The organism is Deinococcus radiotolerans (genome assembly GCF_014647435.1).
In the GTDB taxonomy this organism is placed as follows: domain Bacteria; phylum Deinococcota; class Deinococci; order Deinococcales; family Deinococcaceae; genus Deinococcus; species Deinococcus radiotolerans.
In genome coordinates, this window is record NZ_BMPE01000001.1 from 57,523 (window position 1) to 113,751 (window position 56,229).

52 protein-coding genes (2 of these 52 cut by a window edge) are annotated in these 56,229 nt (G+C 71.8%); 26 read left to right on the forward strand and 26 right to left on the reverse strand.

Annotated features, from left to right (window positions below; all coding sequences use genetic code 11):
* The 3 genes in view from IEY63_RS00265 to leuB are tightly spaced (at most 22 nt apart) and all read left to right on the forward strand, a layout consistent with a single transcriptional unit that may run on beyond the window.
* On the forward strand, nucleotides 1-957 hold the 3' portion of the coding sequence (locus tag IEY63_RS00265) for a hypothetical protein (RefSeq protein WP_189066986.1). Its footprint begins 276 nt before the window's first position; 957 of the gene's 1,233 nt are visible here — the last part of the coding sequence; its start codon lies off the left edge, out of view; it ends in the stop codon at nucleotides 955-957.
* A gap of 22 nt (nucleotides 958-979) precedes the next feature.
* The gene (locus IEY63_RS00270) at nucleotides 980-1,546 is read left to right on the forward strand and encodes a 3-isopropylmalate dehydratase small subunit (RefSeq protein ID WP_189066987.1); all 567 of its coding nucleotides are present in this window, start codon (nucleotides 980-982) and stop codon (nucleotides 1,544-1,546) included.
* Nucleotides 1,539-2,597, forward strand: a complete 1,059-nt coding sequence (leuB, locus tag IEY63_RS00275) for a 3-isopropylmalate dehydrogenase (RefSeq protein WP_189066988.1) — start codon at nucleotides 1,539-1,541, stop codon at nucleotides 2,595-2,597. Before IEY63_RS00270 ends, leuB begins: the two co-directional genes overlap by 8 nt.
* A 62-nt stretch (nucleotides 2,598-2,659) precedes the next feature.
* Here the strand turns inward: leuB and IEY63_RS00280 are convergent, their stop codons facing one another.
* A complete protein-coding gene (locus IEY63_RS00280; RefSeq protein WP_189066989.1) occupies nucleotides 2,660-2,827 on the reverse strand; it encodes a hypothetical protein in 168 nt (55 codons plus the stop codon).
* A 79-nt stretch (nucleotides 2,828-2,906) separates the two neighbouring features.
* Here IEY63_RS00280 and IEY63_RS00285 point away from each other — a divergent pair, with 79 nt between their 5' ends.
* From IEY63_RS00285 to IEY63_RS00300, 4 genes are read left to right on the forward strand one after another with little or no spacing between them, the layout of a single operon-like run.
* Nucleotides 2,907-3,212 (forward strand): hypothetical protein, encoded by a 306-nt coding sequence (locus tag IEY63_RS00285; protein ID WP_189066990.1) that lies wholly within the window; start codon nucleotides 2,907-2,909, stop codon nucleotides 3,210-3,212.
* Nucleotides 3,188-4,660, forward strand: a complete 1,473-nt coding sequence (gene pdxR, locus IEY63_RS00290; RefSeq protein WP_373290866.1) for a MocR-like pyridoxine biosynthesis transcription factor PdxR — start codon at nucleotides 3,188-3,190, stop codon at nucleotides 4,658-4,660. Before IEY63_RS00285 ends, pdxR begins: the two co-directional genes overlap by 25 nt.
* A gap of 58 nt (nucleotides 4,661-4,718) precedes the next feature.
* Complete coding sequence (locus tag IEY63_RS00295; RefSeq protein WP_189066991.1) at nucleotides 4,719-5,084, forward strand: hypothetical protein; 366 nt, start codon at nucleotides 4,719-4,721, stop codon at nucleotides 5,082-5,084.
* A 36-nt stretch (nucleotides 5,085-5,120) separates the two neighbouring features.
* Nucleotides 5,121-6,158, forward strand: a complete 1,038-nt coding sequence (locus tag IEY63_RS00300) for a hypothetical protein (RefSeq protein WP_189066992.1) — start codon at nucleotides 5,121-5,123, stop codon at nucleotides 6,156-6,158.
* Between the two features lie 20 nt (nucleotides 6,159-6,178).
* Here IEY63_RS00300 and IEY63_RS00305 read toward each other — a convergent pair whose 3' ends face one another.
* The 3 genes from IEY63_RS00305 to IEY63_RS00315 are packed head-to-tail and all read right to left on the reverse strand — an operon-like array spanning nucleotide 6,179 to nucleotide 8,106.
* Nucleotides 6,179-6,766, reverse strand: coding sequence for a DUF305 domain-containing protein (locus IEY63_RS00305; protein WP_189066993.1), 588 nt, complete (start codon nucleotides 6,764-6,766; stop codon nucleotides 6,179-6,181).
* A 7-nt stretch (nucleotides 6,767-6,773) separates the two neighbouring features.
* Nucleotides 6,774-7,706 carry an oxygen-dependent tRNA uridine(34) hydroxylase TrhO gene (gene trhO / locus IEY63_RS00310; protein WP_189066994.1) on the reverse strand — a complete coding sequence of 311 codons (933 nt, stop codon included), beginning with the start codon at nucleotides 7,704-7,706 and terminating at the stop codon, nucleotides 6,774-6,776.
* A 49-nt stretch (nucleotides 7,707-7,755) separates the two neighbouring features.
* A complete protein-coding gene (locus IEY63_RS00315; protein ID WP_189066995.1) occupies nucleotides 7,756-8,106 on the reverse strand; it encodes a hypothetical protein in 351 nt (116 codons plus the stop codon).
* A 143-nt stretch (nucleotides 8,107-8,249) separates the two neighbouring features.
* Here IEY63_RS00315 and IEY63_RS00320 point away from each other — a divergent pair, with 143 nt between their 5' ends.
* Nucleotides 8,250-10,382 (forward strand): ABC-F family ATP-binding cassette domain-containing protein, encoded by a 2,133-nt coding sequence (locus IEY63_RS00320; protein ID WP_229784389.1) that lies wholly within the window; start codon nucleotides 8,250-8,252, stop codon nucleotides 10,380-10,382.
* A gap of 21 nt (nucleotides 10,383-10,403) precedes the next feature.
* Nucleotides 10,404-10,853, forward strand: a complete 450-nt coding sequence (locus IEY63_RS00325; RefSeq protein ID WP_110830391.1) for a hypothetical protein — start codon at nucleotides 10,404-10,406, stop codon at nucleotides 10,851-10,853.
* A gap of 97 nt (nucleotides 10,854-10,950) precedes the next feature.
* On the opposite strand, the gene IEY63_RS00330 is transcribed toward IEY63_RS00325, so the two are convergent.
* On the reverse strand, nucleotides 10,951-20,808 hold the full coding sequence (locus IEY63_RS00330; protein WP_229784390.1) for a translocation/assembly module TamB domain-containing protein: 9,858 nt from the start codon (nucleotides 20,806-20,808) through the stop codon (nucleotides 10,951-10,953).
* A gap of 165 nt (nucleotides 20,809-20,973) precedes the next feature.
* Between IEY63_RS00330 and IEY63_RS00335 the strand changes: the two genes are divergently transcribed.
* Nucleotides 20,974-21,237: an acylphosphatase gene (locus IEY63_RS00335; protein WP_189066996.1), complete on the forward strand. Its 264-nt coding sequence runs from the start codon at nucleotides 20,974-20,976 to the stop codon at nucleotides 21,235-21,237.
* Between the two features lie 60 nt (nucleotides 21,238-21,297).
* Here the strand turns inward: IEY63_RS00335 and IEY63_RS00340 are convergent, their stop codons facing one another.
* A complete protein-coding gene (locus IEY63_RS00340; RefSeq protein WP_189066997.1) occupies nucleotides 21,298-22,713 on the reverse strand; it encodes a WGR domain-containing protein in 1,416 nt (471 codons plus the stop codon).
* 181 nt (nucleotides 22,714-22,894) lie between these two features.
* Here IEY63_RS00340 and IEY63_RS00345 point away from each other — a divergent pair, with 181 nt between their 5' ends.
* Together IEY63_RS00345 and IEY63_RS00350 are read left to right on the forward strand one after the other, a co-directional pair.
* Nucleotides 22,895-23,533, forward strand: coding sequence for a helix-turn-helix domain-containing protein (locus IEY63_RS00345; RefSeq protein WP_189066998.1), 639 nt, complete (start codon nucleotides 22,895-22,897; stop codon nucleotides 23,531-23,533).
* 91 nt (nucleotides 23,534-23,624) lie between these two features.
* Nucleotides 23,625-23,819 carry a hypothetical protein gene (locus tag IEY63_RS00350; protein WP_189066999.1) on the forward strand — a complete coding sequence of 65 codons (195 nt, stop codon included), beginning with the start codon at nucleotides 23,625-23,627 and terminating at the stop codon, nucleotides 23,817-23,819.
* Between the two features lie 194 nt (nucleotides 23,820-24,013).
* Here IEY63_RS00350 and IEY63_RS00355 read toward each other — a convergent pair whose 3' ends face one another.
* Nucleotides 24,014-24,952, reverse strand: coding sequence for a serine hydrolase domain-containing protein (locus IEY63_RS00355; RefSeq protein ID WP_189067000.1), 939 nt, complete (start codon nucleotides 24,950-24,952; stop codon nucleotides 24,014-24,016).
* Nucleotides 24,953-25,021: 69 nt separating this feature from the next.
* The gene (locus tag IEY63_RS00360) at nucleotides 25,022-25,459 is read right to left on the reverse strand and encodes an OsmC family protein (RefSeq protein ID WP_189067001.1); all 438 of its coding nucleotides are present in this window, start codon (nucleotides 25,457-25,459) and stop codon (nucleotides 25,022-25,024) included.
* Between the two features lie 183 nt (nucleotides 25,460-25,642).
* On the opposite strand from IEY63_RS00360, the gene IEY63_RS00365 reads away from it, so the two are divergent.
* The 7 genes from IEY63_RS00365 to IEY63_RS00395 all read left to right on the forward strand — a co-directional run bounded on the left by IEY63_RS00365 (nucleotide 25,643) and on the right by IEY63_RS00395 (nucleotide 34,071).
* Nucleotides 25,643-26,581, forward strand: coding sequence for an ABC transporter substrate-binding protein (locus IEY63_RS00365; RefSeq protein WP_189067002.1), 939 nt, complete (start codon nucleotides 25,643-25,645; stop codon nucleotides 26,579-26,581).
* 85 nt (nucleotides 26,582-26,666) lie between these two features.
* The gene (locus IEY63_RS00370; RefSeq protein ID WP_189067003.1) at nucleotides 26,667-28,751 is read left to right on the forward strand and encodes a S9 family peptidase; all 2,085 of its coding nucleotides are present in this window, start codon (nucleotides 26,667-26,669) and stop codon (nucleotides 28,749-28,751) included.
* On the forward strand, nucleotides 28,748-29,572 hold the full coding sequence (locus IEY63_RS00375) for an alpha/beta fold hydrolase (RefSeq protein WP_229784391.1): 825 nt from the start codon (nucleotides 28,748-28,750) through the stop codon (nucleotides 29,570-29,572). Before IEY63_RS00370 ends, IEY63_RS00375 begins: the two co-directional genes overlap by 4 nt.
* Nucleotides 29,573-29,642: 70 nt before the next feature.
* Nucleotides 29,643-30,470 (forward strand): alpha/beta hydrolase, encoded by an 828-nt coding sequence (locus IEY63_RS00380; protein WP_189067004.1) that lies wholly within the window; start codon nucleotides 29,643-29,645, stop codon nucleotides 30,468-30,470.
* Nucleotides 30,471-30,871: 401 nt separating this feature from the next.
* Nucleotides 30,872-32,131: an ABC transporter substrate-binding protein gene (locus IEY63_RS00385; protein ID WP_189067005.1), complete on the forward strand. Its 1,260-nt coding sequence runs from the start codon at nucleotides 30,872-30,874 to the stop codon at nucleotides 32,129-32,131.
* Between the two features lie 145 nt (nucleotides 32,132-32,276).
* Entirely contained in the window at nucleotides 32,277-33,206 is a 930-nt protein-coding gene (locus IEY63_RS00390; protein ID WP_189067006.1) for a carbohydrate ABC transporter permease, read from the forward strand.
* 13 nt (nucleotides 33,207-33,219) lie between these two features.
* Nucleotides 33,220-34,071 (forward strand): carbohydrate ABC transporter permease, encoded by an 852-nt coding sequence (locus IEY63_RS00395; RefSeq protein ID WP_189067007.1) that lies wholly within the window; start codon nucleotides 33,220-33,222, stop codon nucleotides 34,069-34,071.
* A gap of 110 nt (nucleotides 34,072-34,181) precedes the next feature.
* Here the strand turns inward: IEY63_RS00395 and IEY63_RS00400 are convergent, their stop codons facing one another.
* The 8 genes from IEY63_RS00400 to IEY63_RS00435 form a co-directional block, all read right to left on the reverse strand.
* A complete protein-coding gene (locus IEY63_RS00400; RefSeq protein ID WP_189067008.1) occupies nucleotides 34,182-34,598 on the reverse strand; it encodes a hypothetical protein in 417 nt (138 codons plus the stop codon).
* 26 nt (nucleotides 34,599-34,624) lie between these two features.
* A complete protein-coding gene (locus IEY63_RS00405) occupies nucleotides 34,625-36,388 on the reverse strand; it encodes an AlbA family DNA-binding domain-containing protein (protein WP_189067009.1) in 1,764 nt (587 codons plus the stop codon).
* Complete coding sequence (locus IEY63_RS00410; protein WP_229784392.1) at nucleotides 36,385-36,846, reverse strand: DUF3293 domain-containing protein; 462 nt, start codon at nucleotides 36,844-36,846, stop codon at nucleotides 36,385-36,387. Before IEY63_RS00410 ends, IEY63_RS00405 begins: the two co-directional genes overlap by 4 nt.
* Nucleotides 36,847-36,855: 9 nt before the next feature.
* Nucleotides 36,856-37,224, reverse strand: coding sequence for a hypothetical protein (locus IEY63_RS00415; RefSeq protein WP_189067010.1), 369 nt, complete (start codon nucleotides 37,222-37,224; stop codon nucleotides 36,856-36,858).
* Nucleotides 37,221-38,306, reverse strand: a complete 1,086-nt coding sequence (gene truD / locus IEY63_RS00420; RefSeq protein ID WP_189067011.1) for a tRNA pseudouridine(13) synthase TruD — start codon at nucleotides 38,304-38,306, stop codon at nucleotides 37,221-37,223. The genes IEY63_RS00415 and truD overlap by 4 nt, the downstream gene beginning before the upstream one ends.
* A 244-nt stretch (nucleotides 38,307-38,550) precedes the next feature.
* Nucleotides 38,551-39,834 carry an arsenical efflux pump membrane protein ArsB gene (gene arsB, locus IEY63_RS00425; protein ID WP_189067012.1) on the reverse strand — a complete coding sequence of 428 codons (1,284 nt, stop codon included), beginning with the start codon at nucleotides 39,832-39,834 and terminating at the stop codon, nucleotides 38,551-38,553.
* Between the two features lie 64 nt (nucleotides 39,835-39,898).
* On the reverse strand, nucleotides 39,899-41,155 hold the full coding sequence (locus IEY63_RS00430; RefSeq protein WP_189067013.1) for a hypothetical protein: 1,257 nt from the start codon (nucleotides 41,153-41,155) through the stop codon (nucleotides 39,899-39,901).
* Nucleotides 41,152-41,775 carry an ABC transporter ATP-binding protein gene (locus IEY63_RS00435; RefSeq protein ID WP_189067014.1) on the reverse strand — a complete coding sequence of 208 codons (624 nt, stop codon included), beginning with the start codon at nucleotides 41,773-41,775 and terminating at the stop codon, nucleotides 41,152-41,154. The genes IEY63_RS00430 and IEY63_RS00435 overlap by 4 nt, the downstream gene beginning before the upstream one ends.
* A gap of 98 nt (nucleotides 41,776-41,873) precedes the next feature.
* Here IEY63_RS00435 and IEY63_RS00440 point away from each other — a divergent pair, with 98 nt between their 5' ends.
* Entirely contained in the window at nucleotides 41,874-42,950 is a 1,077-nt protein-coding gene (locus IEY63_RS00440) for an endonuclease/exonuclease/phosphatase family protein (protein ID WP_189067015.1), read from the forward strand.
* Nucleotides 42,951-43,047: 97 nt separating this feature from the next.
* On the opposite strand, the gene IEY63_RS00445 is transcribed toward IEY63_RS00440, so the two are convergent.
* Nucleotides 43,048-43,467: a hypothetical protein gene (locus IEY63_RS00445; RefSeq protein WP_189067016.1), complete on the reverse strand. Its 420-nt coding sequence runs from the start codon at nucleotides 43,465-43,467 to the stop codon at nucleotides 43,048-43,050.
* Nucleotides 43,468-43,551: 84 nt separating this feature from the next.
* Here IEY63_RS00445 and recO point away from each other — a divergent pair, with 84 nt between their 5' ends.
* Entirely contained in the window at nucleotides 43,552-44,286 is a 735-nt protein-coding gene (gene recO, locus IEY63_RS00450) for a DNA repair protein RecO (protein ID WP_189067017.1), read from the forward strand.
* Nucleotides 44,287-44,301: 15 nt separating this feature from the next.
* Here the strand turns inward: recO and IEY63_RS00455 are convergent, their stop codons facing one another.
* Both IEY63_RS00455 and IEY63_RS00460 read right to left on the reverse strand, forming a co-directional pair.
* A complete protein-coding gene (locus IEY63_RS00455) occupies nucleotides 44,302-45,006 on the reverse strand; it encodes a 16S rRNA (uracil(1498)-N(3))-methyltransferase (protein ID WP_189067018.1) in 705 nt (234 codons plus the stop codon).
* Nucleotides 45,003-45,815 carry a 50S ribosomal protein L11 methyltransferase gene (locus tag IEY63_RS00460; protein ID WP_189067019.1) on the reverse strand — a complete coding sequence of 271 codons (813 nt, stop codon included), beginning with the start codon at nucleotides 45,813-45,815 and terminating at the stop codon, nucleotides 45,003-45,005. The genes IEY63_RS00455 and IEY63_RS00460 overlap by 4 nt, the downstream gene beginning before the upstream one ends.
* Before the next feature lie 210 nt (nucleotides 45,816-46,025).
* Here IEY63_RS00460 and proC point away from each other — a divergent pair, with 210 nt between their 5' ends.
* A complete protein-coding gene (proC, locus tag IEY63_RS00465) occupies nucleotides 46,026-46,817 on the forward strand; it encodes a pyrroline-5-carboxylate reductase (protein WP_189067020.1) in 792 nt (263 codons plus the stop codon).
* A 65-nt stretch (nucleotides 46,818-46,882) separates the two neighbouring features.
* Here the strand turns inward: proC and bshC are convergent, their stop codons facing one another.
* Both bshC and IEY63_RS00475 read right to left on the reverse strand, forming a co-directional pair.
* Complete coding sequence (gene bshC / locus IEY63_RS00470) at nucleotides 46,883-48,439, reverse strand: bacillithiol biosynthesis cysteine-adding enzyme BshC (RefSeq protein WP_189067021.1); 1,557 nt, start codon at nucleotides 48,437-48,439, stop codon at nucleotides 46,883-46,885.
* A 161-nt stretch (nucleotides 48,440-48,600) separates the two neighbouring features.
* Entirely contained in the window at nucleotides 48,601-49,275 is a 675-nt protein-coding gene (locus IEY63_RS00475) for a Crp/Fnr family transcriptional regulator (protein WP_189067022.1), read from the reverse strand.
* Between the two features lie 126 nt (nucleotides 49,276-49,401).
* On the opposite strand from IEY63_RS00475, the gene IEY63_RS00480 reads away from it, so the two are divergent.
* Nucleotides 49,402-50,163, forward strand: coding sequence for a WecB/TagA/CpsF family glycosyltransferase (locus IEY63_RS00480; RefSeq protein ID WP_189067023.1), 762 nt, complete (start codon nucleotides 49,402-49,404; stop codon nucleotides 50,161-50,163).
* A 64-nt stretch (nucleotides 50,164-50,227) separates the two neighbouring features.
* On the opposite strand, the gene IEY63_RS00485 is transcribed toward IEY63_RS00480, so the two are convergent.
* The 5 genes from IEY63_RS00485 to deoC are packed head-to-tail and all read right to left on the reverse strand — an operon-like array spanning nucleotide 50,228 to nucleotide 54,942.
* Nucleotides 50,228-52,336: a penicillin-binding transpeptidase domain-containing protein gene (locus tag IEY63_RS00485; RefSeq protein ID WP_189067024.1), complete on the reverse strand. Its 2,109-nt coding sequence runs from the start codon at nucleotides 52,334-52,336 to the stop codon at nucleotides 50,228-50,230.
* Complete coding sequence (gene mreD / locus IEY63_RS00490; RefSeq protein ID WP_229784393.1) at nucleotides 52,333-52,869, reverse strand: rod shape-determining protein MreD; 537 nt, start codon at nucleotides 52,867-52,869, stop codon at nucleotides 52,333-52,335. The genes IEY63_RS00485 and mreD overlap by 4 nt, the downstream gene beginning before the upstream one ends.
* A complete protein-coding gene (locus IEY63_RS00495) occupies nucleotides 52,866-53,675 on the reverse strand; it encodes a rod shape-determining protein MreC (protein ID WP_229784394.1) in 810 nt (269 codons plus the stop codon). Before IEY63_RS00495 ends, mreD begins: the two co-directional genes overlap by 4 nt.
* The gene (locus IEY63_RS00500; protein WP_373290867.1) at nucleotides 53,645-54,262 is read right to left on the reverse strand and encodes a Maf family nucleotide pyrophosphatase; all 618 of its coding nucleotides are present in this window, start codon (nucleotides 54,260-54,262) and stop codon (nucleotides 53,645-53,647) included. Before IEY63_RS00500 ends, IEY63_RS00495 begins: the two co-directional genes overlap by 31 nt.
* A gap of 2 nt (nucleotides 54,263-54,264) precedes the next feature.
* Nucleotides 54,265-54,942: a deoxyribose-phosphate aldolase gene (gene deoC, locus IEY63_RS00505; RefSeq protein ID WP_189067025.1), complete on the reverse strand. Its 678-nt coding sequence runs from the start codon at nucleotides 54,940-54,942 to the stop codon at nucleotides 54,265-54,267.
* Between the two features lie 188 nt (nucleotides 54,943-55,130).
* On the opposite strand from deoC, the gene IEY63_RS00510 reads away from it, so the two are divergent.
* The 3 genes in view from IEY63_RS00510 to mce are tightly spaced (at most 34 nt apart) and all read left to right on the forward strand, a layout consistent with a single transcriptional unit that may run on beyond the window.
* On the forward strand, nucleotides 55,131-55,613 hold the full coding sequence (locus tag IEY63_RS00510) for a DUF4442 domain-containing protein (protein WP_189067026.1): 483 nt from the start codon (nucleotides 55,131-55,133) through the stop codon (nucleotides 55,611-55,613).
* A gap of 9 nt (nucleotides 55,614-55,622) precedes the next feature.
* Entirely contained in the window at nucleotides 55,623-56,120 is a 498-nt protein-coding gene (locus IEY63_RS00515) for an ATP-binding protein (RefSeq protein ID WP_189067027.1), read from the forward strand.
* A gap of 34 nt (nucleotides 56,121-56,154) precedes the next feature.
* Nucleotides 56,155-56,229: the beginning of a methylmalonyl-CoA epimerase gene (gene mce, locus IEY63_RS00520; protein ID WP_189067028.1), read on the forward strand. The gene runs 345 nt beyond the window's last position; the window shows 75 of its 420 coding nt (coding positions 1-75); it begins with the start codon at nucleotides 56,155-56,157; its stop codon lies off the right edge, out of view.

The window sequence follows — 56,229 nt, forward strand, 5'->3', positions numbered from 1 at the left end:
GTGACCGGGGAACTCACGACCGGCGGCCAGCCGCACGAGCAGGACATTCGCGTGGATGGCGGGCACGTCCGCCTGCGGAGCGTGGAGCACTCCTTCGATGGGCAGCGCTGGGAAGCGTTCCCCGCGAACGCCGATCCGAACGCCGCCGTGCGCCGCCTCCTGAACCACCCCGCCGCGCGCCTGACCGGCGAGACCGTCGCCTCCTACGCGGTCGAGCAGTACCGCGAGGGCCGCACCGACATCGACCCCGAACCCCCCGCTGAACTGCTGGAGGCCATTGAGGGCCTGGCCCGCGAGTACCACGGTGAATCCGACGCCGACTGGCAGGACCTGCACCTCGAACTTGCCCCCGACGCCGGAGAGGCAACGCCGGTCGCCAAGCGCGTCGTGTTCGACCTGACGCAACCCGCGCCCCTCCAGACGCCCTTCAGCCGCGCGTTCGCGGTCCTCGGCAACGTGGAGGTCGTCCCGCAGGAGGGCAGCGCCGCCTACACCCTGGACGGCGAGGAGTGGGTGTCGTACGCCGACGGTCAGACCTTCGAGGGAGGCCTGCCCCCGGAACTCGCGGACATCTTCGACCTGGACACCGTGCCCGTCACCGTCCACGCCGACGGCCGCGTGGAATGGGACGAGGACGACATCCCCGCCGAGCACGCCGAGCGCCTGCGCACCGAACTGCGCGACACGACCGGCGCAGGCACCCCCGACGACTGGGCCAAGTGGACGCGCGAGATGCTCGCCAACGTCTACGCCGAGGAACTCGTGATCCCCGACGGCGCAGAGCTGCCCATCCCGACCGCCGTGCGCCTCGACATCCCCCTGGACGCCCTGACCGACCCGGACCCCCTCGCGCAGACCTTCATGGAATCCGAGGTGACCTTCGACGGTCAGGCGTGGCGCGACCTGTACGACGAGGAAGTGCCGGAAGAACTCCGCGCCTACTCGCACCTGAACTGAATTTCAACCGGAGGAAGAAATTATGCCCACCGTGCACGTGTTTGCCCGTGATCACATCAACACCGACGAGATCATCCCCGCCCGCCACCTGACCACCGACGTGGAGAGCGAACTCGCGAAGTACGCCATGGAGGACTACGACAAGGACTTCGTGCGGCGCGTGCAGCCCGGCGACATCATCGTGGCCGGCGCGGACTTCGGGTGCGGCAGCAGCCGCGAGCACGCCGTGTGGGCGCTGCGCGGCGCGGGCGTGGCTGCCGTGATCGCCCCGAACTTCGCGCGGATCTACTACCGCAACTCCATCAACAACGGCTTCCTGGCGCTGGAATGCGACGGGATCGTCGAGGCCTTCCAGGACGGCGATCCGGCCGACCTAGACCTGAAGGGCGGCACGATCACGAACACCCGCACCGGGCAGAGCCTCACGTTCGTGCCCGTCCCGCAGTTCGCGCTGGACGTGCAGCAGGCCGGGGGCTGGCTGGAGTACATGAAGGCGAACGATCAGGCGGCGCTGGAAGCCGAGTCCCTGAATGCCCACTCCACTCAGGCCGGTCACGGCCACCCCGGACAGGAGGAACAGCATGCCTAAGATCGTCACCCTGCCCGGCGACGGGATCGGCCCCGAGGTCACCGCCGCTGCCGTCGCTGTCCTGCGCGAGGTCGCGCCCGACGTCACCATTGAGGAACACCTGATCGGCGGGATCGCCTATGACACGCACGGCGACCCGTTCCCGCAGGTCACCCGCGACGCCCTGAAGGACGCCGACGCGGTGCTGCTGGGCACGGTGGGTGGCGCGCAGGACAGCGCCTGGAACCTCCTGCCCCGGCACCTGCGGCCTGAGAGCGGCCTGCTCGCGCTGCGCAAGGCGCTCGGGTGCTACGCGAACCTGCGCCCCGTGCGCGTCCAGCCGGGCCTGGAGCACCTCTCGCCCCTGAAGGCGGAACTGGCGCGCGGCGTGGACATCCTGATCGTGCGTGAACTGCTGGGCGGCGTGTACTTCGACGGGGACCGCAAGATCGACGGGGACACCGCGTACAACACCATGCGCTACACCACCCCCGAGGTCGAGCGCGTGGCTCGCGTGGCCTTCTGGGCCGCCGAGCAGCGCAAGGGCCGCGTGACCAGCGTCGACAAGGCCAACGTGCTGGAAGTCAGCGAACTGTGGCGCCGCGACGTGACTGCCCTGCGTGACCGCGAGTACCGCGGCATTCACCTGAACCACGAGTACGTGGACAGCGTCGCCATGCTGATCGTATCCGACCCCAGCCGGTACGACGTGATCGTCACCGAGAACCTCTTCGGCGACATCCTCAGCGATCTGGCCGCCGTCATCCCCGGCAGCCTCGGCCTGATGCCCAGCGCCAGCCTGGGAGACGGCGCGGGCCTGTTCGAACCCATCCACGGCAGCGCGCCCGACATCGCCGGGAAAGGAATTGCCAACCCTGCCGCCGCGATCATGAGCGCCGGGATGCTGCTGCGCCACGGCCTGAAGCGTCCCGAGGGCGCCAACCAGATCGACCGCGCCGTCGCCCTGGCCCTGCGCGAACACCCCACCCGCGACCTGGGCGGCAAGGCGGATACGCAGACCTTCACCCGCGCCGTCCTCAGCGCCCTGGAAACTTCACCCGCCGTCGGGTAATACACAGCCCGAGGGGCGGCGGGTCACTCCGGGAGGGGAGAGGCCCGCCGCTTCCCCTGCCTTCAGGGCCGGTCGAGGTGCTCCAGGCGTTCGCGCAGGTCATCCACCTGCCGCTGAAGCTCGGCGCGTTTCCGCGAGCCGCGCATCAACCACATCAGCGGCAGGGCCACCAGTGCCGCAATGAGAAGCGTCGCCACCAGCAGCACGAGGAGTTCCAGAGGGCCGATCATGACTCACCCTACGCGGTGGTCGCCCGGATCGTTGCCGCACTTGCTGTTCACGCCGCCCCGCGCGGCGCATGCTGGGGGCATGACCGACGCCGTGACCTTCCCAGCTCCCGCCCGCATTCCGTACCCTGGCGGGTGCGTGCTGGAACCCGCCCCGTACGCGCTGGACTGGCTGCTGAAATGGCCCGCGGACGTGACTGTGAACGGCACCCTGCACGCGGACGTGCCCGTGTTTCCGCTGCTGCGCGACCTGCTGCGTGACCCCGCCGCGCACGGCCTGACGCCCGAGCAGGCCCAGGCGGCCCGTGACCGCTTCCTTGACGTGGCGGGGCAGGCGCTGGAAGCCGAGGGTGGGCAGCGCGCGTGGCTGGAACGGGAATTCCGCTGACGTCAGACGCCGCGCGTGCCGGGCTGGACGCCCTGGCCCTCCTGCCAGCGCAGCCCGGCGAGACCCGCCAGGCGCAGGTGACGCGCTCCCTGCGGGGCGCCATCGTGCGGGGCCTGCTGCCCGAAGGAACCCGCCTGCCCGGCCACCGCCGACTCGCAGAGCACCTGGGCGTCTCCCGCAACACCCTGGTGGACGCGCTGGGCCAGCTGGAGCTGGAAGGGTACGTGCAGGCGCAGGGGCGCAGCGGCACCCGCGTCAGCGTCCCCGCCCACCCGGAGCGGCCCGCCGCCCCCAGGGGAACACTGCCGCTCAGTGCCTGGGCGCAGCGGGCCCTGACCGGACAGGTCGAGGACGCCGGCGGCGAGTACGCCGTGGACTTCCGCGTGGGGCAGCCTGTGCCGGAACTGTACCCGGAGGCCGCGTGGACGCAGGCGCTCGCCCGGCGGGCCGCGCAGGCCCTGCGTGCCGGTACCCCGGATGACCCGCTGGGCCCCCTGGAGACGCGGCGCGCCCTGGCCGCCCACCTCAACGCCGAGCGGGGCGCGCAGGTGACGCCCGACATGCTCCTCCTGACCGGTGGCACGCAGGGCGCCCTGGACGCCCTGGCCCGCGTCTTCCTGGAGCCCGGGCGGACCGCCGCCGTTGAGGACCCCACGTACCCCGGCGCGCGCGCCGCACTGGCCGCCACCGGCGCGCGCGTGCAGCCCGTCCCGGTGGACGGGCAGGGCGTGCAGCCCGCCCAGCTGCCCACCCGGGCCGCGCTGCTCTACGTCACGCCCGGATGCCAGTACCCCACGGGCGTCGCGCTGCCCGCCGCGCGCCGACAGGCCCTGATCCGCTGGGCACAGGACACCGACGCCTTCATCCTGGAAGACGACTACGCCGCTGACCTGTACCACGCGGCCCGGCCGCCCGCCGTCCTCCAGGGCGTCGCGCCGGACCGCGTGATCCTGCTGGGTTCATTCAGCAAGAGCCTCGCGCCCGTCACCCGCAGCGGTTTCCTGGCCGCTCCGCCAGACGTGGTCCGCGTTCTGGCCGCCACCCGTCCCCTCACAGACCGCGTCCCGGGCCGACTGGACGCCCTGGCGCTGGCGGACGTGCTGAGCACCGGCGCGTACAGCCGTCACCTGCGACGCGCCCGCGCCGTCCTCACCCACCGGCGCGACGTGCTCCTGCATGAACTGTCCCTGCGGCTGCCCAGCCTGCACCCCCACCCCTCCCCGGGCGGCCTGCACGTCTACCTGCCCCTGCCCGCCTACTGGACGGAAACCGGCGCGGTCGAGCAGGCCGCCGAGCAGGGCGTGGCCGTCAGCCGCGTCAGTCCCCTGACCGACGGCCCACACCCCCCGGCGGTGCTGCTGGGCTTCGCGCACCTCACCCCCGAACAGCTGCGCGCAGGCGCCGCCCGCCTCGCCCGGGCGTGGTCCCACCACGGCGAGGCAGGCTGAACTCACTCCAGCCGCCTTTCGAGCACATCCGCAGGCCGATCAGGGTAGACTCTACGCAATGCGGTTGCTGCTTGCTGCCCTGGCACTGGTCCTGACGTTGATGTACTTCACGTTCGGACTCCGATTCGGCTACGTTACCCTCACGCCCACCTACATGCTGAACGCCACCGGAGAAAGCCACTACGGCTTCATCACCTACGAAGAAGGCCAGACGGTCGGCGTGCGCGGCATGTGCGACGTCCGCAAGGGGAGCGTCACCGTCCGCCTCCTCGACCCTGGCGGCACCCAGGTGGCCGGACAGGTCTGCCCCAAGGGCAAATGGGCCCTGAACGCCATGGGCAAGGGCCGCAACGGCACCTATGAACTGATTGTGGACTACAAGGACTTCACGGGCATTCTCGACATCGAAGAATCCCGCAAGTAAGCGCCCAGCGCGCCAGGGGCGCAGGTACACTGGGGCGTGACCACCCCACTCACGGCCACGGCCCACACCGCGCAGGACACGCGGAGCGCCACCACCCGGCAGAACCTGCTGACCATCGCGCTCGCCTGGTGGCTGATCGCCGGTGTCTTCACGGACGGCTGGGCGCACAACCAGTTCGGTGAGACGCTGGAAACCTTCTTCACGCCCTGGCACGCCGCGTTCTACAGCGGCTTCCTGGCCGTCGCCGGGTGGTGCCTGTACCTCGCGTCCCGCGGGTGGCGCGCCGGACGACGCGGCCTGAACGCCTTCCCCGACGGGTACCACCTCGCCGCGCTCGGCGTGCCGATCTTCGCGCTGGGCGGCATCGGCGACCTGACGTGGCACACCGTTCTGGGCATCGAGGTCGGCATTGAGGCCCTGCTCTCACCCACGCACCTCCTACTGTTCCTCGGAGCGATGCTGATCGCCGCGTCCCCCCTGAACGCCGCGTGGCGCAGCGCCGAACCGCGCGCCGCCCGCCCCGCCGTCCGCTGGGCCGCCACCCTGTCGGCCACCAGCCTGCTCGCCATGACAGCCTTCATGCACATGTACCTCTGGGGCCTTCTGACCGTCCCGCAGGGCCTGGGTTACGTCCAGACGCGCGGGGAACTGGGCACGATCCTCCTGACCGCCGTCATCATGGCCGCCCCACCCCTTCTCCTCCTGCGCCGCTTCACCCTGCCCTTCGGCGCGGTGGCCGTCATGTACGGCGTCACGAACCTCGGTATGACCCTTATGATCCTGCCCGGGAATGTCCGCGTGCCCCTTCTGGCCGTCGCCACCGGGCTCCTGATCGACGTGTGGCACGCCCTCCTGCGCCCCAGTCCTGCCCGGCCCTGGCACCTGCGCGCCTTCGCGTTCCTGCTGCCCCTCAGCGTCTGGGGGCCGTACCTCGGGGACGCCGTGTGGCGCGGCCAGACCAGCCTCAGCCTCGAACTCTGGCTCGGCGTGGCCGTCATGACCGCCCTGGGCGGCGTCGCGCTCAGCGCCCTGATCTTCCCCGCACCCATCCCAGTGGAGGCGGAGGAAAGCTAATTCAGACCGCTTGACTGTGTTCAGGGCTGCATGTGCATGCCGTGTGGCGCGGGCAGGGGCTGCGCGCCGCGTGCCTCCAAGAGGCTGTCCAGCGTGCGGATCTCGCCGGTCTGTGTGGCGGTCACCTGTCGGACGAGGCCAGCGACGAGCGGCTGACCGCTGCCCGTGAGGGGCTGGGCCATGAGCAGCGCGCCCTGGTGGTGGCGGCGCATCAGGCGCAGGTACTGCGTTTCGGCCTCCCGGGCGGGCAGAGTCTTCAGTGACAGGAGTTCGTCTCGCGTGGCCATGCCCATCATGCTCGCGTGCATCGCGTCTGGCGCGGTGCCGTCCGGGGCATTCCAGCGGCGCAGCCACGCCTGCATCTGCCGTTTCTGTTCCTCCTGACCCAGCTGAATATCCAGCGCCAGGGAACGCACCGAGCGGTCCGCCGCGACCTTCAGCACGAGGACGCTCATCGTGACCGCCTGATCGTGGTGAACGCGCATGTCCTGCACGAAGCGCACCTCCGGACTGCCCGGCGCGGGGGTGACTGGGCGGGGCTGGGTGAGCAGCAGCGCGCCGCCTACCCCCAGGCCCGCCAGGACGACCAGCGCGCCGCGCCGTTTCACGGGACCGTCACGCCCCGCACCCCTCCGGCCCCTGCCGGTCGAAGTGCCGCTGCCGCTCCCGGAACGCCGCCTTCTGCTCCGGCGTGGTCCGCGCGTGGCAGTGCTCGCAACTGACGCCCTCCTCAAACAGCGCGTGCGCCCGCTCGGCCTCACCCAGCGGCCAGCCGCACGAATGACACATCACCGCCGCACCTTCGCGCAGCCCATGCCCGACCGTCACGCGCCCGTCGAACACGAAACACTCGCCGTCCCAGCGGCTCTGCTCCTCGGGCACGTCCTCCAGGTACTGCAGAATCCCGCCGCGCAGGTGAAACACGTCCTGATACCCGCGCTGCCGCAGCAGGCTCGTGCTCTTCTCGCAGCGGATTCCGCCCGTGCAGAACATCGCCACGCGCTTCCCCCGCAACTCCTCCGCGTGCTCGTCCAGCCACGCCGGGAAGTCCCGGAACGACTCAATCCCTGGATCCACCGCGCCCCGGAACGTCCCGGCCTTCACCTCGTACCGGTTGCGCGTGTCGATCACGACCACGTCCTCCGCGTCGATCAGCGCGTTCCAGTCGCCTGCCTCGACGTACTGCCCGACTTCCCGCTCCGGCGCGACCGGCACGCCCAGCGTCACGATCTCCCGCTTCAGGCGCACCTTGAACCGCTTGAACGGCTGAGCCGACGCGCCGGACTCCTTGTACTCCAGCCCCGCGAAGCCCTCCGCGAGCAGCGCCGCGTGCAGCGCGTCGATCCCCGAGCGGCTCCCCGCGACCGTCCCGTTAATTCCCTCGGACGCCACGATCAGCGTCCCGCACAGCCCCCCCGCCTCACCGAGTGCCAGCAGCCGCTCCCGCAGGCCCGCCGGGTCCGCCACTGCCCGGAACTGATACAGGGCCGCCACCACAAACGGCGCGGAAGAAGGCGTTTCAAGGGCAGGGTGAGGCACGACCGACATCCGACACAGGATAGCGGAGACGGGCTGTGCGCTCTGGTGGTACGAGGGGTTACAACTGCCGGGCGTAGGCCATGTACGTGCTGACGCTGGGTGTGAACAGCAGCGCTGCGGCCCCCACGTGCAGTCCACCCAGAATGAACGTGACTGCCATGCCGCTCAGGAGCAGCTGCGCGCCCACCCAGAGCAGCAGCAGCGTCACGATCACGCGGGCCCAGTCGCGCCCCTGGTACACGTTCCAGCACAGCCAGCCGGTGAGCCCCAGCGAGATCAGAGGCGGCACCGGTGAGCGGCCCACCAGGATGACGAGCAGCGTTGCCAGCAGCGAGGTCAGGATCAGCGTGGCCAGCAGCGCCGTGGTGAAGCGCCAGCCGTTCTGGATGATCTGTGCGTCCGAGGTCATGGACTCAGCGTAGGGAGGGTCGAAGCGACGCATGTACACATTTGCCCGCCCTCCAGTGGGGGCAGTGGAGGAGATGCGTCCGCCGGAGGCACTGAGCCCTTCGGCGCATTCGTGGTTCTGCGTGGTCTGTTAGCCTTGCGGGCGTGTCTGTGCCGTCCACCCTGATTGCTGCGTCGAACGTGTCGGTGTTGTTTGGCGAGCGGGTGGTGCTTGACGGCGTGAGCGTGGGTGTGTCGCTGGGTGAGCGGGTGGCGCTGCTGGGCCGGAACGGGGCGGGGAAGACGACGCTGCTGCGCGTGCTGACCGGGGAGCGGGTGCCGGAGGAAGGTGAGGTGTGGCGCGCGGATGGCCTGCGGGTGGCGGTGCTGGAGCAGCATCACGCGCATCCGGCGGGGCGGAGTGTGCGGTCGCTGGTGGACGCGGCGCATCCGTACCGGGCGCTGGAGGTGAGCCTGCTGGAGCTGGAGGCGGACCTGGGTGATCCGGAGGTGCTGGCGCGCTGGTCGGCGCTGCACGCGCACCTGGAGGACGTGGACGCCTTCCGCTGGCCGTCGCGCGTGGCGCGGGTGCTGGGCATGCTGGACCTGACGCGCTTTCTGGACCGGGACGCGAGCACGCTGTCCGGGGGGGAGCGGACACGGCTGGCGCTGGCGCTGGCCCTGGCGCGCGAACCGGACCTGCTGGTGCTAGATGAGCCGACGAACCATCTGGATATCCGCATGCGCGAGTGGCTGGAGGGCTGGTTGCGGGCGTTCCGGGGTGGGGTGCTGCTGACCAGTCACGATCGGGAGTTCCTGGATGCGGTGGCGACGCGCAGCGTGTGGCTGGAGCACGGCGCGGCGACCGGGTATCCCGGGGGGTACTCGCGGGCGTCGGCGCAGCGGGAACTGGAGCGGCGCACGCAGGCCCGCGCGGCGCGGCTGGTGGAACGGGAGGCGCAGCGGCTCTCGAAGAGTGTGGAGGTGCTGGACCGCTGGGGTCGCCGCTCGCGGGCGTTGAAGACCCGGGCGGAGCGGCAGAGCGTGCCGGAGGCGCCGCTGCCGGAACGGCAGATCCGCATGCGGCTGCTGGCGGGCACAGCGCGTGCGCCGCTGGTGGCGTGGGGCGAGCACCTGAGCAAGGCGTACGGGGACCGGCCTGTGCTGTCGGATGCCGCCTTCCGGCTGCGGCAGGCGGACCGGGTGGCGCTGATGGGTGCGAACGGCACGGGGAAGACCACGCTGATGCGCCTGCTGTCCGGCGAGCTGCACCCCGACCCGCCCGCGCCGGACCCGTTGACCGGGGAGGTCGGGTCGCCGCCTGCGTTGCGGGTCGCGCCGGGCGTGACGGTCGCCAGCCTGGACCAGACGTGGCACGGCCTGACGCCGGGCGAGGGACTGCACGCGCAGTTCGAGCGGCGCTTCGGGCGGCAGGCGAACACCCTGCTGGGCCGCGCGGGTTTCGGTGCGGAGGACTGGCCGAAAACCCCGGAGGTGCTGTCGGGTGGCGAGCGGGCGCGGGCCGGGCTGGCACTCGTCAGTGGCCTGCGGGCGGACCTGCTGCTGCTGGACGAACCTACCAACCACCTGGACGTGGAGGCCCTGCTGGCGCTGGAGGGCGCGGTGCAGGCGTACGGGGGCGCGGTGGTAATCGTCACGCACGACCGCCGCTTCGCGCGGGAGGTCGCCACGCGCCTGTGGGTCATCGAGGACGCCGCGCTGCGCGAGGTGAGCGGCTGGGGCAGCCGCGAGTACCTCGATCCGGCGGCGACGCTTCAGGGCGATCCGCCGCCCCCGCCGTCGCCACCCACGCCCCGGCAGCGCCTCGCGCCGCTGGAGGCTCAGCTGGCGGCCCTGCGCGCGGAACTGGACCGTCCGCCCGGCAGCCTGACCGGGCGCGAGGAGGCCCGCGTGCGCGCCCAGGCGCACGCCGTGCAGCAGGGCCTGTACGGGCTGTACGCGCAGGTCTGGAGCGCCCCGCAGTTCGACGCGGAGGTCCGCGAGCCGCCCCTGACCATCCGCGCGCAGCGCCTAGGCGAGACGGGCGGTATGTTCTGGGCCGCGCACGACGAGGGCTGCCCGCACCTGGCCTGGGACGGGCAGACGCTGCGCTGGAACGGCGAGCCGCCCGCGTGGTTCGGCGCGGCGCTGCTGGGCGGCACGCTGCGCGTCCTGTTCGAACGCTGGAACGTGGGCCGGGTGGGGCTCGGGGACGGCGGCCCGGTGTTGACCCGCCGGGCGTACTTCGAGTGGCTGGGCCTCGCACCGGGGCGGGAGGCGACGCGCTCCGCCCCGTGAGGGCACGCTATACTCGCGCGCATGGAAGACCTCATCAAGGGCCGCCTCGGCGGAGCGGACGGCTACAGCATCCGCTGCGCCATCGACGGCGACACCATCAAGGGCCGCGCGGGCGGCAAGCTGCATGGCAAGGACATCAACCTCGAAATCACCGAACGCGGCGTGCAGGGCACCGTCGGCGCGGACCCCGTGAAGATTGAGCTGGAAGACGGCGAGCTGCGCGGCAACGTCGGCGCGCAGAAACTCACGCTGCGTGGCGTGGACCGCGTGACCGGCTTCATGGGCGAGCCCATCGTCGGCTGGAACGTCGTGGCGCAGCAGACCGGCGAGAAGCTCGTCGGGCAGCTGGGCAGCACCGTCCTGGGCCGCCCCTTCGAGCTGGACCTCGGCAGCGCCCCCGGCTGGGTGGGCACCCTGGTGGCCGTCGTGGCCTTCTACGCGCTGGAACCCCGCGCGAACGTCACCGTCTGATTGACGCCGTCAGCAGCGCCGCCCCTGCAATCTGCGGGGGCGGCGCTCTTCATGGCTGGGTCAAGGGCCGGGGTGGGGGCACGGCTGCCCCCCCGCCTCACCGACCGAACAGGTAGCGGATCCCGAAGCGGAACACGGCGCCGCGTTCGCCGTTCTCCACGCCGAAGTTCACGTTGGTCCGGTCGTTCACGTTGTACCCGACGCTGAAGGTCGGGCGGATCGACTGGAGGTTCAGGCCCTTCAGGGGCGTGCTGACCTTGAACGTGAAGCGGCTGTCGGGCGCGGTGTACTCGGCGTTGATCAGCCCCTCGCCGTTCAGGTCCACCTGATACTGCAGGTACAGGTCGCGGGTCAGGTACGAGCCGAGCGTGATCGTGGCGCCCACGGTGCCGTCCTCCACGCTCAGCTGCGGGGTCAGGCGGAACACGTCCAGGCCGAACGCGTTGGCGATGGTGCGCTCGAACTCGCCCAGCACGAACACGTTCAGCGCCGTCTGGATGGCGCTGGACCCCAGCGCGCCCAGGTTGCTGGGCAGCGCCGCGAGGTTCGGGACGCCGGTGGCGACCAGCGCGTACAGTTCCGCCTCGCCGTACGGGAGGCCCGTGGCGGGGTCGGCGCAGCTGCTGCCCTCGGCGGTGCAGCGCAGCGTGGTCGTCAGGTCCAGGACCGGCGAGCCGCTGCGCGTGACGAACTCGCCGCTCAGTTCCAGCGTGACCGGCACGCGCTGCCGGGTGGTGACGGCGGTGACGGTGCCGCTGGCCTGCACGCTGAATTTCGGGTAGAGGTTGTCGCCGCTGAACGTCACCGCGCCGTTCTGCAGCGCGAACTCGTTCTCGCGCAGGTACACGAAGCCGCGCTGCGAGCGGATCTCGCCGCTCAGGCGCGGGCGGTCGCCGCTGCCCGAGAGCGTCAGGCCACCGGTGAACTCGGCCCGGACGAGGTTCTCGTCGATGCGGATGCCGTTCGTGGCGGTGATGGGGATGTCCTCGAACACCAGCCGCTGCAGGAAGGGCCGCGCGGGGCGGGCCGCCGGGTCCTCCTGCGGCTGTGGGAAGGTCGTGAACTGCTCGGGCAGGGGGCTGACGAAGTTGTCGGTGGTGCGGCCCGTGGCGGCGTCCACGTTGCTCTGGCCGGGCGCGGGGATGGTGGCGGGGGCGTTCACGCGGCCCAGCACCAGCCGCGCGAAGTCGGCCGCGCCGGTCACGCGGATCACGCTGCCGTCGTCCACGGCGCGCAGGTCGGCGTTCAGGGCGCTCTCACGGCCGTAGATGACGGCCAGCGGCAGGTTGTAGTTCCGCGCGGCGAGACTCAGGTCCCACCTGGGCGAGAGTGTCCCGGTGAGGCTCAGGGTGCCCGCGCCGCTGGCCGTGGTGGCGCTGCGGCTCTGCGCGTCCAGCGTCCAGCGGCCGTCGGTCTGCTGCGCGAGGGTCACCGTGCTGTTCGGCAGGGCGCCCAGCGGCTGCGGCGCCAGCAGGCCCGTGAAGGTCACGCGGGTGCCGCTCAGGCGGCCCAGCGTGAGCTGCCCGGCCACGTTCAGCGTGCCGTCCGACCCGACAGTGCCGCCGGTCAGGACGCGCCCGCCCGCCGTGAACGCGCCGCTGTCGGGCAGGTCCCCGGCGAACTGCGGCACGCTCAGGCTCAGGCCCGCCACGCTGCCCTGGAGGTTCTGCGCGCGCAGCAGGCCGCGCGGGCGGTCGTACGTCCCGGCGGCCGAGAGGGTCAGCGTGCCCTTCAGGCTGGGGGTCAGGTCCACCAGGCCCGGCACCAGCCGCAGCACGGGCGTGAAGGTGGTGTTCGTGAACTGCGCGCTGAGGTTCACGTTCTCGCGGGTGTATTGGCCGCGCACGTCCCAGGTGCCCGCGCCGCCCAGCTGGATGTTCACGCCGCGTAGCTCGCGGTTGGCGAAGTCCAGCGTGCCGCTCCCGGTCAGGGTCTCGGTCACGGCGTCCTTGCCCGTGCCGCTCGTAGCGCTCACGCGGATGCGCTCGGCCACCACGTTCAGCGTCCCGGCGGTCGGGTCGGCCAGTGGGAAGCGGAAGCGGGCCACGCCGGTCACGACACCCTCGCCGGGTGCCTCTCCGGTGAAGGCGCCCACCAGCGCGCCCACCGGCAGCGCGCGCAGGTTGCCCTGCCCGAACACCTCGCCGCTGCCCAGGCCCGCCGTGAAGTCCGACTGGCCCAGGAAACCCCGGATGCGCCAGTCACTGCCGACCTGCGTGCCCTCCAGACGGGCCGGCAGGGTCTTCGGGCCGACCGTCAGCGCGTCCGCGCGCAACACGAACGTGCCGCCCCCACCGCGCAGGTTCGCCTCGCCACTGACCCGGCCGGACAGGGCCGGGGCGATCTTCAGGTCCTGCACCTCCAGTTCATCCAGCGTGGCGCGCAGCGAGTACCCCTCGCCCGTGGGACGAACAGCCAGCACGCCCTCCAGGGCGGGCAGCAGGTCCGCCACGCCGCCTGACGCGTTCAGGTCGGCGCTGCCCATGTCGTTCCCGCCGCGCAGGTCCGCCGTGAACGTCTGCCCGTTCAGGCTGACCGTGCCGTTCAGGGCGACCGCCTGACCCGCGAGATCCAGCGGGTAGGCGGTTACGCCGAGCGTGCCGCGCAGCCCGTCTCCCGCTGCGCGTACGTTCACGTCCAGGGTGCCTGCCTCGCGGGTGAGGCGGCCCGTCAGGGTGCCCGTCCAGACCTCGGGGCCTTGAGCGGCCCGCAGCGTCAACGTGCCCGCGCTCAGCGCCGCGGTCAGGTTCACGGCGGGGCGGCCCCCGGTCAGGGTCACCTCGCCGTCCACGTTGCCGCGTAGCGCCACGCCCAGGTACGGCACCGCGTAGGGCGTATCCAGTTCGCGCACCGTCAGCGCCACGCGGCCCGAACTCGTGTCCGTGTTCACGCTGCCACTGGCGGTCAGCAGGCCCGACAGGCCCGTGATGCCCAGCCGGCCCAGGTTCAGGCCCGGCAGGTTCGCCGCGAGCTGCCCCGCCTGCCAGCGCAGCGAGCCGTCCACCAGCCCGTCCGAGACGTTCAGGTCGGCGGCCCGCAGGCTGGCGCTGCCGCTGGCGCGCCACTCGCCGCGCCGCACGGACAGCTGGGCCTGCGGGTCCGCCAGGGTGCCGTCCGCCGTGACGGTCACGGCCCCCTCGGGCCGGGTCAGGCTGGCGGTGCCCAGCAGCGCCCACTCGCCGCGCGCGCCGGGGCGGGCTTCCAGCACGCCGCTGCCCTGCGCCTGCGGGCCGTCCACGAGGCGCAGCTGCACGCCGCGCGCACTGGCGACCACGCGGGCGCCCGCGCCGAGAAGGCCCGCCTCGCCCTGTGCGAGCGGCGTGCCCAGCGGGCCACTCAGGCGGAGCGTCAGCGGCTGCGTCAGGACCCCGGCCGGTCCGCCTGTGACGCGCGCGCTGCCGCGCCAGCCGCCCAGGCGGTCAGCGGTGACGTCCAGCGCGGCGCGCAGGCCCTGCGGCCCACTGAGGTTCCCGCGCGCACTGAGCGCCTGGGCGCGGTTGGTGACCTGCACGCGGCCCGCCAGGGTGCCGGTCGCGTCCACGGTTAGGTCGGCCGTGCCGTCCAGGGCCGCGCTCCCCGTGGCTTCCAGTTCACTCCCGAAGGCCTTCGCGGACAGTCGGTCGAGGGTCACCCGGGTGTCGTCCAGCGTCGCGACCGTCCGGCCCGCCTGCGTCAGTGTTCCCTTCACTCCGGCCAGCGTGCCGGACAGGGTGCCGTTCAGGTCGCCCAGCGTGACCCCGGCCAGCGCCGCGCCGCGCGTGCTCAGCGTGCCCGCCAGGGTGGGGGAGACCAGCGTGCCGCCCAGGCTGGCGCTCAGGGTCGCCTCGCCCGCGCCGCCCACCAGCGGCAGCGGCGTGACGTTCAGGCGGCCCGCCAGCGCCGGGATGAGGTTCGCGCCCGGCGTGAGGCTCAGCGAGCCCGCACCCAGTCGCCCGGCCGCCAGCGCGTACGTGCCGCGCCCGTCGCCGGTCAGGGTCACGGGGTCGGAGAGGCCCGCCACGCTGGCCCGCACCGAGCCGGACAGGCGCGGCCACACACCTTTCAGATCCAGGGTCGCGCGGGTCTTACCACTGCTGACCGTGCCGTACAGGCGGGCGCGCAGGGTGCCCGCCGCGAGGTCGAGGTCGCTCGCCTCGGCGTACACCGTGCCGCCCAGCCCCCCCTTCAGGGCCGCGCGGGCGTTCAGGCGCGGGTCGAGCACACGGCCCGACGCGGTGATCAGCGCCTCCAGCTGGTCGGTGGTCAGCGTCACGCGGCCCGCCACGGCGGGGTCGGCGGTGCGGCCCGAGAAGGTCAGGTCCGCGCCCAGCGTGCCGTCTCCCAGCGACGCGGCGTTCAGGTACGCGGTGCTCAGGTCGCGCGCGGTCACGCGCAGCCCGCCCGGCAGCGAGCCCTGGGCGCGCAGCACGCCGTCACGCAGGCTGCCACTCAGGTCGGCGCTCAGCACGTCCGCGCTCGGATCGAAGGCGGCGCGGCCGTACAGGCTGAACGGCCCGGCCTGCGCCTGCTCGCCCTTCACGGCGAGATTCTGCGCGTTCAGCGCCTCCAGGCCGCCCGAGAGGGTCCCGCTGGCGCTCAGGGTGCCCGCCACGGTCAGGGCGTCCACGTTTAGCCCGGCGGGCAGCAGCCGCGCCGCGCGCAGGCCGTCCAGGCGCAGCGAGGCGGCGTAGCGGCCGCGGTCCAGGGTAGCCAGTCCGCTCGTGCGCGCACCGGTCAGCTGCACGCGGGCGTTCCCGGCGGCGTAGCGGGCGCTCAGGTCGCCACTCAGGTCCCCCTGCGCGTCCTGCACGGCGCCGCTGAACGCGGCAGTCAGCGCACTCCACGACGTGCCGCCCAGCGTGGCCGCGCCGCTCAGGCGCAGCTGCTCCGCGCGGCCCCACAGGGCGCCCGCGTCGAAGCTCGCCAGGGTCAGGGTGCCGCCCGGCCGCAGCGGGAGGCTGGCGGGCAGGCGCCCGGTCACGCGGGCCTCGCGCACTCCCGTGCCCAGGGTGGCCGCCACGCTCAGGTCCCCCGTGGACGTGCCGTCCAGCAGGGCGTCCAGCGGCCCGCCGGGCACGTCGCCCACCGCGCGCAGCGCCCCGCTGAAGCCCGTGCGGGCGTTCCAGCCGATCGGGCCGCGCAGCCGCACGTCCGTGTCCGCGTTCACGAGCGCCGCGTTCAGGGTCAGCGCGACCCGTTGCAGGCCACCCAGCGCGCTGGTGCCCAGCTCGCCGCGCACCTCGCCGGCCAGGGGCGCGCCCGTGAACACCGCGCGGTACGCGCCGCCCAGCAGGTGCGCCGAGACGCGCGTGCCCGCCGCGCGCAGGCCCGACGGCCCGTCCGCCAGGATGCCCTGCGCGGTCACGTCCGGCCGGGAGATGCTGCCGCGCACCTGCGCCGTGTATGTGCCGGGCAGCAGGTCGGTCAGGGTCGCCCTGGCGTCCAGTTTCAGCGCCGGGAACAGCGGCCCGCTGGCCCGCACGGTGCCCTGCGCGAGTTCGGCCTGCGCGCCCTCAAGGCGCAGCGCGCCGCCCGCATAGCGCAGCGGGGCGCGGAAGGTCACGCCCGACACCTCGCCCTGCGCGGTGGCGCGCACGTCGGCCAGGGTGCCGCCCAAGGTGACGGACGCCCGGCCCGCCTGCCCCAGCAGGGGCCGCAGGTCGCCCGCGTTCGCCGAGCCGCCCAGGGTCCAGGCGCCCAGGCCCGCCCCGGCGCGCTGCGAGGCGGTCAGGTCCAGCGCCGCGCCGGCCACGCTGCCGCCCAGGGTCACGCGGGCCGCGCCGCCTGTCAGGGCCACGCCGGTCGCGGTGACGTTCACGGCCTTCCCGGCGTACGACCCGGTCACGCGCAGGGTCAGCGCGTCCCCCGCCCCAGGCCCCGCGCGGCCGGTCAGGGCGGCGCGCAGGTCCTCGAAGGTCACGGCGGCGTTCGCCTGCGGGTACAGCGGGCCGCGCACGCTCAGTGCCTGCCCGCCCAGGGTGCTGCTCAGGTTCGCGCTGACCTGCCCGCGCAGCAGGCTGACGCTGCCGCGCGCCGCCTGCCCGGCGGCCTGCACGTTCACGTCCGCGCGCCCGGTCGCCCGCGCGAAGTCCAGCTCCGGGACGCTCAGGTTCAGGCCGATGCGGCCGCGCACGCCGTCCAGTACCGGGCTCAGCACCCGGGCGTCCAACACGGCGCTGCGGACCGTCAGCCCCGCGCCGCTGTAGGCCACCGGAATCCGCGAGCCCGGGTGGGTGAGGGTGCCCCGCACGGTCAGTCCGCTGCGCCAGTCCGCGCGGGCGTCCAGCCGCAGCGGGTCGCCCAGGTACCGGGTGCCGCTCGTGAACAGCGTGGCGCTGCTGCCGCCCAGCGCGACCTCCAGCCGCCCCGGCACGAGCGCCGCGCGCACGTCGGCCGGCAACGCCGCCGCGAACGGCGCGAGGCTGGTGCTCAGCGTGCCCCCCAGCGCCGGGAGGACCGACACCCGCCCGGTCAGCGGCCCCGAAGGCAGCGCCAGCAGGGTGGTCGTGCCCTGCCCGGCCAGCCGCACGGTACCCGCCTGCTCTGTCGCGGGGGTGCCCCCCAGCGCGTAGCGCAGGCCCAGGGCCCCGGTCCAGGTTCCACTCGCGTACGTCAGGTCGCCCACGGTCGCGCGCGCTCCGGTCAGCGAGCCGCGCACGGGGAACGACTGCCTCGGCACGCTCAGCGTGGTCGGGCCCACCCCGAAGCGCTGCGGCTTCACGGTCAGGGTGCCGCGCAGGTCCGCCACGCTGCCGCCCGCCGTCGCCGTGAAGTACGGTCCGGTCACGCGCAGGTTCAGGCCCTCCAGCGTGGCGGGCAGCCGCACCCGCCCGGTCGCGGTGACCGCCTGCCCCGCGACCGAGCCGGTCACGCGCAGCGCCCCCCGGTCCGCGCGGACCAGGAACGGCCCGGCGTTCAGGCTGCCGTTCAGGACGCCGCCGCGCGCGGTCAGGGTCCCCTCCAGCCGCTGACCGGCCAGCCTGAGGCCCTGCGCGGTCAGGTTCAGGTTGTCGAAGCCCGCCAGGGTCACGGTCGCGCGGCCACCCTGCGTGTCCCGCACCGCGATCTGCCCGCGCGGCTCGGTCCCGGCACCCTGCACGTTGCCGTCCACGAACAGTCCGTTCCCGAGCGGTCCACTGACATCCACGTCGTAGCGCCCACTGGGGAGCGAGGCGGTGCCCTCGGCACGCAGGCCCTCGCCGTCCGTGACGAGCAGGTTCAGCCCGTTCCACGGCCCGCTGACCGCCAGGGTGTACTGGTCGAGCACGCCCCGCGCATTCACCGCGCCCCGGAACGAGCCGCCCGGCCCGGGCGCCCACGACGCGCGGCCCTGCACGCGCCCAGCCTGCCCGAAGGCCGTCAGGGCCTGCGCGCCGCTGACCTGCACCAGGCCGCTGCGGCCGTCGTAAGCGGCCGTCAGGTCACCCCAGGTGCCGCTGACGCGCACGGCGGGCGTCAGGGTGCCGCGCAGGTTCACCGCCTGCGCGGGCAGCGTCACGCCACCGAAGGACAGGACGCCTGTGCGGCCGGTCACGGCGGCCCTCAGCGCGCCGTACGGGCCGGTCACGCGGGCGTTTAGAGTCTGCCCCTGCGCCTGCACGGTCCCGCCCACCTGAACGTCGGGGAAGACCCGACCCGCGACCTGCGCGGCCACGCGGCCCGCTCCGCTGCCCGACGTCACGGTCAGGTCCGCCGTGACCGGCGTGCCTGCGCCCGGCTGCCGGGTCAGGGTGCCCCGGATCGCTGCACCCGCGGCCTGCGCGTTCACGCGCGCCGAGCCACCCCGCCCGGCGAGGTTCAGGTCCAGTGTGCCGCCCAGGTTCAGGCCCGGCAGCAGGGGCCGCAGCGCGCCCAGGTTCACGCGCCCATTCGCGGTGATGTTCTCGCCGTTCAGGGTGCCGCTGGCCGTGTCGCCCCGAGTGGTCAGGCTGAAGCGCACGCCGTCCGCCAGCGTCACGGTCCCCCGGATGTCCGCGCCCGCCACGCGCGCCTGCACGCGGTACGGGGCGCGCAGGTCCGCGTCGGCTAGGATGGTCACGCCGTTCGACGTGCCACGCAACTGCGCGGTCGTGCCGTTGCCCTCGGCGCTCAGCGTCACCCCCGCCCCCACGGCCTTCAGCGACCCGAAGGCCTTCAGGGTGTTCGTGACCGTCACGTCCCCTGTGATCCGCAGGCCGCCCGCCACGGCGAGGTTCCGGGCGCGCAGTCCGAAGGCGTCCCCGTTCCAGGTCAGGCGCTGCGATCCGGCCGTGAACGTCCCGCGCTGCCGCACGTAGTTCAGGGCCAGCGGCCCACTCAACGGCTGCGGCACGCCCGGCACGCTCGCGTTCAGGGTGCCCGTCACGTCCCCGCCTGTCAGGTCAATGCGGCCCCCGCCGGTCAGGGTTACCCCGCCCCCGGAGAGGTCCCGCGCGGCCCAGGTGCCCCGGAAGTTCTTATCCAGACTCAGGCTCGCTGCGCCCAGGTCCACGCGCAGGCCCTGGCGGTCAAAGGCCGCCGTGCCTGACAGGCCCGTGAAGGGCCCCGCCTGCCCGTCCGTGATGCGCGCGCGTAGATCCTCCGGCGTGCCGCTCAGGGCCACGCGCGCACCCGCCGCACCGAACGTGGGGTTCAGCACGGCGTTCAGGCGGCTGCCCTCCAGCGCGAAGGTGCCGCGCAGCGGGCCGCCCAGGCCCTGCCCGTCGAAGGTCAAGAGGTTCTTCGCGTCAATGCGGCCCTCGACGTCCAGGGCTTTCTGCGCGAAGGTGCCGTTCAGGCTCACGCGGCCCTCGCGCCCGAAGGCCCAGCGGCCCGCGAGTTTCTGCGCCGCGCCGCCCAGCGCCGTGTCCGCGCTGAACGCCAGATCGTTCGTCTGCCCGGCCACGTTGCCGTCCTGGTTCAGGAAGGTGTACTCGGCGTTCGCGTTACTGAAGCCCACGCCCGCCAGCGTGCCCGCACCCTGCGCGTACGCCTTCACGCGCACCGTGCTCCAGCCGCCCGCCTTGACCCGCAGCTTCAGGTTGCCGTCCCCCGTCGTGCCCAGCGCGCGGGCCAGCCCCGACACGGTGGGTGTGGCGTCGGCCGTGACCGACCAGTTCTGCGCCTTCAGGTCCACGCCGCCGGTCGCGGTGACCGGGCCGTTCCAGCCCCGCCCGGCGAGGTTCAGGCGGATGTCGTCCCCCCGGTGCGTGGCAATGCCCTGAATACCGGTCACGGTGACGAACTTCGCCTCCGGCACGCGCAGCGCGGCGCCCGTCACCTTCAGGTCGCCCACGATGGGGCCGTCCCCGAGCACGTAGCGTCCGGTGATGCGCCCGGCGGTCACGCCCGGCCAGTAGTGGTTCAGCACCCGCGCGTCCGCGTCCAGGTTCACCGTGAACACGTTCGCGCCCCCCTTCTCAGCCACCAGCACGTCCGCGTTCAGGTCGCCGTCGCGGGTCGCGCCGCGCACCGCCAGCGCCCCGTCCCGCCCCGGCGTGACTGTGAAGCGCCCATCCGGGACGTTGAAGCCCGTGCCGTCCACGTTCAGGCGGGTGCGCTGCACGTTCAGGCCGCCCAGCACGACCTTCCAGCCGCCCCCGCCGCCCCCTGCGCCGCCACCCCCGCCGAACAACTGCTGCAACTTCAGGTTCAGCGCCGCGTCGGACGCCTGCACGTTCAGCCGCACCACGCGCGTCAGGGGATTCACGCTGGCGACCGTCACGCCCACGCGGCCCGCCTCGCCCTTCAGGCCCGGGATGTTCACGCGCACGCCCGACAGGTTCGGCGCCCACAGTGGTCCCGTGACCCGGTCCGCACTCACGCCCGCCGGTGTCCCGAAGCGCGCCAGCAGCGCCCCGCCCAGCAGGGTGGGCAGCAGCGCCAGAATCAGCAGCAGGGCGCCCAGAACGGCCAGAACCCACCACCACACCCGGCCCCGGCGGCGCGGGGGGGGCGCGGTCTCCGGAGCGGCGGGGTCCTGCGTCACGTCACGGTCTTCGGGGCGCGGTCCCGTCACGCCTCCACCCGGCCCGGCGTTGCCCGGTCCTTCCACTGTCCACACGCTCCTGGCCGCATTCCCCGCATTCTACGCAGCGCCGCGTGAATGCCGCACCCACGGCATCCTCATGCAACCGTCAGAAACCCACCGTTCAAAGCGGCAAAAGCCGCTACGATGCCCCCCATGCGCCTGACCGCCCTCATCACCGGAACCGTGCAGGGCGTCGGGTACCGACGCTACGTGCAGCGGTACGCCCGCGACCTGAACCTCGCCGGGTACGCCGAGAACCTCACTGACGGCCGTGTCGAGGTCGTCGCCGAGGGCCACAAGGACGACCTCGCGCGGCTGCTGCACTGGCTGCGGCGCGGCCCGCCTCACGCCCGCGTGCAGGACGTCCAGACCCAGCAGAGCGAGGCCACCGGCCTGAAGGACTTCCACCTGTACTGAATCGGCGGTGGGGAAGAGGGCGTGACTGACTACGGGTCACGCCCTCTTCCGGTGCGGTCCTTACCCGATACGGCGGATGTCGCCGACCACGCGGTAGAAGCCCCCGGCGTCCACGAGGTCATCGACGAGGTACGTCGCGCCGGCCTCGCGGAGGTTGCGGGGGAACTGCACGTTCCACGCGTGGTACCCGGGGGTGGTGGGGCGTACGCGCAGGCGGGTGCCGTCACGCTCGCAGACCAGCCGCACGCCCTGGCCGCTGTCGGCGGTCACGGCCAGCTGCGTCAGGGGTGCGCTGACCTGCGCGGCGGCGGCGAGTTTCACGTCGCGGGGGGCGGGGGCCTCGCCGCGCTGCGCGGCCTGAATGGCCTCCGCGCTGGCGTCCAGGGCGGCCAGGATGCCGCGCGAGGTTACGAGGTACAGGCGCCCGGCGGCGTACTGCATGCTCAGGGCCCCGCCCACCCCGCTGCCCAGCTTCCAGAGGCGCTCGCCGCCCCGCGTGAAGCAGTACACGGCGCTGCCGCTGTCCCCGGCAAACACGTATTCGCCGCCGGGGCTGGTGGCGCAGGACAGCACGGCGGCGTCGCAGGCGTAGTCCTGCACGTGCTCGCCTGCCTTCGTGAAGCGCTGGATGAGGTTCTGGGTGGTGCCCGCGTACAGGTCGCCGCCGTCCTGCCAGCCGAACAGGACGCCGCCCCGTGTTTTGGCCTGCCACAGCGGGAGGCCGCTGGCGCGGTCGTACATGCCCACACCCGCCGAGTGCCCGTAGTACACGCCGCGGTCGTCCACGCGGACCATCCAGCCCATGTTGCCGCCGGTGGCAACGTTCGCCCACTGCTGGTCGCTCTCGGCGTCGAAGGCGAAGACGTTGCCGCTCGCGTCGCTGGCGGCCAGGGTGCCCGCGTGGATGTCCAGCCACAGCAGCGCGGCGCTGCCCTCGACCTCGTACGCCACGAACGGGAGTTTGCCGCTCAGGTCGTACACGTTCCCGTCATCGCAGCCTGCGAAGGTCCAGCGGTCGTCCCGCACGAGGCATTTCACGCCGTCGGGCAGGGTGAAGGAGCGGTGCACCTCGCCGTCGGGACTCAGGGCGTGCACCTGTCCGGCCTCGTTGCCCACCCAGACCTGATGCTCGTCCGCGAAGATGCCGAACGCGGTGGATGTCGTGTCGAACTTCCACAGCAGCGGCGCGCCCTGGCGGGTGGTGGCGCGGGTCTCGGTGAAGGTGCGGCGCACCACCTCGCGTTTCTGCCGGACGCCCTGCACGGCGTCCTCGTAACCCTTGCGGCGTTTTTCCTTGAGTTTCTTGTCCGCTTCGGCCTGGGCCTTTTCGGGGCTGGGGTGGGTCTTGCGCTGGGTCTGCCCGTCGGTGCCGATGCGGCCGTAGCGGATGGTGAGGTCGGCGCCGTCCACGGTCACCTCGTAGAACTTGTGTTCGGCTCCGTTCGGATCTGAATACTCCAGGTACGTTACAGACATAACTCTATTGTAACTGACCTCACGCTAAGCTGGCAAGCGAACCTGGGAAAAGCGAGGCCAGGCCGCGAACCAGCCAGGGCCAGACGAGGACCGCAGCGGCCAGCAGGGAAGAGTTCCTACTCCAGCAGATTTTTCAGAACCACAGCTTTCAACTGAAATTTGATCTCCGCACAATACGGCCATGAACCCCCCGGCCTGCCCCCAACCCACCCACGATCACCTGCGGGTCACCACCCCCGCCCAGGCGGGCGCCCTCCTCGACTTCGCCTACGGCGCCCGCCTCCTCGAACAGTTCCTGCACCCCACCACCACCAGCCACGCCGCCCGCGCCCTGAATGAACCCGCCAACCGCGTCGCGTACCACGTCCGCAAACTCGTGGATTGCGGCCTCCTGCGCGTCGCCGGACACCAGGGCAAACGCGCGCTGTACGTGACGGCCGCCCGCACCTTCCACGTCCCCCGCACCCTCGTGCAACTCGACGAACCTCTCACGGTCATCGGCCCGGCCCTGCGCGAGGTCACCACCGCGTACGCCCACGCCGTCCTCGACTGGCAGACCCGGCAGGGCCACCCCGGTCCGGGCGACGACGACCTCACCCTTCACCTCAGCGGCAGCGCACCCGACCCTGGCGAGGCCACCGGCCCGTTCGCGCCCGCCCTGCGCCTGCGGACCGTGCACCTTTCCCCACGCCAGTACCGCGCCGCGCAGGACGCCCTGAACGACATCCTCGACTGTCTGGAAGCCGAGGCCACCGCCGAGGACGCCCGCGCCAGCACCTTCGTCCTCATGACCTTCAAGGGGCAGCTGCACCTCACCTGAACCCATCCGCTCCACGCTCCTCGTCTCCTTCCACCCACGACCGCTCCGGCGGACGGCGGGCCGCCTCACCACACACCACCGGAGGTTTCACATGTTCCATGAACGCCACCAGCACGCCCTTGACCGTCACGCCCAGCTGATCGAGGACGCACGGGCCGTCCACCTGGCCCGCAGCCTTCAGGGCGCGCGCCCACGCCGCTGGCAGTTCACCTGGCGCCTGCGGTCCATCACGCTGCACCTGCCCCTCCCGCACGTCACCGCCACCTCGGTGGGTCAGCAGCGGTGACAGGGCAGCCGCGCAGGCCGGTCCCTGATCACTGGGCGACGCCCCTTGACTGGGCCTGACGGTCAGTTCACCCGTGAAGGGTGGCGAGCGCCAAGCCTGTGACCTGCCCCCGCACCTCGTGGGTCACGGCGCGCCGCTGAGGAGCTTCAGGAACACGTCATCGCTCCAGTCGCCGCCCCGCCCGAACCGTACGATCACCGCGTCCCGGCGTACAGCCGCTGGTTGCCCGCACCCGCCGCCATGAACACGCTGACGGGCTGGCTGGGCATCAGGCGGTCGCCCTTCAGGTTCAGCGCCGCGACCGGGACGGTATCGCCGCTGTCCAGCGTGCCGTTCGTGGGCACGTTCAGCCACAGGTTCAGGCCGTACACGCTCAGCGCGGCGCTGCCCTGACGGCACTCGCCCAGTCCGGCGGCACTCAGGACCGCGCGGCCCTGCCACTGCCCGTTCTGGAGGAGCAGCTGGCCCACCCGGCCCCACTCGCGGGCACTCAGGCGCGCGCCCCCGGCCAGATCGGCGTGCCCGGCGCGGTCGCGTGCCCAGGTCGGGTGGACGTCCAGCGCGTCCAGTACTCGTGCCTGCAACGCCACTTCGGGTTCCTGCCCGGTTCTGCGACGGACCAGTTCCGCGAACGCGGCCAGATGCGCGTTCCCGTACGCGAACACCGTCCCGGCGGGCGCCACAGCCTGTGCCGCCAGCGCGGCGCCGCTCAGGTCGCGGTTCAGCGTGGGAATGGGGTGACCCACGTTGCCCAGCAGGCCGCTCGTGAAGTTCAGCAGCTGCCGCACCGTGATGTCCCGCCGCGCGTCGCCGCGCCACTCGGTCAGGGTGTCCGCTGCCCGCTCATCCAGCCGCAGCAGGCCCGCGTCCTGGAGCGCCACGGCCAGCAGCCCGCCGAAGGTCTTGCTGCCGCTGGCCAGGACGTGCGGGGCGTTCAGGTCGAAGCTGCCTTGCGCCTGGGCGAACACCTCGCGGCCCGCCTGCCACACGAGCACCGCGTCGCCCCGGTGCGCCTGCGAGTACGCCGCGGCGCGGGTCAGGTCCGCCGCCTGGAACGGCGTGGCCGCGTGCGCGGTGGGGGAGAGGAGCAGGCCGGCCAGGGTCAGACTCGTCAGCAGCGCGGGGATTCGCATACCCCAGCCTAGACCACGGAAAGCGGCCACTGGCACGCTGCCGGTGGCCGCTCATGGTGGTAGCGCCTCTTATTCCAGGATGGCTTCGTGGGTGATCTCGACGTTGCCTTTCATCACGCGGCTCATGGGGCACATGTCAGCGGCCTGCTTGACGTGCTCCTCGAAGTCCGCCTGGTCGCTGCCGGTGACCTTGCCGCGCACCACGAGTTTCATGGCGCTGACCTTGAAGCCGGGGCCGTCCTTGACCATCTCGCAGGTGGCCTGCGTATCCAGGGACTCGATGGTGTGGCCGTGGTTGGCGAGCAGCGCGCTGAGCTGCATGGTGAAGCACCCGGCGTGCGCGCTGGCGAGCAGTTCTTCAGGGTTGGTGCCCTTGCCGTTCTCGAAACGGGTGCCGAACGAGTACTGGGCGCCGTCCAGGACACCACTTTCAGTGCTGACGCTGCCTTTGCCGCTGCGCAGGTCGCCTTCCCAGTGGGCCGATGCCTTCCGTGCAATATCTGCCATGCGTTCCAGTGTGGCGGGTGGTGGCCCGGCTGAGTTTATGGGGGCGCTTGAGCGGAACTTCACAGTCAGGGCCGCGGGGTGACCCGGCCGCCCGTAATCCTGACCTTGTAACTCGGATTAGAGTCTGTCAGACTCCCGCCACCACGCCGCGCGCCCATCAGGCCCGGCGCCCTGAGGCCACCCATGCTGAACCGACTGATCCCCGCTGCCCTCCTCGCTGCCCTGAGCAGCGCCGCCCAGACCGCCACGGCCGTCACGTACCCGCAGACCGTCACGCACGCGGCGGGCACCACCACCATCCCCCGGCAGCCGCTGCGGGTCGTGGCGCTCGGCCCGCACGCCCTGGACCTGCTGCTGTCCATCGGTGTCCAGCCCGTCGGTTACGGCGAGGCGTCCACGTTCCTGAAAACCCCGGCCTTCGGCTCACCCATCCGCGACATCAAGTACCTGGGCAGCCGCGTCACCAGTGCCCCCGTGAACGTCGGGGACCGCTTCAACCCCAACCTGGAAATCCTGACGTCCCTGCGCCCCGACCTGATCGTCGGTGAGAACTACGCCGCGAACGTGTACCCGCAGCTCAGCCGCATCGCGCCCACGCTGCTGTTCGACGGGATCAACCGCAACCAGTGGCAGAAGACCCTGCCCACCCTGGCCCGCGTCCTGAACCGCGAGGCCGCGTACCGCACCGCCCTGAGCACGTACAACAAGGGCGTGCAGGCCACCCGCACCCAGCTCAGCGCGTTCGGCAGGAAACGCGTGCTGGTCGTCTGGACGGCCGGCGGGGACGCCCGCAACACCTTCACGATCAGCGGCAGCGACGACTGGACCGGCGGCCTGCTGCGGGACGTGGGTCTGAACGTCATCGACGGCGAGAAGAAGGACGCGGTGGTCAGCGTCGAGGGCCTGGCCGCCCTGGACCCCGACGTCGTGATTGTCCTCGCAGCGGGCACCAGCACCCCCACCCGCGCCCGCGCCGAGTGGACGGCCGGGGCGATCACCAGCCGCCTGCGCGCCAGTCAGGCCGGACAGGTGTACTTCTTCGACTACCACCTGTTCCGCCGCATCCGCGGCCCGATCGCGGCGCAGCTCGTGGAACGCCAGCTGGTCAAGACGCTGCGCTGAACCCAGGCGGGGACGGATCAACCTGCTGTCCCGCGTGGGCGAGCGTGGCAGCGCGCCCGCCCTGCGGCCCGGTATGCTCCGGGGTATGACCCACATTCCCCGCGCCGCCCGCAAGGGCGTGGTGCACGACCTGCACGGCGTTCAGCGTCCCGACGACTACCACTGGCTCAAGACGCAGGGCAAGGCCGACCCCGAGGTGCTGGCGTACCTGGAGGCCGAGAACGCCCACCTGGACGCCGTGATGGCGCCCCTGCGCGCCACGCAGGCCGCCATCTACCAGGAGCTGCTGTCGCACGTGCAGGAACGGGACGATCAGCCGGAGGTCGTGCGCGGCGCGTACGCGTACTTCCAGCGCACCCTGGAGGGACAGGCGCACGCGGTCTTCATGCGCCGCCCCCTGAGCGGCGGGCCCGAGGAGACGCTGCTGGACCTGAACGCCCTGAAGGTCCGCGAGGGTATGGAGAACGTCTGGGTGTACCGCGCGGTCCCCAGCCCGGACGGGCGGCTGTGGGCGTACCTGCTCGACACGACCGGGCAGGAAGTGTTCGAACTGCGCGTCCTGGACACCACGAGTGGTGAACTGGCCGAGCCGCCCCTGACCGGCCTGAGTGGCTGGGTGCTGGACTGGAACGCGGCGGGCACGCAGGTGTACTACGCCACGGACGATGCCACGCAACGCCCGGATTCGGTCTGGCGGCACACGCTGGACGAGGCGCAGGCGCAGGCCGAGCGGCTGCTGCACGAGCCGGACCCGACCTTCCGCGTGGCGGCCGCCCTGACCGAGGACGGCGGCACGCTGCGGCTGATCAGCCAGAGCAACATGGCGCAGGAGTGGTGGGCGCTGGACACCGCGCAGGACGGCGCGCAGCCCGCGCTGCTGCGCCCGCGTGAACGCGGCACGGAGGTGCCCATCCTGACTGACGGCGGCGACCACTGGCTGGCCCTCACGAATCACGGCGGAGCCAGTGAGTTCAAGCTCGTGCGCTTCCCGAAACGTGAAGGCGCCGCGCTGGACTGGGAGGACGCGCAGGACGTCCTCCCGTACGACCCGGCGCGGCACCTGACCGGCCTGCACCTCTTCCAGAATCACCTGCTGCTCGCGGGGCGCGAGGGCGGCTTCACGCGCCTGTGGGTGCTAGCCCGCACGCCCGGCGGGTACGGCCCGGCCCGCCGCGTGAACTTCCCGGAGGACAGCGTCACCGTCCGCATCGGCGCGAACCACGTGTTCGATGCGGGCAGCGCGCGGATCGTGTTCACCAGCCTCACCCGGCCCATCGAGCACCTCGACCTCGACCTGACCAGCCTGAACACCACGCTGGTGAAGGCCACGCCCGTCCCCAACTACGACGCCGATCTGTACGTCAGCGAGCAGACCTGGATCACCGCCCCCGACGGTGAGCGCGTGCCCGTCAGCCTGCTGCGCCGCCGGGATACCCTCCTGCCCGCACCCACACTGCTGTACGGGTACGGCAGTTACGGCTTCAGCATGGAACCCAGCTTCTCCCTGACGCGCCTGCCCCTGGTGGACCGCGGCTGGGTGTACGCCACCGCGCACGTGCGGGGCGGATCCGAACTGGGCCGCCGCTGGTACGACGCGGGGCGACTGGCGCACAAGATGAACACCTTCACCGACTTCGTCGCCGCCGGAGAGGCGCTGAAGGCGAACGGCACGGCCCGTGAACTGGTCGCCATGGGCCGCAGTGCGGGCGGCCTGCTGATGGGCGCGGCCCTGAACCTGCGCCCCGACCTGTGGACTGCCGTGTTCCCCGGCGTGCCGTTCGTGGACGTGCTGAATACCATGCTCGACGACAGCATTCCCCTGACCACCAACGAGTACGACGAGTGGGGCAACCCCAATGACGCCGAGCAGTACGCCGTGATGGCCGCGTACAGCCCCTACGACAACCTCAAGGCCACCCGGTACCCGCACCTGTTCATCAGCACCGGCCTGAACGACCCGCGCGTCGCGTACTGGGAACCCGCCAAGTTCGCCGCCCGCGTGCGCGACCTCGCCCAGCCGGGCAGCGGCGTGACCGTCCTGAAGACCATCATGGGCGCCGGGCACGGCGGGTCCAGCAGCCGCTACGAGTACCTGAACGAACTGGCCGAGGAGTACGCCTTCGCGCTGGCCGCTGTGGACGGCACCCTCCCCACCCCGGACGCCCCGTGATCGTCTCCGCTGCCGATGACACCCCACTCTTCGTGCAGGAGCGGGGCGAGGGGTACCCCCTGATCCTCCTGCACGGCCTGGGCAGCCACAGTGGATGGCTGGACGCCGATCTGGACCACTTCGCCCGCACGCGCCGCGTGATCGCCTTGGACAGCCGCGGGCACGGACGCTCCGGCCACCCCGCGAGCTTCACCCTGGCGGACCACGTCTCGGACGTGCTGACGGTCATGGACTCCCTGGGCATCGCGCAGGCGGACGTGATGGGCACCAGCATGGGCAGCTACGTCGCGCAGGCGCTCGCCGCAGGGCACCCGCAGCGGGTCTCGCGGCTCATTCTGATCGTGCCCAAGGCCAGTGGGCAGACCAGCGGGACCGCCGCGCTGATGGCCCAGCACGAAGGCGAGCTGCGTGACCTGAACCCGCAGCAGGCGCAGGCCTTCCTGCTGAACCTGATGTTCGCGCCGGACACCCCGCAGGCCATCCGGGACGAGGTTGCCCGCCGCACCGCCGCCGACCACGCGGCCGGGCTGGCCCAGACGCCCGAGCAGGCCGAAGCGGCCCGCCGCGCCCTGGAACACTTCGACGTCCGTCCTGGCCTGCCCCACGTGACCGCGCCCACCCTGATCCTCAGCGGCGCGCACGATCCCCTCAACCCGCCCCCTGCCGGGGCGGACATTGCCGCCCTAGTCCAACACGCCCGGCAGGAGGTCATGGCCCACAGCGGCCATTTCCCCGCGCTGGAGGAGACGCAGCGGTACCGGGCCCTGGTGGACGCCTTCCTGGCGGACGGGCAGTCAGCCGTGAAGGGCGCCTCGTCCTGACCGGGCTGGGTCACGCACCCACTGCGGACCACCCCTCCACCCGAACCCATCCCCCCGTTAGACTCAGTTCATGCAAAGCGAATCGTGGGTGGTGCCCGGCGCACCAGTCGAAGGGTACGTGTGGCGGGCCGCCCGTCCGAAGGCCGCCGTGCTGCTCTCGCACGGCTTCGGCGAGTACGCGGGCCGCTACGTCGAGCGCTACCACCGCCTGATCCCCACCCTGGCAGACGCCGGGTACACCGTGTACGCCTACGACCAGCGCAGCCACGGGCAATCGCCCGGGCGTCCGGCCGTCACCGACCTCAACCTCCTGGTCGACGATCACCTGAAGGCGCGTGAAGCCCTGCGGGCGCAGGAGCTGCCGGTGTTCGCGCTGGGGCACTCCATGGGCGGCCTGGTCACCGTGGCCAGCGCCGCCCGCGATCCACGCGGCCTGAGCGGCGTGATCCTGTCCAGCCCCGCGCTGCTGGTCGGCGAGAAGGAACCCGCGTGGCTCAAGCGCCTGGCGCCCGTCATCGCGAAGATCGCGCCGGGCCTGAAAACCAGTGACCTGGGCACTGGCGGCCTGTCCCGCCTGCCCGACGAGGTCGCCGCGTACGAGGCGGACCCGGTCATGTACCACGGAAACGTGCCCGCCCTGACGGCCGCGACCATGCTGGGCCTCAGCGGCCGCCTGTGGCCCGAGTACGCCCGCTGGACCCTGCCCACCCTCACGCTGCACGGCACGGCCGACAAGATCACGGACCCGCGCGGCAGCCAGCGCTTCCACGACACGATCACCTCGCCGGACAAGACGCTCCACACCGTCGAAGGCGGCTACCACGAACTGCTGAACGACGAACCGCGCGCCGACGTGCGGCAGGTGATCCTGGACTGGCTTCAGACCCGGACCGCCTGAGAGGTTAGGGGCTTCGGACCGCTCACCCGGTTCGCGGCCCTGCCTCAGAAGGCAATCGGTTGATACCGCCGTTCCTCTGAGAACGCGAGCGCCGTTCCCGGTGTGGCGCCGGGTCTGCTCGAACGGGTGTACGGCCTTCTGTCGCGTGCAGCGCAGCCTCTCATCTCAGCGGTCCACTCGACATGACTTCTGGGGGTGAGTGGGGGTGTCTGCACTGAAAATATGCTGTCTCTGCCGTTGTTTATGTCTTCTGCGCAATTCTGATTTGAAGCTGATGGAACTGTTTCCATTGACAGTGTGAAAAAGGCAGTGTACGCTGAATTCATCAAGAACGACACACGTGGAACCGCTTCACAGATGAGGCGGGCCGGAACTGTCCGGCACCCACCCAAGGGGGATGCATGAAGAAAGTCATCGCACTCGTCAGCCTCAGCGCCGCTATCGCCGTCAGCAGCAACGCCAGCGCCGTCACCGTCACCCTCGCCTGCGGCGCCGTGGGCCAGGAACTCCAGCTGTGCAAGGAAGGCGCCGCCCGCTGGGCCAAAAAGACCGGCAACGACGTCAAGATCTTCGAGAGCCCCAACCTCACCAACGACCGCCTCGGCCTGTACCAGCAGCAACTGGCCGCCAAGAGCAGCGACATCGACGTGTACCAGCTGGACGTCGTCTGGCCCGGCCTGCTCTCCCAGCACTTCGTGGACCTGAAAGGCAAGGTGCCCGCCGCTGAAGTCAACGCGCACTTCAAGGGCATCATCGACGCCAACACCGTCAACGGCAAACTGGTGGCCCTGCCCTGGTTCACCGACGCCGGCCTGCTGTACTACCGCACCGACCTCCTCCAGAAGTACGGCTTCAAGAGCGCCCCCAAAACCTGGACTGAACTGGCCCTGATGGCCAAGAAGATCCAGGCCGGCGAACAGAAGACCAACAAGTCCTTCGCGGGCTACGTCTGGCAGGGCAAGAACTACGAAGGGCTCACCTGCGACGCCCTGGAATGGGTAGTCAGCTTCGGCGGTGGCACCATCGTGGACAGCACCGGCAAGATCACCATCAACAACGCCCAGGCCGCCAAGGCCCTGGACAGCGCCGCCAGCTGGATCAAGAGCATCAGCCCCGCCGGCGTCACCACCTACGACGAGGAAGCCGCCCGCGGCATCTTCCAGGCCGGCAACGCCGCGTTCATGCGCAACTGGCCCTACGCCTGGGCGCTCGGCCAGAATGCCGACAGCAAGGTCAAGGGCAAGATCGGCGTGGCCCCTCTGCCCAGCGGCGGCAGCCGCAACGCCGCCACCCTCGGCGGCTGGCAGCTCGGCGTGAGCCAGTACTCCAAGAACCAGGCCGCAGCGATTGACCTCGTGCGCTACCTCGCCGGGCCCCAGGAGCAGAAGATCCGCGCCATCGAGGGTGCGTACAACCCCACCATCCAGAGCCTCTACAAGGACAAGGACGTGCTCGCCAAGAACCCCTTCTTCGGCAGCCTGTACAGCGTCTTCACCAGCGCCGTCGCCCGTCCCTCCGGCCCCACCAAGGGCAAGTACAACCAGGTCTCCCAGGCCTTCAGCAGCGCCGTCAGTGACGTCCTGAACGGCAAGATGAAAGGTCAGGCCGCTGTCGCCAAGCTGAACGGCGACCTCGCCCGTATCAAGGGCCGCGGCTGGTAAGCCCACGCCCACGCAGGGAGGGGGGACGCCCACCAACCGGGGTGTCCCCCCTTTCCCTATCGGCCCACCTTACGAAACCGTTCATGCATCCTGAAGGCCCAGCCCCCGGCCTACACTGAACGCATCCCACAGGAGGTACCCCGGCATGACCGTGAATCCCACCGCGCCCGCCCGGCCCGTCCGCACCCGCGGCATTGAAGCCGCCCGCGCCCGTCAGGCCATCTGGCTGCTCTTGCCCACCCTGATCGCCATTGCGCTGGTCGCCGGGTACCCGCTGTACCGCACTATCTACTTCTCGCTGTTCGACGCGAACCTCACCACCCCTGACCAGCGGACGTTCGTCGGCCTGGGCAACTTCTGGTTCACCACCGACGAGGGCGTCTCACTGGGCTTCCTCCAGGACCCCAAATGGTGGGGCGCCGTGAAGAACACCCTGCTGTTCACGGTCGTCTCCGTCTTCCTGGAAACCGTGTTCGGCATGATCATCGCGCTGGTTGTGAACAGCACCTTCAAGGGGCGGGGGCTGCTGCGCACCGCCATGCTGGTCCCCTGGGCCATCCCCACGGTGGTCTCCGCGCAGATGTGGTCGTACATGTACAACGACTCCTTCGGCCTGATCGGTCGCGGCCTGCTGGGCGGGCAGGCGCTGCTGGCCAACACCGACAGCGCCATCTGGGCCCTGATTGCCGTGGACGTCTGGAAGACCACCAGCTTCATGGCGCTGCTGATCCTCGCGGGCCTCCAGAGTCTGCCCAGCGACATGTACGAGGCGGCCGACATGGACGGCGCGAGCAAGTGGACGCAGTTCTGGCGCCTGACCCTGCCCCTGCTGCGCCCGGCGCTGCTGGTCGCGCTGGTCTTCCGCAGCCTGGACGCCCTGCGCGTGTTCGACATCATGTCCGTGATGCTGGGCAACGTGAACGCCGCCGCCACCAGCATGACTGGGTACGCCCGGCAGGCGCTGATCGACAACTCGCTGCTGGGCTTCGGCAGCGCCGTCAGCGTGGCGATCTTCCTGATCATCATGGTGATCGTCGTGATCTACGTCACCGCGTTCCGCGTGAAGTTCGACTGAGGAGAAGGCGCGAATGAACCTGAAAACGACCAACCCGGCCCTGTACTACCTGCAACGCGCCGCCTTCTACCTGCTCGTGATCGTCATTGCCTTCTACCTGCTCGCCCCGTTCCTCTGGGCGGTCCTGACCAGCCTGCGCTCGCCCGGCGATCTGTTCCTGCCGCCCGCGCAGTTCATCACCGCCGAAACCACCTTCCAGAACTACACGCAGGTGTTCAGCAACCCCAACTTCCAGCGCGGCCTGCTGTACTCACTGATCGTCGCGGTCGGCTCCGTCCTGATCAGCCTGCTGATCGGTTCGTTCGCCGCGTACGCGCTGGGCCGCTTCCGCTTCAAGGGCAAGCAGATCATCATGTACGTCATTCTGGCTGTCAGCGTCTTCCCGCAGATTGCTGTGCTCTCGGGCCTGTACACCCTGATCAGCAACCTGGGCCTGTACAACAACCCCGTGGGCCTGATCCTCACGTACCTGATCTTCACCATCCCGTTCACGGTGTGGGTGCTGACCAGCTTTGTCCGTGACATTCCCGGCGAACTGGAAGAAGCGGCGCTCGTGGACGGCGCCAGCCCCCTCCAGACGCTATTCCAGGTGCTGTTCCCCGTGATGATGCCCGCCCTGGTCACGACCGGCCTGCTGGCGTTCATCAACGCCTGGAACGAGTACCTGTTCGCGCTGACCTTCACCAGCACGAACCGCACCGTGCCGGTCGTGATCGCCAACTACTCCGGCGCCACGCAGTTCGACCAGCCCTGGGGTCCCATCATGGCCGCCAGCATCGTCGTGACCGTGCCGCTGATCATCCTGGTCCTCGTGTTCCAGCGCAACATCGTGTCGGGCCTCACGGCTGGCGCCGTCAAGGGCTGACCGCAGCCCACGACAACCCCTGAATGGGCCGCCCCTGGGCAATCGGGGGCGGCCTCTTGATGGCGTAGCGCTGGGCGGTCAGGAGCCCGCTCCACCGTTGCCCGGCGCTGTCAGTTCAGGTGCGTGCCCTCGTCGTGACCGCCCCCGTAGAAACTGATCACGTCCCGCAGCAGCTGCCGGGCCAGGCTCAGAACGGCGTCCTCGGAGAGTTCGTCCACGCGGAAGCCCTCGCCTGGGCCATACTCCCCGCGGAAGGCGCCGTCCGCGCGGCGCACGCGTACCCGCACCTCGCACAGGCCCAGCCGGAACCACGCGGCGTGCCAGCTGCCCAGCGGCGCGGGCCGCAGCGCCTCCTGCGGATCAGATACCGGATCCATGCTGACGTTGTTCAGCGGCAGCCCCGGCCCGTTCGCGGCCCGCAGCGCGTGGTACAGCAGGTTCAGGAAGCCCTCGCAGGCCCGCTGGTCCGCCTGACGGGCCTCCGCGCCGCGCCGGATCACCGCCTGCAACTCGTCGAAGGAACTCACGCTCCCGACTGTATCCCGGCGGGGCGTCAGTGCAGCAGCTCGTACGCGGCGTCGCGCGTACCGGTCCCCAGTTTGCGCAGCTGACCGTCCTGCACCAGTCGCCGCAGGGTCCGCCAGGCCTGCTGGGTCGTGATGCCGCACGCGCCGCGCAGGTCAACATTCCTTACACGCCCCTGCTCGCGCGCCAGGGCCAGCGCGATGGCGCGCACCTCGGCGGCGTTCGGGCCACTGCTGTCCGCCGGGCGGCGGGGCGCCCGCGCGGGCTTCGGGGTGGCCGGAGCAGGCTCTGAAACCGCCGGTTCAGCTGCGGGCAGGAGGCTGGTCGGTGGCCTGTCAGCGGGTTCGGGCGGCGTGGCCAGGGCGAGCGTGGGGCGGCCCAGCGCGGCGCGCACCTCGTCACTCAGGACGTACGCGATCCCGCGGCCCACCCCGGCGCGGCAGATCAGGCCGTGTTCCTCCATGCCGCGCAGCAGTCGTGGCGTGCGGTCCTCCGGCAGTTGCAGCGCGCGGGCCAGCGCGGCGCGGGTCGCCTCGCCCTCGCGCGCCAGCAGGCTCAGGACGATCAGCACGTCCAGCGAGAGGGTCTGCATTTCCTCCTGCTTGCGCGCCACGAACCGCACGAACTCCGCGTCGAAGCCCGGCGAATGCAGCGCCAGCGTCACCGAGTCCGGATACGTGGTGTACTCCGGCGGTTCCTTCCCGTGGCGCAGCATCAGCGAGTACATCTTGTCCACGCCCACCCCGGCGCGCTCCACCAGGCCCAGGCGGGCCAGGGACTCGGCCAGCAGCGGATTGCGGCGCTTGGGCTGGTGCCGCAGGATGTTCCCCGGCGTGATCCCGCCCGGCAGCCCGCCCGGGTTCATGATCTCCAGCCGGTCCGGGAAGTGATGCACGTGCACCGCGTCCCGCAGGGTGTAGTCCCGGTGCGTCAGGGCGTTCAGGAGCGCCTCGCGGTACACCACCTCATCCTGATCCCACACCTCGATGCGGAACAGGCCCACCTGCACCGGCGTGAACCGGTTCCTGGCCTGAATCAGTTCGGCCAGGCGCGTCAGCAGCGCCGGAATGGGCCGCAGCAGATCCTCCCGGAACTGAAATTCCACGTCGGCCGTCTGGTGGTGGTAGAAGCACACCTCCGACTGCGGTACGTGCGCCCGCAGCGCCGCCGGGGTGCCCGCCAGCAGAATGGCGGCCAGCGTGGGCCGCAGCGCCCCACCACTGGGAATCAGCAGCCCCAGCTCCCGCAGGAAATCTAGGTCCGGGAGGTTCGCGGCACTCGCCCGGCGGCCCAGGCCACGCAGGCGCGCAACCTCCGCCGGATCCAGGTCCGCCAGGGAGGCGTCCGGCGGGACCGTCGCCGTGAAGTCCTGATCCGCGACCGGCTCGGCCTCACTGGGCGTCACCGGCACCAGGTGCGCGCCGTCCCAGGAGATGACCGACCCGTCCGGCGCGGCCAGCACGTACGGCGCGTGCGGTACGAACACCGCCAGCACCCGCGCGCCGCCCGGTAGCCGGTGGTGCTGCACGTTCACGGTCAGGCGGCCGCCCGACAGTTCAAAGATCGCGTGCGTCACCATCAGGGGATGCAGTTCGCCCGCGTCCCGCGCGGCGCTCCCGCCCGCCACGGCGTCCACGCCCACCAGGACCGTCCCCCCACGCGCGTTCGCCAGGCCCACCGCGTGCCTCGCCAGGCTTTCAGGCGTCACGTCCAGCGGCAGGTGAATGCAGGTGGGCCCCGGTGGGGGCAGCACCCCCAGCGGCGAGATGGCGTCGGTCGCGTCCAGCGTCACAATCCGGCAGTATAGCCGCAACCGGCTGCGGCCGTCGAACCCGGCGCCCGCCGCAGCCACAGCCGCTCTACCCGCGCGCCCCCGCCCAGCCACACCAGCGCCGCACGCCGGCCCACGCCCCACACGACCGCCGCCTGGCCAAACTGGGCGCCCAGGGTGACCGCCGCGCGCAGTGGCATGCCCCGCACAATCAGCGTGTCTTCCCGCCACGCGCCCTCGCCGTTCCAGCCGGGCAGGGGAGACCAGAGGTGAACCTCGCGGGTCAGCGCCGCCTGCCGCGCGGCATTCACGGCCAGTTCAGCCTGCCGTCCACCTGGATTCCACGCGGTCAGGATGGCCCAGCGTTCACCCGGCGCCGCCCAGTCCGGCCGCAGGTCCGGCCCGGAGCCGGTCAGCTGTACGCGTTCATTCGCCCGGCCGTACGAGGTGGTCAGGAAAGCACTCCGCAGTCCCGGCACCAGGCCCCTTCAGCGCGTGACGACGGCCTGCACGTTCAGGATCTGCGCGTTCTTCAGCCGGAACACCAGGCCCACCCGCTGACCCACCTTGAACGTACCGCCCAGCACCATCCGCGTGCGGGCGTCAGGGCCGAATGACAGCGTGCCCGGCACGGGCAGGTCCTGCACCACCTTGCAGCGCGGCTCGCAGCGCAGCAGCCGGGCGCGGCCCACGCTGCTCCACACGCCCAGCAGCTGGTCATTCCGCGCGAGCTTCAGCGTGCCGATCAGCATCACGCCCTCATGCATCAACTTCAGAGTCAGCGGGGGCGGCGTGCTGGCCTGCGCCAGAGGTGCGGCCGCCAGCAGCGCCGAGCACAGCAAGTTCCGGAGTTTCAAGCAGTTCCTCCTTCCTGGTCTAGCGGGTCGTCCCCGTCGCCGCCCAGGTCGGGGCTGGCGGCGTCCACGCTGGTCTTCATGACCTCCCGCAGGACGCTGGTGGCGAAACTGCCCTTGGGCAGCGTGAACGACAGCGTGAAGCCGTCCTCCTCGGGCGTCACGGCCGCGTCCTGCGGGTACACGCGCGTGAGGCGGCGGTCGCCCTTGCGGCTGCCGAACACCTCGGGCGTCAGGCCCAGCTCGGCCAGCACCTCCCGCTCCAGATCACCGGCGTCCAGGGTCAGCGGTTTGACCTTCCGGCCGAACAGGGTGCCCGTGGCGCTCACTTCGCCCCGCAGCGCCCGCGGCGTCTCCGCGTCGGCGTCCTGCACGCTGAACACCCCGCCCGTATCGTGCTTCTTGGCCATGTCCCCCGCCAGCAGCCGGTCAAACACGCCCCGCTCCAGGCGGCGGCTCACGAACCCGTTGAACACGACGCTCTGAAGTGCACTTGTCAGGAAGCGGCGCACGCGGGGGTCACGCACGCGGGACTCGCCGCGCACGACGCGCAGGCCCTCCTCGGCGTTCAGGCCGCCCAGACCGAACCGCTGCGGCCCGAAGTAATTGGGCACGCCGCGCGCCGCGAGCTCTGCGAGCGTCCCGGCCGCCGCGTCCGCCTGCCCGGCCGCGCCCCGCACCCGCACCTGAAAGCGGTTGCCGCCCAGGTGCCCCATGGCCAGCTTGTTGCCGTGCCGCGCGGTGTCCAGCACGCGCACGCCGTCCATCTGGAAGGCTGGGAGGCGCTCCTCGAACTTGCCGGGCAGGCTGATCCACTGGGTGGTCACGGCATGCCGGTCCTTCAGGCCGGCCACGCCGATGTCCCGGTCCCGCACGCCCAGCTGAGCGGCCAGTTCCCGCAGCATGTGCGCGGTGGTATGCCCCGTCTTTTCCAGCTGCACGAACAGGAAGTCCCCCTCGCCACTTGGGGCGTAGGCGGGTTGTTCCTCCACGCGGAAATCCATGGGCGAGGCCCGCAGGACGCCGCCGGTGCCCGGCCCGTCCGTGAGCGCCCGAAGCGCCGACCAGTCAAACACCAGACTCACGATCCGCCCACCATATCCCGCTCCACCAGAATTGGTGTGAAAATTCCGGCACTCTGATGAGGGAAGAATCTGGGCCGGCAGGCGGGCCAACTGGGTGCGTGTGAGCGCAGGAATCTGCGCGTTTGACTGGGGGCAGGTCTTCAATACATGAAAAGAATGAAGTTCTCTTTATGTGCGTAGGGAAGGGTCAGCGAGCCAGCTGCTGAGAAACAGCGTTCCAGCCTCACAGGCCGCCCCTTCGCCCCTAGCCGAGGTGCAGGCGGGCCCACAGGGCGAGCAGGCCCGCCAGCAGCACCGGCGGGGTTAGGCGCAGCCCGGCGCGCAGGTACTCGCCCCAGCCGACCTCCAGCCCACGCCCGCGCAGCACGTGCAGCCACAACAGGGTCGCCAGACTCCCGATCGGCGTGAGCTTCGGCCCGATATCTGCGCCCACCACCGCCCCGAACACCAGCGCCTCCCGCGCCGCGCCACTCACGCCGCTCCCCTGAATCCCCAGGATGGCCGTCAGCAGCGCCGGCAGGTTGTTCAGCCCCGCACTGAGCCCCGCCACGCTGAGGCCCGACGCGAACACCGCCGCGCCCGTCCCGTGTGCCGCCCAGCCCGCCAGCCACGCCCCGTAAGCGCCGGTCAAGCCCGCCCCGCGCAGGCCGTACACCACGGTGTACATCGCCAGACTGAAGGCCACCACGTTCCACGGCGCGGCGCGCAGCACCGCCCGCGTGCCCACGTGCGCGCTGCGCGCCGCGACCGCCCACACCAGCAGCGCGCACGCCCCCACCACCGCGCTGAGCGGCACGCCCGCCCCCTCGGCCAGGAACGCCCCGGCCAGCAGCAGCGGCGTGACCAGCCACCCCGCGCGGAACACACCCCACGACCGCACCGCGCCCTGCGGCGACGGCAGGGCGCCCACGTCATACCGGCGGGGCAGCGTCCGGCCGTAGAACAGCAGCAGGGTGCCCAGGCAGGCGGCCACCACCACTAAGTTCACGGGCAGCATCACGCCCGCGTACCCGCCGAAACCCAAGCCGAAGGCGTCCGCCGCGATGATGTTCGTCAGGTTGCTGATCGTCAGCGGCAGACTCGCGGCGTCCACCACGAAGCCCACCGCCAGCGCCAGCGTCAGTGTCGCCGCGCGGCTCACGCCCAGTGCCAGCGCCAGCTCCAGCACGATCGGCGTGAGAATCAGGACCCCACCGTCATTCGCGAACAGCGCCGCCACCACCGCGCACAACCCCACCAGCAGCGCCAGCAGCCGGCGGCCACTGCCGCCCCCCCAGCGGGCCACGTGCAGCGCCGCCCAGCGGAAGAGCCCCGCCGCGTCCAGCAGCAGACTCAGCACGATCAGGCCCACCAGGGTCAACGTGGCATTCCACGTGGCGCCCCACAGGGTCGGCAGGTCCGACAGGTGCACCACACCCGCCACGAGGGCCACCACCGCCCCCAGCGTCGCGGCGCGCGCCGCCCCCAGCCCACGCGGCTGCCAGACCACCAGCGCCACAGTTCCCAGCACGATCAGCACAGCCAGCATGACCGGCACTCTAGCGGCCCACGCGGCCGGTCAAGGTCGCGCGCGCTTCATCCACCCGGGAGACTCAGGCGCCCAGCGTCACCCAGCCCAGCGTCAGCAGGGCCAGCGGCGCGAGACCCGCCACTCCGAACCCGCCGCACAGGGCCGCCACCACCCCCGGCGCGAGGGCCGCCGCAACCGGCAGCTGACCCGCTACCGCCGTGCCTGCCGCCCCCTCACCCAGCGTGGCCCGCACGCCCAGCGCCGCCCACGGTGTGACGGCCGCCGTCAGGAGCAGGGCCGCGCCGCCCCCCGCCAGCAGAGCCCCCAGCAGCGCCGCGCCCCCCAACGCCAGGGCCGCCGGCAGGTGCCCCGCCACGCGCGCCCCCCAGCCCAGCGCAGGCGCATGAGGCTGGGCCGCCGGTGCCCGGAGGCCCAGAGCCGGGACCAGCAGCAGCGCTGCGAGCACCGGCTGCCCCAGCGCCACGCCCACCCCCGCCAGACCGGCCCCCAGCAGGCCCCACCCGAGCCGCGCGGGCCTGCGCGTGAGGTGCAGCGCGCCCCGCCACCACAGCGCGTGGACTGGCGACGCGAGGCGCAGTGTCAGCGGCCAGCGGCGCGGCGGCTGACGCCCATCCGCGTCCACGTCCGGGACGGGCAGGCCCCAGCGGCGCGCACCGGCCCGCACGGCCTCCACCTCCAGTTGCGCAGACAGGCGCGGTGGGAGGTCACGCGCCAGCGTTCGCGCCCAGATCAGCGCGGCGCCCAGCGTGGCCAGCGCAGCAGCGGGCAGCAGCAGCGCGGGGTGCAGCAGCCCTAGCAGCGGCAGGGCCGTTAACGCCGTGACCGTCACCCCACGGGACTCCTCCAGACGCCGGGCGTGCCGAGCCGCGTGCAGCGCGCCCCGCCCGGCGCCCAGCCACGGCAGGCTGAGCGCCACCGGCCACAGCGCCCCACCACACACGACCAGCACGCCGCCCAGGACCAGTCCGGCCAGCCCGCCCGGCAGGACCGCGCGGGCCAGGGCTGGCGCCAGAGCCCACGCCGGGCGGACCGGCGCGCGCAGCGCCGACCACTCCACGCCGCGCGGATGCAGGCCGGGGCGCGGTCCGGGCAGGCCGCTCAGCAGCCACGCGCAGGCCGCAGCGACCAGCAGCGGCCCCGGCGCCGGAGCGGCCGGCAACTGCGGCCACACACTGACCAGCGCCACGCCCGCACAGACGAGCAGGAAAGCCGCCATCAGCGGCACGCCGCCGCGCCGCCACGCGCCCCACTGCCACGCCAGGTCGCGCCGCGTGGCGCGCCACCACCAGCCCAGCCACGCGCGGTCGGCCGGGCTCACGCGGGCTCCAGCTTCAGCGTCTGCACCGGCAGGCCCGCCAGTTCCTCCCCGTGCGTGGTGACGACCAGCGCGCCCCCCGCCTGGGCCCGCGCGCGAATGGCGGTCCGCAGCGCCGCGCGCGAAGCCGCGTCCAGCGTGCCGAACGGTTCATCCAGCAGCGTCAGGGCGCAGCCCAGCCCCAGCGCGCCACTCAGCGCGACCTTCTGCCGCGTGCCGCGCGACAGCTTGGTGGGCCAGGCGTCCAGCCACCCGGTCAGGCCCAGCGCGTCCGCCAGGGCCAGCAGCGGCGTGACCGGGCGCGACCACAGCGCCGCCAGGAACGTCAGGCCCTCCGCGACCGTCAGGTCGTCCGGCAGGGCCGCGTCGGTCGGCACCCACGCCGTGCCCTTCCGCGCGCCCCGCGAGCCCGGCGCGCAGCCCAGCACCCGCACCTCACAGCCCAGGTCGGGGCGTTCCCCGGCCAGGACGCGCAGCAGGGTCGTCTTGCCCGCTCCGTTCGGCCCGCACAGGTGCAGCACCTCGCCCGGCTGAAGCTGCACCCCAGGCACGCGCGCCAGTGGGCGGCCCGCGACCTCCAGCGTGAAGGGCGGAACACTCAGGACCGGCGCGGCAGGGGGCATCGCATTCCGGTACGCTCGCGCGCCCCGCCGCGTTCCACGGGACGCCCGGACCCCAACCCTGTACCGGGTTCAAAAGGCTGCCGTATGCTGCTCGCACCATGAACCGAATCCTGACGCGGTGGCTGCTGCGCCTCCTGGCTGGCCTGACCCTGCTGATCGCCGTGCTGGCGGGCGCCGTGTACGCCCTGACCGACCACCCCAGGCCCGTGCAGGCGGCCGAACTGACCTGCCCCGCCAGCGCCCCCACCCTGAAGGCCGGGCAGGCCGTGCGCGTCATGAGCTGGAACGTGCAGTACCTCGCCGGACGCGGCTACGTGTTCTTCTACGATACCCTCGCCGGCGACGGCCCCGACACCCGCCCCAGCCCCGCGAGCATCGCCCGCACGCTGGCCGAGGTCACCCAGGCCATCCGCCAGGAACAGCCGGACGTGGTGCTGCTTCAGGAGGTCGACCGCGACAGCAGACGCACCGACTACGCTGACCAGCTGGCCCTGATCCAGGCCAGGCTGGACGGCGCGTACCCCTGCTCGGCCGCCACCTACTACCACCGCGCGACGTTCGTGCCGCACCCGAAGATCATGGGCCGCGTCGGCCTGAGTCTCGTGACGCTCAGCCGCTACCGCATGGACAGCGCCACCCGCTACCAGCTGCCGCGCATCTGCGGTGACCCGGTCACCGTGGCCTTCAACTTCAAGCGGGCCGTGCTGGGCGTCACCCTCCCCGTCCAGGGTGGACAGCCCCTGAGTGCCTTCAACACGCACATGGACGCCTTCGCGCAGGGCTGCGCGACCATGCAGAACCAGGTGAATTTCATCCGTGACCTGCTGGGCCGCACGGCCGCCCCGTGGGTGATCGGTGGGGACTTCAACCTGCTCGGCACGCGCGCCGCGTACGACCGCCTGCGCGACCGCGAGAAGGCCTACTTCAACCCCAACACCGAACTCGCCACCCTGACCGCGAAGTACGCGTCGTTCCCCAGCCCCGCGCAGATCGCCAGCGGCAACCCCGCCTTCATCACGCACTACCCGAACGACCCCGCCGTGGGGAAACCCGACCGCACCATCGACTACTACTTCTACTCGCCCGGCCTGAAGCATGCCGCCGAGCGCGTGCGCCAGGACACCCCCAAGATCAGCGATCACTACGCGCTACTGAGCACCCTCACGCTACCCTGAGCCAGGAGGCGACGCTGCACACGTCCCCTCTGCCTCAGTTCAGGGGACGTGCGCCGCACTGGCGCCAGACCGCACCCGGCTTGAACCGGGCGTGGTCTCAGCGTTCGTCGGGGCCGATCGGTTCAATCGGGAAGATCCGGTCGGCCAGCGCCATCAGGCCCCGCTCGCCCGCGCGGCCCTGGCACGGCCCGGTCGGCGTGCACAGCGTCACGTACCGCGTGCGGCGCGCCGCGACCACCACGCGGTACAGCGCCGCCTCCGAGCGGCTGCGGGTGTAATGGCACAGGTCGCAGTGCAGCGCGTTGCGGCCCTTGGGTTCAATCGGCGTGAACTCGGCCAGCTGATCCCCGTGCACCAGCGCCAGTCGCCCGTCCGCGACCGGATACAGGCCCAGCGTGGGGGGCGCGTCCGAGGTCCGCTCGCCGAACAGCTCACGGTGCGTTTCCGGGAACAGTTCCCGCAGCAGATCCTGCACGCTGTGCGCCTGCTCGCGGGTCTTGCGGTGCGGATCATTCATCCCCCGCAGTGTAGGGGCCGCGGCGCCCGCCGATGGTGGAAAGAGGCACAGCCCCACCCGGCACGCGGCGCTATCCTGACGGCAGTGAGGTCGAGAACCGCCAACCGCAGTGGCATCGTCATCCGGCGGCGCGTGACGCCCGCCGGGGACATCATCGTCACGCTCCTGACGCCCCAGGGCAAACTGAAGGCCGTGGCGCGCGGCGGCGTGCGCGGACCACTGTCGAGCCGCCTGAACCTCTTTCATCACGTTGGCATTCAGGTATACCAGGGACCGCAGAACGACCTGGCCAGCGTGCAGCAGGCCGTGCTGGAGGGCGCACTGCCCACCCTCGCGCAGCCCGAGCGGTACGCGTTTGCGCACCTGCTCGCCGAGTTCGCTGACGCGCTGTACCAGGAGGGTGAATTCAGCGAGCAGGCCTTCGAGCTGTTCGCGGGCGCGCTGCGCGGCGTGGCCCACCAGCCCGACCCGGAATGGGTGGCGCTCGTCATGAGTTACAAGCTGCTGGCCCTGGCGGGCTTCATTTCGCAGACGGCCCGCTGCGCCCGCTGCGCGCAGGACCACCCCACCCACCCCGACCCGCTGGGCGGGCAGCTGCTGTGCGGCGGGTGCGCCGCGCTGCCCGCCTACCCGGACGCCAGCCTGGACTTCCTGCGGAACGCTGCGCGCCGCACCGTGCGCGCCAGCATGGACGCGCCCCTGCCCGCCGATCAGCGTCCCGCCCTGTGGCGCGCACTGGAACGCTTCGTGACCGTGCAGATCGGCAGCGTGCACTCGTGGCGGCAGCTCGTGCCGACCGCCGCGGCCCTCAGCGCGTAGGGGAGACGGGCAGGCTCAGAGGCCCAGGGCTGCGATGGCGCCCAGCAGCGCCACGGGCGCCGTCTCCGCGCGCAGAATGCGCGGCCCGAGCGTCACGGCGTGCGCGCCGCCCTGCACGAGCGTCTGCACCTCGGCGTCGGTCAGGCCACCCTCGGGACCGGTGATGATCGTGACCGGCGCCTCCCAGGTGACCACGTCTGACACGCGCACGCTGGAGCCGGGCTGCGCCACGAGCGTCAGGTCCGCAGGCTGGAAGCGCGCCAGAGGCACCGGCGCCAGCACGGGCGGCACCACCGCGCGGCGGGACTGCTTGGCGGCCTCCTGCGCCACGCGGTTCAGGCGCACGAGCTTCTGATCGCCGATCTCGCGTACATCCGCGCGGGCCGTGACCAGCAGCTGGATCTGCGCGGCGCCCAGTTCCGTGGCGGCGCGCACGACGTCCGACAACTTGTCCGCCTTGAGCAGCGCCACGGCCACCGTCAGCGGCTGGGGTGTCTCTGCGGCGCCCTCGACCGCCTCGCCCAGCGTCAGCATCGCGCGGACCTCGCTCAGCTCCGCAATCTCGGCCAGGGCTTCCGCGCCGCGCCCGTCGAACACGCGCACCACGTCACCCGCCGTCAGGCGCAGGACGTGCAGGTGACGCGCCTCACCCGGCCCGAGGGTCATGGTGTCCGTCAGCGCCTCCACCCGCAGGCGGTGCCGGGGCAGGCGGCCCGTCATTCGCCCGCGCGGGCCGTCACGAGCGCCCACTCGCCATCCGTGCTGACCTGCACGTCTGTGAAGCCCTCGCGGTCCAGCGCATCCTGCACCAGCGGCAGCTTCCCGGTCAGAATCCCGGTCAGGATCAGCGGCCCGCCGGGACGCAGGTGCCCCACGTACACCCCGACCAGCAGGTCGTGCAGTTCCGCGTACAGGTTCGCCACGAGCACGTCGAACACGCCGTCCGCCACCACATCGCCGGGTAGGTCGTCGCCCAGTGTGCCCACCATGAACGCCGTGCGGCCCTCCGGCACTGCGTTGTCCCGCGCGTTCTCCTCCGCAATCGGAATGGTGATCGGGTCGATATCCACACCCAGCGCGTACCCGGCGCCCAGCAGTGCGCCCGCGATGGCCAGCACGCCGCTCCCGGTGCCCACATCCAGGATGGTCTGCCCGTCCAGGTTCAGGTCCGACAGCGCCTCCACGGCCATGCGGGTCGTCGCGTGGTGCCCGGTCCCGAAGGCCATGCCCGGCTCGATGACCAGCCCCACCTGCCCGGCAGGAATCTCGGCGCGCAGCCACGGCGGCACGATCGTCACGCGGCCCGCCTGCACCGGCCGCAGGTTCGCCTTGAACTCCGCCAGCCAGTCCTGATCGGCCTCCTGGCGCCACTCGCCGTCCCGGATCGCCTCAGGCAGCTCGGTCTCCTCGTCGAAGTACGCGCGGATCAGCCCGGCGCGTTCCTCCAGGCCGGTCGCGCCGGCCTCCCACAGCAGGTCGAGGTGAGCCTCGCGCGTCTCGAACGTTCCCGGAAGGTGATACACCAGCATCCCGCCAGTGTACCGCGGTGTGCTGAAGCGTCCTGGGGCAGAGGCCAGGACGCATCAGCGCCGAGCGGAGCAATGAACCGTCCCGTCCGGCGGCCTGAAGTAGCGTGGGCGGGCGCGGTGTTGGCCCGTTCACGCAACGGAGGGCCGCGCGCCCGGCACGTCTGCACGCCTGTGGCGAGCGCCGCGGGGGCCGCACCTATACTGGCGCGCATGAAGCTCGCGATCGTCGGCGTCGGCAAACTCGGACTGGCCCTGCTGGAGGGCGTCACCGCCCGGGGCGTCCTGCCGCCCAGCGAGATCGGCCTGCTCGACGCGAACGCCGCCCGCGCGCAGGACCTCGCGCAGCGCACCGGCACGCGCGTCATCACGCAGGCGGACCTGGGCCGCGCCGAGCGCATCCTGATCAGCCTGCAACCCCGCGTGTTCCCCGAAGCGGCCGAGTGGCTCGCGCAGCCCAGCGCCGGGTACATCAGCACCATGGCAGGCGTGTCGGTCGCGGCGCTGACCCGCCGCCTGGGCACCAAGCGCGTCGTGCGGGTCATGCCGAACCTGGCCGCCACCATCGGCCACAGCCAGACGGCCATCACCGGCCCGCGCGAGGCGGCCGACGCCGGGGACCTCGCGTTCGCGCACGGCCTGTTTGGCGCGGTGGGCGACGCCTACGACCTGCCCGAGCACCTGTTCAACGCCTTCACGGGCATGAGCGCCAGCGGTCCCGCCTACGTGGCCGTGGTCGCCGAGGCGCTCGCGGACGGCGGCGTCCGCATGGGTCTGCCGCGTCCCCTGGCGAATGAACTCGCCGCGAAACTCCTGATCGCCACCGGCGAGCTCGTGCAGCGCCGCGCGCACCCCGCCCTCCTCAAGGACGAGGTCGCCAGTCCCGGCGGCACCACCATCGCCGGACTGGCGGCCCTGGAGGCCGCCGGGGTACGCGGCGGCCTGATCGAGGCGGTCGTGCAGGCCACCCGCCGCGGTACTGAACTGGGCAAAGACCAGGACTGAAGCCGCAGGGCAGAGGGGCCGCGGGGATCAGTTCCCGTGGCCCCTCTGCCCCTTCCAACCTAGCCTCAGGGAATGTCGAGTCCACCCTGCCAGCCGGCGGGCAGACTCAGCAGCTGACGCAGCGGCTCGTCGCCGTGCTTGAGGAGGAACGTCAGGAAGTTCATCTCGCGCTCCTGCGGCACGCCGTTGGGCAGCAGGTGAACTTTCAGGCGGTGCAGCTGACCGCGGCGGTCGTCCTCCGCGCGTGCCAGCGCGCGGATCGCGAGGCCCTGAAGGCGCGCGACGCGGGCGGTCGTGCGGGCCCGCGTGCGCGCCGCGGCGCCGACCAGCGTGGGGTCCAGGGCGGCGATCTCCAGGGTGATCTCGTCCAGGCTGGCCGTCAGCGCGTCCAGACGTTCGGTGGTCACGGCGCTCGCGTGGCGTTCCGCGGCCAGGGCGCGGCCCAGCACGCCTTCCGGGTCGGCCTGCACCTCGGGCGCGGTTGCCTTCAGGCGGCGCAGGAGCCGCGTGACGTTCGGTTCCAGCCACGTGACGCTCAGGCGCGGCCACAGCAGCGGCTGCCTCAGGCCGTGCAGGGGGTACACCTCGCGCAGCTGCGCGCCGTACGCGATCTCGCCTGGCCCCACCACGAACGCCACGGTGGGCAGCAGCGCGTCCTGCACAGCGGGGCGCAGGCCCGCAGCGGGCGTAATTCGGGTCGGGTCGGCCTCCAGCAGGGCCAGCAGGGCATCCGGCCGGTACCGCCGCGAGCCGGTGGTCAGGTCAGGTCCATCCACGCGCAGCAGGCGCCGCTGCCCGTCGTCCTCCTCCAGGAAGAGGTTGGTGGCACCCACGGGGCGGCGCAGCTGCGGTTCAAACCCGTCGGCGATCAGCTGCTCAGCGGCCGCCTCGATCACCTGGGAGGACGCCAGGGGACGGCGAAGTTCCCGCGCCAGGGTCGGGGCCATCAGGCGCGCCAGGGCCGGGTGCATCGGGTCGAGCACCAGCAGCCCCGCGCCGCCCAGCAGGTCATGAATGAGGCGGGCGAACACGTCCGCGTAACTGCCGCCCCCCTGCACCGCCCGGTCCACGCGGGCGCGCACAGCCGCCACGTACTCGGCGGGCGCGTCGAAGGCGTCCAGCAGCGCGTGCACCTGCTCCGTCCACGCGGCCTGCCAGGGCACCCGGCCCACCGGGACGCCCTCGGGAACGTCCAGGGTCAGGCGGTGCAGGCGCTCACTGGCGTCCAGCAGGGTGGTGCTGGCCACCTCGGCCGCGTCGTGATCCTGGCTGGCCACCCAGTACACCGCCACGACCGGCGTGTCCTCGGTGTGCAGCTGCCGGGCCAGGAGCACCGCGTCGGCGGCCTTGTGCACAGAGTAGGCGGGGCCAGTCAGGGCGCCGGCCTGCTGGCCGGTGACCACCACGCGGGACGCCGGGTGCTCCAGCCGCGTCAGGAGCGTCTCGACCGCTGGACTCAGGGTGCCCAGGTCGCGGTGGTAGGTGCGCAGGGCGTCCGCGAGGGCCGCGCGGTCCACGTCGGGCCGGGCCTCGCCCAGCGCCCGGTCCAGCGCCCCGGCGGGCAGCCGCACGTAATCCAGCAGCCCGCCTGTCCTGTATTCCGCTCCTGCATTTCGCGCCATTGCTCTTCCTTCCCGGTGTCCGCCGCTCCTGGCGGTCAGGCCCGATGCCGGTTCAGTGCCCGGCGTGCTCTCCCGTTCTCGCTGAGAACCCGCGCGGATACTGCAACGGCTGTCACACTACACCAGAACCTAAAGCAGAGGGCCGCCCTGAGATGAGCCGGTCAGCGCAGCGGTTCCTGCGTGGCGCGCTCCAGACCGCCCCGGTCCGTCAGGATGATCCGCCGGTACCCCAGGTCCAGCAGCCCCCGCGAGCGGAAATCCCCCAGCAGCTTCGTGATGGTCTCGCGCGTGCTGCCCACCACGTGCGCCAGATCCTGATGCGACACGCGGTCCCGCAGGGCCAGCGTCCCCCCGTCCGGCCACGGGCCCTCCCGCTCGGCGAGGTTCAGTAGGGCCAGCGCCAGCCGCTGCGACACCTCGAGGAACACCAGACCCGACAGGCGCTCCTGCACGCCCCGCGTCTGCCGGGTGATCTGCTCGGTCAGCGCGACCGCCACCGCGGGCTGCAACTGGGTCAGGCGGGTCAGGGCGTCGCGGCCCAGCAGCAGGGCCTCGGTCTCGTCCATCGCCTCGGCGTACATGCCGCAGCGTTCGCCCGGCAGGAGGGCCGCCGCGCCCAGCAGCGCGCCCGCGCCGTGCACGTCCAGGGTCACCTCGCGCGCGCCCGCACCCAGGCGGTACAGGCGGACCGAGCCGCGCAGCAACACGAACAGCGTCTCGGCGAGGTCCTCCGGGTGAAACAGGAGCTCGCCGCGACCCCAGCGTCCCACGCGTCCCGAGGCCGTCACCTGCGCCTGCACGTCCGCAGGCAGGGCACCGAAAGCACCGGGTAACATGCCCCGCAGTATGCCCTAAGCCGCCCCGACGCGCGAGAGGCGACGTTCACGCGCCCCCAGGCGCTGGTCGCACGCGCCGCGCAGGGGACGCCCACCCGGACGGGGTGCACTACAATTCACGCCAGCATGACCACCTCCTCTTCACGCCAGCGCCTCACGCTGTTCGACCTCCCGCTGGACGTCGTGACGCTTGATCAGACCCTGGACCGCCTGGGCGACTGGATCTACCGGCAGCCGCGCGCGCCGCACACCGTCGTCACCCTGAACCCCGAGTTCATCGTGCAGTCCCGCACCCAGCCCGACTTCGTGAACGCCATGCAGGTCGCGGACCTCGTCACCGCGGACGGCGTCGGCATCGTGTGGGCCGCGCGGCAGCTCACGCAGACCGAGGTGCCCCGCGCGCCCGGGTTCGACATTGTCCGCGGCCTCATGCAGCGGCACGGGGCGGACCTGCGCGTGTTCTTCCTGGGCGCCAAACCCGGCGTGGCCGAGGTCGCCGCGCAGAACGCCGCGCGGGACTACGGCATTCAGGTCGCGGGCGTCCACCACGGGTACTTCGACCTGCCTGAAGATCAGCGCGTGGCGGAACTCGTGCGTGACAGCGGCGCGGACCTGCTCCTCACCTGCATGGGCGCTGGGCGGCAGGAGACCTTCAACCAGTACTGGCGGCAGGTGATGAACACGCCCGTCCTGCTCGGCTGCGGCGGCGTGATCGACGTGCTGGCCGGAACCGCGGACCTCGCGCCCGCCTGGACGCGCCGCCTGGGCGTCGAGTGGCTCTGGCGCGTGGGCCTGGACCGCAAACGCTGGAACCGCGCGCCCCGCCTCGCTCAGTTCGTCCGCATGGTGCGCGCCGAGGCGAAGCGGACGGCCGTCAAGACACGCTGAACTGAACCTGGGGCGGCAACCGGAAGATGGTTCGGCTGCCGCCCCAGGCGCTGGGCTGCCGCGGTCAGGGCTTCTTCGCGGCTTTTGCGGCGCTGGCCTTCACCCGGTCCGCGCGGGCCTGGTACACCTGATGCATCTGCTCCAGTTCCCCGGTGCAGGGCGTCTGGTCCGGCTTGGCGTGGTGGCGCTCGTCGAGTTCCACGCACCAGCGCGCGCCGAACATCTTCGCGGCGGCGTTCAGACCCGGCCCTGAACCCTCCCCGCCATTCTGGAAGAACGTGACGACCATGAAGTTCGGCGTCTTGCCTTCCCCGATCGGCCCGTAACCCTCGTACCACGCGTTCGTGTACGTGTAGTTCTTCTTCGAGAAACTCATGCCGTTCTCGGCCGTGCCGGTCTTCCCGCCGGTCCGGACCGGGAAGTAGTTCGGGCCCAGGATGTGCTGCGCTGTCCCCCAGGGGGTGGTGCCCGCCGTGGTGATCGCCATGCCCTGCTTGATCAGCTCAAAGTCCGCTTTCTTGCCCGGGACCTGCTCGGGCGCGTCGCGTTTCACGGGTGCCCCGCCCACTGCCTTGAGCAGTGTCAGCTTGCGGCGCTCGCCGTCATTCACGATGGTCGACAGCACCGAGATCACCTGCGCGGGCGTGACCTGCAAGGAGTCCTGCCCGATCGAGAAGGACAGGGACTGCCCCGGGTAGTACGTGTACGTGCGCGGCGCCAGCCCCAGCTTCCGGCGCCGTTCATTCAGTTCGTCGTACGCGGCCTGCATGCGCTCCGGACTGGGAATCAGGCCGGTCTTTTCCCCCACGAGTTCCAGGCCCGTCTCACGCCCGAAGCCCAGTTCCACCGAGCGGCGGCCCAGGTAGTTCGCGTACGTGATGGGGTCCGCCGCGATGGCCGCCTGGTAGTACCAGGTGTTGCACGAGTACGCAATGGCCAGCCGCCCGTCCACGGTGCCCAGGCTGCCGGACCGGTGCCAGTTGTAGCGGGGGCCGCCGAACATCACGTACGGCAGGCAGTTGAACGACCGGTTGCCCCAGCGCTCGATGAACGCCAGCGTGGAGGTCGGCTTGAACACGCTGCCCGAATCGAAGTTCTGCACGACGCGGTTGCTCGTGACGGCGTCCAGTTCCGCCAGCGGGCGCTTGGGATCAATGGCCCAGTTCTTCGCCTTCGGGTCCGGGCTGGGCACGCGCGAGAACCAGTTCGGGTCGTACGTGGGGCTGCTCGCCAGGGCCAGCACCTCATTCGTGCGTGGGTCAATCGCGATCACCGCGCCCCGCGTGTACGGCTCGGCCGGCGCGCCGTACTTCGCGCGGCCCCTGTTCACGTCCGCCAGCCCTTCGACCAGGGCCCGCTCGGCCGTGCGCTGAAGCAGCGAGTCAATGGACAGCGTGACGTCTTTCCCCTTGACGCCCGGGTCGATCACCCGTTCCGTCTGCGGTTTCCCGGCTGCGGTGACTTCACGCCGGCGCAGGCCGTTCTTGCCCTCCAGCGTCTGCTGAAGGCTGTACTCCAGGCCAGAACGGCCCACCAGGTCCCCCTGCGTGTACCCGTCTTCTGTGATCTGCGTGTCCGTGGCTTCCTGCACGTAGCCCAGGAGGTGCGCGGCCATCTTGCCCTGCGGGTAGATGCGCTCCACCCGTTCGCGCAGTTCCAGGCTGGGTACGAGCACGGTGTACTCGTACAGCGCGGCCAGCCGTTCCTGCGGAATATTGCGCGCCAGGACCGTGGAGGGTTCCCGCTCGTAATCGGGTTCGCGGGGCTGACCGTTCACGAGGACGTCGCCCTTGATCCCGGCGAGGTAGACGATCTTGTCCCAGCCGGGAATGGGCGTCTCCCGGTCCGATCGGCGCAGGCGGCCGGTGTACACGAGGTCCACCGCGAGGCGGTTGGTGGCGAGGAGCACGCCGTCGCGCGTGCGGATCTCGCCGCGCAGGGCGCGCAGGACCTCATCGCGCTGGTAGTTGCTGGCGGAGCGCACCGCAAACTGGTCGTGCAGGGCGACCTGCAGGTAGTACAGCCGCGCGCCCAGCAGAGCCAGCGCCACGCTGAAGCCCAGAGCAATCTGGTACACCCGCACGGCCCCGCGCGCCTTCTTGTAGCCCACGCCGCCCCACACGCGGCCCGGTCCCCGCTCCCGGCGTTCCCACAGGCGATCGGCGCGGCTCACGAGAGCTGCTCCTCGACCGTCACGCGCGGCCCGAACGTCCACGTCACCACGCGCTCCCACAGGGGCGCCAGCAGGAACGAACCCACGAACACCAGCGGGGGCGTCACGCGCAGCGTTTCCGGCGTGACCAGCGGCGCACGCAGCCAGTACGTCAGGAACAGGAACACCAGCCACTGCCCCAGCACGCCCAGCAGCACACCCAGCAGCGCCTGCAACAGCCCCGCATCCGACAGGTACCGCCGCGCCCACACGACCAGCAGGGCGCCGCCCGCCAGTCCCGCCGCGTGCAGGCCCAGCATGCCGCCCCCCAGCACGTCCTGCGCGAACCCCAGGCTGTACGCCGCGAGCAGCGCCCCCACCGGTGAGAGCCGGGCCGCGAGGCCCACCGCGGTCAGCAGGAACAGGTCCGGCGCGGGCACGCCCGCCGCATCCGCCAGGCGCGCCAGCAGGCCCTGAACCGCCAACAGCAGCAGCAGGTACGCCGCCAGGCGCAGCCAGCGCACCGAGCCGCGCCGCGCGACGGTGCCCCTCACAGGCCCTCCAGGATCGTGACGTCCTCGACGACGCCCACGTCCACGGCAGGCTTGACGATCACCGTGCGGCTGATGTCATTCGGTCCCATCGGCAGCACCTCCTCGACGCGGCCCACCGGGATGCCTACCGGGAAGACCCCCCCCTGACTGTTCGTTACGAGCAGGTCGCCCACCTTGATCGGCACGCCCCGCGAGAATTCCGCCCGCAGCCGGTCCGGCGGGGAGCCGTGCGCCACGCCGCGTCCACCGCGGTTGCCCTGAAGGGTCACGCCCACGGCGCTCTCCGGGTCCACCAGGGCCAGCACGGTCGACTGCCCCGCGGCCACGTCCACGACCTGCCCCACCAGACCGGCCGGGACGGTGACGGGCATGTGCACGCGCACGCCGTCCCGCTCGCCCCGGTTCAGTTCCAGCCGGGCCTGCACGGGACTGGGGTCCACACCAATCACCTGCGCGATCGCCAGGGCGTTCGGTGCCTGGGTGGTCGTGATCACCAGCACCTGCTTCAGGCGGCCCACCTCGCGCGCCAGGAGTTCGTTGCGCTGCTTGAGCAGGTCATTCTCCTTTTGCAGCGACTTCACGTGCGCCGCCTGGTCGCGGTCTTGCAGGAGCGTCACGTACGCGCGGCGCACGTTGTCGGCGGCTACGACCGACAGGCGCGTCACGGGCGCCACGCCCGCGCGCAGGGCCACGGGCGCCACCACCTGAAAGCGGGTCAGGACCATGCTGAGCAGCAGCAGGCCCGCGAACACCGCCAGAATCAACCGCCAGCCCTTCACGCGCCCGGCGCCCCCAGCGTGCCCCACACGGGCACCCCGGCCGCCCGCAGCAGCCGCGTCACGACACTCAGCGGAAAGCCCACCACGTTCGAGTACTCGCCGTCCAGGCGCTCCACGAGGGCCATGCCCAGGCCCTGGATGCCGTAGCCGCCCGCCTTGTCCAGACCCTCGCCGGACGCGGCGTAGAACGCGATCTCCTCGGGCAGGAGGGTGCGGAAGGTCACGGCCGTACGGGCCACCTCCACCGCCTCGGACCCGCCGGACAGGACGGCCACGCCGGTGAACACGTCATGGGTGCGGCCCGACAGGCGGCGCAGGAACACCTCGTTCTCGGCGGCGGATTCCGGTTTGGCGAGCAGGTCTGCGCCCACCGCGACGACCGTGTCGGCCGCGATCACCACGGCTCCCGCGGCTTCCCGCGCCACCGCGCGGCCCTTCAGGAGCGCCAGTTCGGCCGCCAGTCGCTCTGGATCAGCCTCCCGGCTGTCCTCGGGTTCCCCGCTGACCTGCACGGTGAACGGCACGCCCAGCCCCGACAGCAGTTCCCGCCGGCGCGGACTGCCCGAGGCGAGGACCACCGGCGCGTCAGCCGCGCCAGTTCCAGGCTGGGTCACGGTCAGTACCCCTCGCCGGTCCGTTCGCCTGCCACCAGCGCCACGCCACCCGAGGTGCCCAGGCGCGTCGCGCCGGCCTCGATCATGGCCCGCGCGTCATCCGGGGTGCGCACCCCGCCCGCCGCCTTGATCTGCACGCGCTCCTGCGCGCCCAGCCCCGCGATGACATCGGCCATCAGGCGCACGTCGTCCAGCGTTGCGCCGCCCGTGCCGAAGCCCGTGCTGGTCTTCACGAAGTCCGCGCCGGCCCGCACGACGGCGGCGGTCGCCCCGCGTTTCTGCTCGTCGTTCAGGAAGCAGGTCTCGATGATCACCTTCAGCACGGCGTCGGGAACCGCGCGTCGCACGGCGCGCACGTCGGCCTCGACGGCGTCCCAGTCGTTGTCCAGAGCTGCGCCGATGTGGATGACCATGTCCACCTCGTCCGCGCCGGCCTCCACGCTCAGGCGCGCCTCTACCGCCTTCTGCTCACTGCTCACCGCGCCCAGTGGGAAGCCGCACACTGTGGCCACCTTCACGTCCGATCCTGCCAGTTCGGCCTTGGCCAGCGCGATGAACACCGGGTTCAGGCACACGGCGTAGAACGAGTGGTCACGCGCCTCGGCGCACAGTTTCATGATGTCCGCGCGGGTGGCGGTGGGCTTCAGGAGGGTATGGTCAATGAACGAGGACAGCTTCACGCCCCCCAGAATACCCCCCCCAGCTGAAGAAAGATTGAGCAGAAAGGAGGAGACGGAGCGGGCAAAAGTTCAGCGGTCCGTTCCTGGGACCGAGCCGCGGGTCGGGCGGGGTGAGCCCGCCAGCGCCCGGAGCGGCCTATACTTGAACTCAGTTCAAATTCAGAGTTCCTGACCTGGAGGTTCCACCCATGACCCACCCTGCCCCCCTGCCCGCCTTCGCCGTCGCCGCCGTCAAAAAAGCGCTGCACGGCATCCCCATGAACGCCACCGTCGGCGTGCAGATCACCGACGTGGGGATCGGCTGGGCCACCGGAGAGGCCCCGGACACGGCGCCCTTCCGCAACCACCTGGGCACCATCCACGCGGGCGTGCAGTTCCTGCTGGCCGAGGCCGTCAGTGGCGCGGCGTTCGCCGGAGCCTTCGCGGCGCAGCTGGCCGGCGCCGTGCCCCTGATCGAGAAGCTGGAAACGCACTACGTCAACCGCGCCGTGGGCGACCTGACCGCGCGGGCCGAAGCGGCCGACCCGGCCCAGATCACCGCCGCCCACACCGAATTCGCGCAGGACGGCCGCGCGCGCCTGATCATCACCGTGACCGTCCAGGACGGCGAGCACAAGGACGTGATGCGCGCTACGGCACACTGGTACCTCCGCGCGCGCCCGCAGGCGTAAGGACCGGCCATGACAGCGGTGCTGCTCACCGGCATGTCCGGCGCCGGGAAAAGCACCGCCCTGCTGGAACTGGCGCGGCGCGGTTACCGCGTGCTGGACACCGACGCCGAGGAATGGAACGAGTGGGTGCAGGCGCCAGACGGCCCGGACTGGGTGTGGCGTCTGGACCGCCTGCACACACTGCTCGACGAGGCCGGGCAGTCCCCGCTGGTGCTGGCCGGGTGCCGCAGCAACCAGGGGGCGCTGTACCAGCGCCTGGGCGCAGTGGTGCTCCTGACGGCGCCCCTGCCGGTCCTGCTGGAGCGGGTGCAGACACGCGACAACCCGTACGGCCGCTCCGCGCCAGACCGGGCGCGCATCGCGGAGCACGTGGGCTGGGTCGAGCCGCTGCTCCGGGCGTCAGCGACGCTGGTGCTGGACACCGCGGTGCTGTCGGCCGCGCAGGTGGCCGACCGGGTGGAACGCCTCCTGAGCAGTTCGGCGCAGGGGTCCGCTGCCCGGCGCTGAGCGGTGCGGGCGCGCTTTGCCTTACCCTGCGGGCATGACTGCATTACTGCTCGATCATGTGGCGATCGCGACCGCCGACCTGGACGCGGGCTCCGCACCCTACGTGGCG

Excerpts from the sequence above, each read along its gene's own strand:
- IEY63_RS00455 (WP_189067018.1), bottom strand. The coding sequence starts at position 45,006 with ATGACGGGCCGCCTGCCCCGGCACCGCCTGCGGGTGGAGGCGCTGACG.
- IEY63_RS00480 (WP_189067023.1), top strand. The coding sequence starts at position 49,402 with ATGACCACCTCCTCTTCACGCCAGCGCCTCACGCTGTTCGACCTCCCG.
- leuB (WP_189066988.1), top strand. The coding sequence starts at position 1,539 with ATGCCTAAGATCGTCACCCTGCCCGGCGACGGGATCGGCCCCGAGGTC.
- IEY63_RS00350 (WP_189066999.1), top strand. The coding sequence starts at position 23,625 with ATGTTCCATGAACGCCACCAGCACGCCCTTGACCGTCACGCCCAGCTG.
- arsB (WP_189067012.1), bottom strand. The coding sequence starts at position 39,834 with ATGCTGGCTGTGCTGATCGTGCTGGGAACTGTGGCGCTGGTGGTCTGG.
- IEY63_RS00385 (WP_189067005.1), top strand. The coding sequence starts at position 30,872 with ATGAAGAAAGTCATCGCACTCGTCAGCCTCAGCGCCGCTATCGCCGTC.
- bshC (WP_189067021.1), bottom strand. The coding sequence starts at position 48,439 with ATGGCGCGAAATGCAGGAGCGGAATACAGGACAGGCGGGCTGCTGGAT.
- IEY63_RS00270 (WP_189066987.1), top strand. The coding sequence starts at position 980 with ATGCCCACCGTGCACGTGTTTGCCCGTGATCACATCAACACCGACGAG.
- IEY63_RS00395 (WP_189067007.1), top strand. The coding sequence starts at position 33,220 with ATGAACCTGAAAACGACCAACCCGGCCCTGTACTACCTGCAACGCGCC.
- proC (WP_189067020.1), top strand. The coding sequence starts at position 46,026 with ATGAAGCTCGCGATCGTCGGCGTCGGCAAACTCGGACTGGCCCTGCTG.
- IEY63_RS00295 (WP_189066991.1), top strand. The coding sequence starts at position 4,719 with ATGCGGTTGCTGCTTGCTGCCCTGGCACTGGTCCTGACGTTGATGTAC.
- IEY63_RS00380 (WP_189067004.1), top strand. The coding sequence starts at position 29,643 with ATGCAAAGCGAATCGTGGGTGGTGCCCGGCGCACCAGTCGAAGGGTAC.
- IEY63_RS00340 (WP_189066997.1), bottom strand. The coding sequence starts at position 22,713 with ATGTCTGTAACGTACCTGGAGTATTCAGATCCGAACGGAGCCGAACAC.
- IEY63_RS00510 (WP_189067026.1), top strand. The coding sequence starts at position 55,131 with ATGACCCACCCTGCCCCCCTGCCCGCCTTCGCCGTCGCCGCCGTCAAA.
- IEY63_RS00370 (WP_189067003.1), top strand. The coding sequence starts at position 26,667 with ATGACCCACATTCCCCGCGCCGCCCGCAAGGGCGTGGTGCACGACCTG.
- IEY63_RS00460 (WP_189067019.1), bottom strand. The coding sequence starts at position 45,815 with ATGCTGGTGTATCACCTTCCGGGAACGTTCGAGACGCGCGAGGCTCAC.
- IEY63_RS00355 (WP_189067000.1), bottom strand. The coding sequence starts at position 24,952 with ATGCGAATCCCCGCGCTGCTGACGAGTCTGACCCTGGCCGGCCTGCTC.
- IEY63_RS00435 (WP_189067014.1), bottom strand. The coding sequence starts at position 41,775 with ATGCCCCCTGCCGCGCCGGTCCTGAGTGTTCCGCCCTTCACGCTGGAG.
- IEY63_RS00360 (WP_189067001.1), bottom strand. The coding sequence starts at position 25,459 with ATGGCAGATATTGCACGGAAGGCATCGGCCCACTGGGAAGGCGACCTG.
- IEY63_RS00390 (WP_189067006.1), top strand. The coding sequence starts at position 32,277 with ATGACCGTGAATCCCACCGCGCCCGCCCGGCCCGTCCGCACCCGCGGC.
- IEY63_RS00315 (WP_189066995.1), bottom strand. The coding sequence starts at position 8,106 with ATGACCTCGGACGCACAGATCATCCAGAACGGCTGGCGCTTCACCACG.
- IEY63_RS00445 (WP_189067016.1), bottom strand. The coding sequence starts at position 43,467 with ATGAATGATCCGCACCGCAAGACCCGCGAGCAGGCGCACAGCGTGCAG.
- IEY63_RS00515 (WP_189067027.1), top strand. The coding sequence starts at position 55,623 with ATGACAGCGGTGCTGCTCACCGGCATGTCCGGCGCCGGGAAAAGCACC.
- IEY63_RS00285 (WP_189066990.1), top strand. The coding sequence starts at position 2,907 with ATGACCGACGCCGTGACCTTCCCAGCTCCCGCCCGCATTCCGTACCCT.
- IEY63_RS00440 (WP_189067015.1), top strand. The coding sequence starts at position 41,874 with ATGAACCGAATCCTGACGCGGTGGCTGCTGCGCCTCCTGGCTGGCCTG.
- IEY63_RS00475 (WP_189067022.1), bottom strand. The coding sequence starts at position 49,275 with ATGTTACCCGGTGCTTTCGGTGCCCTGCCTGCGGACGTGCAGGCGCAG.
- IEY63_RS00325 (WP_110830391.1), top strand. The coding sequence starts at position 10,404 with ATGGAAGACCTCATCAAGGGCCGCCTCGGCGGAGCGGACGGCTACAGC.
- trhO (WP_189066994.1), bottom strand. The coding sequence starts at position 7,706 with ATGTCGGTCGTGCCTCACCCTGCCCTTGAAACGCCTTCTTCCGCGCCG.
- IEY63_RS00280 (WP_189066989.1), bottom strand. The coding sequence starts at position 2,827 with ATGATCGGCCCTCTGGAACTCCTCGTGCTGCTGGTGGCGACGCTTCTC.
- IEY63_RS00365 (WP_189067002.1), top strand. The coding sequence starts at position 25,643 with ATGCTGAACCGACTGATCCCCGCTGCCCTCCTCGCTGCCCTGAGCAGC.
- IEY63_RS00345 (WP_189066998.1), top strand. The coding sequence starts at position 22,895 with ATGAACCCCCCGGCCTGCCCCCAACCCACCCACGATCACCTGCGGGTC.
- IEY63_RS00335 (WP_189066996.1), top strand. The coding sequence starts at position 20,974 with ATGCGCCTGACCGCCCTCATCACCGGAACCGTGCAGGGCGTCGGGTAC.